Raw genomic sequence first — 56,901 nt, 5'->3', positions numbered from 1 at the left:
GCGCCCTCGGCCTGCAGGCCCTCACCGAACTGCGCGGCCTGCCCGCGCTGGTCGAGGAGTCCCGACAGGCCGGGCTCGCCGTCGGCCTCACCCTCACCGGCCCGGCCGACGGCGGACCCGCACCCGAGCCCGCCGTCCAGTACGCGACCTACCGGATCGTCCAGGAGGCACTGACCAACGCCCACAAACACGCCCCGGCCGCCGAGGTGGCCGTCACCGTCGAGGTCCAGCCGGACGGGCTGCGCGTCGCCGTCGTCAACTCCCCGGGCGACACCGGAGAGAACCCCCAGCTGCCCACCGATCCCGACGAACTGCGCTCCAACCCCGAACTGCCCTCCGGCGGCCACGGCCTGGACGGCATGCGCACCCGCGCCGACGACCTCGGCGGCACGCTGGACGCCGGCCCCACCCCCGACGGCGGCTTCGCCGTCCGGGCCCGCCTGCCGCTGACCACCGCCTGAACCACTCAGGACGCCGCACCACTCAGAACACTGAACCGCTCAAGACGCTGAACCACTCAGGACACCGCGCGCGCGGTCAGCTCCGCCCACACCTCGTCGATCCGGGTCGCCAACGCCTCCAACGGCCCGCCGTTGTCGATCACGAGGTCCGCGGCGGCCAGCCGGTCCGCGCGGCTCGCCTGTGCGGCCATCCGGGCCCGGGCCTCCTCCTCGGCCATCCCGCGCAGCCGCACCAGCCGGTCCACCCGCACCTCGTCCGCCGCGTCGACCACCACGACCAGGTCGAACAGCGGCGCGAGCCCGTTCTCCACGAGCAGCGGCACGTCGTGCACCACCACCGCGTCCGGCGCGGCCGCGGCCTCCAGTTCGGCGGAGCGGGCGCGCACCAGCGGATGGACGATCGCGTTCAGCGCCTGGAGCCGGGCCTGGTCGGCGAACACGATCGCGCCGAGAGCCGGGCGGTCCAGCGCGCCGTCCTCCCGCAGCACCTGCGCTCCGAACTCGGCGACCACGGCCGCCAGACCGTCCGTCCCGGGCGCGACCACCTCGCGGGCGATCACGTCGGAATCCACGATCACCGCGCCGTGGGCGGCGAAGAGCCGGGACACCTCGCTCTTGCCCGCGCCGATACCACCCGTCAGTCCGATCTTCAGCATGGCGTCAGGCTACCGGCGCCCGGACGGCCGGGACCAGCGGCCGGCTCCCCGGCGGCCGGCCGCCGGCCGCCCGGGCGGTGCCGTCAGCCCAGCTCCAGGCTCTCCCCCTCGCCCAGGACCCGCAGCTCCGCGCCCGTGCCCGGCCCGTCCGGGCCGACCAGCCGGGTGTGCACGGCGAACCCGGCCGGGCTGAGCACCGCGTCGTGCACCGGCACGGCCTGGCGCGGGCGTGCCTCCCGGACGTAGTCGATCACCTCGGACGCCTTGCTCCACGGCGCGGCGAGCGGCAGCAGCAGGGTGTCCACGGCGTGCGGCGGCACGGTGAACGCGTCGCCGGGGTGGAAGAGCCGGCCGTCGAAGAGGAAGCCGATGTTGTGCACCAGTGGAATGTCCGGGTGGATCACCGCGTGCCACTCGCCGTGCACCGAGACGCCGATCCCGCCGACCTCGAAGGCGTCGCCCTCGCCGACCACGCTGACGCGCCGCGCCACGCCGTCGAGTCGGGAGGCCACCACGCTGTTGGTCCACACCCGCAGCGCCGGGTCGGCCTCCAGGGCGGCGCGCAGCCGGGACTCCTCGAAGTGGTCCATGTGCTCGTGGGTGATGAGGACGGCGTCGGCCCCGGCCAGCGCGGCGGGGTCGGTGAACATCCCGGGGTCGACGACGACGGTCGTCCCGTCGTGCTCCAGGCGTACGCAGGCGTGTCCGAACTTGGTGATTCGCATGCCGCAAACCGTACAGCAAAACTGCACAGCAGAGCTGCACAGTTTCGCTGTACACATTCCGGTAGGCTTGTCCCATGAGCAGCCCCCACCCGGACACCCTGGAACTCGCCGCCGACCTGCGCGCCGCCGTCGGCGAACTGGTCCGCTCGCTGCGCCCGGACGACGCCCTGCCACAGAACCAGGCCGGGGTCCTCGGCCTGCTGGTCCGCGACGAGCACTCCTACACCGTCGCCGAACTGGCCACCCGGCAACGCGTCCGGCACCAGTCGATGGCCCGCACGGTCGCCCTGCTCACCGAGGCCGGCCTGGTCACGCAGCAGCCGCACCCCACCGACGGTCGAAAACTGCTGGTCACCGCCACCGGAGCCGGCCGCGCCGCCCTACTGGAACAGCGCGCCCGCCGCGAGGCCCGGATCGCCACCGCCATCGAGGCCCGCCTCACCCCCGAGGAGCAGGAGCGGCTGCGCGCCGCCGTCGAACTCCTGCACCGCCTGCACTGACCTGCGGCCCAAGCGGCCCGGACAACCCAGGCAACCCAGACGTCCCAAGCAACCCAGGCGGCACGACCGCCCCAAGGCCCACCCGCCCCAAGGCCCGCCCGCCCCTAGACCGCCGTCCCCACCAGATCCTTCGGCTCGCCCGCCCCCGGCCGCGTGGCCGGGATCTCCGTCGGCTCGATGGCCGGCAGTTCGACGTGCTCGCTCAGCCCGAAACGCCGGTGCAGGCGCCGCAGCGGGGCGGGCGCCCACCAGTTGAACTCGCCGAACAGGCTCATCGCGGCGGGCACCAGCAGGCAGCGCACCAGGGTCGCGTCCACCGCGACGGCGACGGCCAGCGCGATGCCCATCTGCTTGACCATGAGCATGTCCCCGAGGGCGAACCCGGCGAACACGATCACCATCAGCAGCGCCGCCGAGGTGATGATCCGGCCGCTGCGCTGGACGCCCAGCTCCACCGCCCGGGTGCAGCTGTGGCCCTTGTCCCGCAGTTCCTTGATCCGGGCGAGCAGGAACACCTCGTAGTCCATGGACAGCCCGAACGCGAACGCGAAGACCAGCACCGGGATGAAGGTCTCCAGCCCGCCGGTGGGGCTGAAGCCGAGCAGCCCGCTGAAGTACCCGTCCTGGAAGACCAGGGTGAGCGCGCCCAGCGAGGCGCCCAGCGACAGCAGGTTCATCAGCAGCGCCTTGACCGGCATGACCACCGAGCCGGTCATCAGGAACAGCAGCACCAGCGTCCCCACCGCGACCAGGCCGAGCGCCCAGGGGCCGCGCGACATCAGCTCGTCCTTGAAGTCGACCACCGAGGCCGCGCCGCCGGTGACGTAGGTCTTCAGCCCGCCGCGGTCGGCCCGCAGTTCCTGGACGACCTGCTTGGCCTGTCCGCCCTGCGGGTCGCCGTGCACGAGCACGTCGACGGTGGACAGCGAGTCGCCCACCGGGGTCACCGCCCGCACCCCGCTCACCCCGGGCAGCTTGGCGACGACGTCGTCCGCGTACGCCTGGGCGACCCGCGCGCCGCCCTCGACGACGACGGTGATCGGCGCGGCCGCGGCCTGCGGGAAGCGCTGGTCGATGGTGTCGGCGACCTGCCGCCCGGCCGAGGTGGTCGGCAGGACGGCGGCGCCGGAGTTGCGCATGTCGGCGTGCAGGAAGGGCGCGCCGGCGGCCATCAGCAGGGCGACGCAGGCGAGCGCGACCGGCACCGCCCGCTTGCGGACCCGGCGGACGGTCCGGCTGAAGAAGCCCTCGTCGGGGACGGGCGCGGCGGGCGCCTTGATCCGGGAGCCGGCGAAGCCGAGCAGCGCGGGGATCAGGGTCAGCGCGGCGGCGACCGCGATCACCACCACGCTCACCCCGGCGGCGGCGACCGCGCCGAGCACCGGGCTGGTGAAGACGAACAGGCCGGAGAGCGCGACGGCGACGGTGAGGCCGGAGAAGGCGACGGTGCGCCCGGCGGTCGCGGCGGTGCGTTCGACGGCGGCGGCGATGCCCGCGCCGTGCCCGCGTTCCTCGCGGAAACGATTCACCATGAGCAGCGCGTAGTCGATCGACAGCCCGAGCCCCAGCACGGTGGCGATCGGCAGCACGCTGGTGTCGATGTCCATGATGCGGCTGAAGCCGAACATCGCCAGCAGGGCGCCGCCCACCGAGGCGACCGCGCCGATCACCGGCAGGCTGGCCGCGGCGAGGCCGCCGAAGACCAGCACCATGACGACCAGGGTGAGCGGCAGGGTCACCATCTCGCCGAAGCGGGTGTCCTGTTCGGTCTGTTTCTTGACCTCCTGCTGGAGCACCAGGTCCCCGCCGACGGTGACGTGGGCACCGCCCTCGCCGTTCAGGGCCGTGAGCCGGTGGGTGACCGCGTCGGCCTGGACGGGGGTGCTGGTGTCGGCCATCCGTACGGTGACCAGGCTCGCGGTGCCGTCGGCGGAGCGCAGTGCGGCGGGCGCCGGGCCACTGCCGTACGCGTCGAGCGCGGAGGAGACGCCGGGGAGGGCGGCGATCTCGGCGGTGGCCTTGGTGACGGCGGCCCGCACGGCCGGGTCGTCGGCCGGTCTGCCGTCCACGACGGCGGTGACGGTGCCCCTGGCCGGGTCGGCCGCGGCGACCACCGCGCTGCCCCGGTCGGCCTCGGCGGTGGCGGAGGAGGCTCCGGCCACCGATCCCTCGAAGACCCGGCCGCCGATCAGCACGCCGACGACCAGGACGACGGCCCAGAAACCGAGCACCCAACGGCGGTGGCGGAAACAGAACCGGCCGAGGGCGGCGAGCCGCCCGCGGACCACGGGGTCGGCGGCAGCGGTGGAGGCATTGCGCATGAAGGAGGCCTTTCGGGCAGCTCCCCTCAATGTAGGTGGAACCAGGTCTTCGACCTATAGACGGGCAATGAGCCTCATCTCACAAATTTCCTTCACATAAACGACAAATAAGTGAAGGCGAAATACGAAATGGGCCCCACCCGGATTTCTCCGGATGGGGCCCACCGTTCAGCTATGCGCCAGGTACTGGCAGCGGGTCAGAGCCTCAGCTCTGGCCGCCGGCCAGCTTCTCGCGCAGGGCCGCCAGGGCCTCGTCCGAGGCGAGAGCGCCGGAGCCCTCGTCGCTGCTGGACGAGTAGGAGCCACCGGCAGCGGCGGCGACGGCGTCGCCACCCTCGGCAGCGGCCTCGGCGTCGGCCTCACGGCTCTTGATGACCTGGGCCTGGTGCTGCTCGAAGCGGGCCTGCGCCTCGGCGTACTGGCGCTCCCACTCCTCACGCTGCTTCTCGAAGCCGGGCAGCCAGTCGTTCGCCTCGGGGTCGAAGCCCTCCGGGTAGATGTAGTTGCCCTGGTCGTCGTAGGAGGCGGCCATGCCGTACAGGGTCGGGTCGAACTCGACCTCGGCCGGGTTGGCACCCAGGGCCTCGTTGGCCTGCTTCAGCGAGAGGCTGATGCGACGACGCTCGAGGTCGATGTCGATGACCTTGACGAAGATCTCGTCGCCGACCTGGACGACCTGCTCCGGGATCTCGACGTGGCGCTCGGCCAGCTCGGAGATGTGGACCAGACCCTCGATGCCCTCGTCCACGCGGACGAACGCACCGAACGGAACCAGCTTGGTGACCTTACCCGGAACGACCTGGCCGATCTGGTGGGTACGGGCGAACTGCTGCCACGGGTCCTCCTGGGTCGCCTTCAGCGACAGGGAGACGCGCTCGCGGTCCATGTCAACGTCGAGAACCTCGACGGTGACCTCCTGGCCGACCTCGACAACCTCGGACGGGTGGTCGATGTGCTTCCAGGACAGCTCGGAGACGTGCACCAGGCCGTCGACGCCACCCAGGTCCACGAAGGCACCGAAGTTGACGATCGAGGAGACGACGCCGGAGCGCACCTGGCCCTTCTGCAGGGTGGTGAGGAAGGTCTGGCGGACCTCGCTCTGGGTCTGCTCCAGCCAGGCACGGCGGGACAGGACCACGTTGTTGCGGTTCTTGTCCAGCTCGATGATCTTGGCCTCGAGCTCCTTGCCCACGTAGGGCTGGAGGTCGCGGACGCGGCGCATCTCGACCAGCGAGGCCGGCAGGAAGCCACGGAGGCCGATGTCGAGGATGAGACCACCCTTGACGACCTCGATGACGGTACCGGTGACGATGCCGTCCTCTTCCTTGATCTTCTCGATCGTGCCCCAGGCACGCTCGTACTGAGCGCGCTTCTTGGACAGGATGAGACGACCCTCCTTGTCCTCCTTCTGGAGAACCAGGGCCTCGATGTTGTCACCGACGGCGACGACCTCGTGCGGGTCAACGTCGTGCTTGATCGAGAGCTCGCGGGACGGGATGACGCCCTCGGTCTTGTAACCGATGTCGAGGAGGACCTCGTCACGGTCGACCTTCACGATGACGCCCTCGACGATGTCGCCATCGTTGAAGTACTTGATGGTCTCGTCGATGGCGGCGAGGAAGGCCTCCGCGTCGCCGATGTCGTTGACCGCGACCTGCGGGGTGGTGCTGAGGGAGGAGTCGGTGGGGCTCGTCATTAGGAAAAGGGCTCCGGTACGGACATGAAGTCGTAGGTAATGCCACGCGGAGGGCCCGTATCGCTCCCACCGAAAGCCGGACAGCCAAGAACACGGCGCACCGGGACTTCCCGCACAGCGAGAAATCCGGCGTCCGTCTTGCGACCGTGGGGTCTTCGACAGATGCGAGCGCGACCTGCTCCGTCCGAGGCGCGCAGGCCCGCAGCGCAACTTGTAGCATACGGGGACGGCCAGGCACGGTCAACGCCAAGAGCGGCAAGACGGTGGAGCCCGGTACGGATCAGGCCATATCCTCCGATTGCGCACCTCACGGTGGCGCCCGAAGGGACCCTTCCCCGGATGCCACCGCCAGGATCCGGATCCTTTCGGGCCCGGTCGCGGCAGCGGCGCTTCCGCAGTCCACACCCTACGCGATGGGCATTATCACCGTGGCCACCACCCCCCAGTCCGACCTGCATGATCTTGACGGCGACGGCGACGACGCGGTACGGCGCGAGGCCGGCACCGGGGAGAGCAGCCGGGCCAGCCGGCACTGGTGGGACCGCAACGCCGACGAGTACCAGGACGAGCACGGGGAGTTCCTCGGCGACGACCGCTTCACCTGGTGCCCCGAAGGCCTCGACGAGGCCGACGCCCACCTGCTCGGCGACGTGGCCGGCCGGGACGTGCTGGAGATCGGCGCCGGCGCCGCCCAGTGCTCGCGCTGGCTGGCCGCCCGCGGCGCCCGCCCGGTCGCCCTGGACATCTCCCACCGCCAGCTCCAGCACTCCCGTCGGATCGACCTCGGCCGCGGCACCACCCCCGTCGCCGTCGTCCAGGCCGACGCCGCCGTCCTGCCCTTCACCGACGCCTCCTTCGACCTCGCCTGCTCCGCCTACGGCGCCGTCCCGTTCAGCGCCGACACCGCCGCCCTGATGCGCGAGGTCCACCGCGTGCTGCGCCCCGGCGGCCGCTGGGTGTTCTCGGTGACCCACCCGATCCGCTGGGCCTTCCCCGACGAGCCGGGCGTCGAGGGCCTCACCGCCGCCTCCTCCTACTTCGACCGCACCCCCTACGTCGAACAGGACGAGCAGGGCCACGCCACCTACGTCGAACACCACCGCACCCTCGGCGACCGGGTCCGCGAACTCGTCGGCGCCGGCTTCCGGTTGATCGACCTGGTCGAACCCGAGTGGCCGGCCGGCCTGGAACAGGAATGGGGCGGCTGGTCCCCGCTGCGCGGGCGGCTGATCCCCGGCACCGCGATCTTCGTCGCCGAGCGGGGCTGAGCCGCTTGAACCCCGCGTGGCGCGAGCTGCCCGTCCGCACCGCCCTGCCCGCCCTGCACGACGCGCTGGACGGGCCCGGCACCGCCGTCCTCGCCGCCCCGCCCGGCACCGGCAAGACGACCCTGGTGCCGCTCGCCCTGGCCGGGCTGCTCTCCGACGGCCGACCCGTGCGGCGGGTGCTGGTCGCCGAACCCCGCCGGCTCGCCGTCCGGGCCGCTGCCCGGCGGATGGCCTGGCTGCTCGGCGAGGCCGTCGGCGGCCGGGTCGGCTACACCGTGCGCGGCGAGCGTCGTGTCGGGCCGGAGACGGTGGTCGAGGTGGTCACCACCGGGGTGGTGCTGCAACGGCTGCAGCGGGACCAGGAGCTGCCCGGCGTGGACGTCGTCGTCCTGGACGAGTGCCACGAACGGCACCTGGACGCCGACACCGCGCTCGCCTTCCTGCTCGACGTCCGCGCCGCCCTGCGGCCCGAACTGCGGCTGGTCTGCGCCTCCGCCACCTCCGACACCGAGGCCTGGGCCGAACTCCTCGGCGGCGCCCCGGTGGTGGAGGCGCACGGGGTGTCCCACCCGGTCGACGTGGTGTGGGCGCCGCCGCCGCGCGCCGTCCGGCCCGCGCACGGGACGCGGGTCGACCCGGCGCTGCTCGACCACGTCGCGGCGACCGTCCGGCGGGCGCTCGCCGAGCAGGCCGGGGACGTGCTCTGCTTCCTGCCCGGCGTCGGCGAGATCGCCCGGGTCGCAGGGCAGCTCCAGGGTGTGCCCGCCGACGTGCTGCAACTGCACGGCCGCGCCCCGCAGGCCGTCCAGGACGCCGCCCTCACTCCCTCCGCGCAGCGCCGGGTCGTCCTCGCCACCGCCGTCGCCGAGTCCTCGCTCACCGTGCCCGGCGTGCGGATCGTCGTCGACGCCGGGCTCGCCCGCGAACCGCGCACCGACCACGCCCGCGGCCTGGCCGGGCTGGTCACCGTCCGCGCCTCCCTCGCCGCCGCCCGCCAGCGCGCCGGACGGGCGGGGCGCGAAGCCCCCGGCACCGTCTACCGCTGCTGGCACGAGGCCGAGGACGCCCTCGCCGCCCGCTTCCCCACCCCCGAGATCGCCCTCGCCGACCTCACCACGTTTGCACTCCAGGCCGCCTGCTGGGGCGACCCGGACGCCACCGGCCTCGCCCTGCCCGACGCTCCGCCTTCGGGGGCGATGGCCGCCGCCCGGCAGACCCTCCAGGCCCTCGGCGCGGTGGACGCGGCCGGCCGGGCGACTCCGCGCGGCGTGCGCCTCGCCCGCACCGGGCTGCATCCCCGGCTGGGTCGCGCCCTCGTCGACGGCGCGGCGGCGGTTGGCGCGCGGCGGGCCGCCGAGGTGGTCGCGCTGCTCTCCGAGGAACCGCCGCGCGCCCTGGGCGACGACCTCGGCGCGGTCTGGCGCACGGTGAAGAACTCCCGGGACCCGTACGCCGGACGCTGGCGCGAAGAGGTCCGCCGCCTCCTACGCGCCACCTCCGACGAACCCGCCACCGCCCTGCCCGACGCCACCGCCGTCGGACTCGTCGTCGCCCTCGCGTTTCCCGAGCGGATCGCCCGCGCCCGGGTCGAGCGGCCCGCCCCCGGCGAGCGCAGCCCCTACCTGATGGCCTCCGGGACGGCCGCCGAACTCGCCCCCGGCACCGCGCTGGGCGCCCTGCCCTGGCTCGCCGTCGCGGTCGCCGACCGCCCGGCCGGCTCGCACTCCGCCCGCATCCTGCACGCCGCCGCGCTGGACGAGGACACCGCCCGGCTCGCCGGCTCGCCGCTGCTCACCAACCGCGCCGAAGTCCACTGGGACACCCGGCGAGGTGAAGTCGTCTCCCGCCGCGTCGAATCCCTGGGCGCAGTCGAACTCGCCGAGAAGCCACTCAGCCGCCCCGACCCGGCCCTCGTCCGCGCCGCCCTCCTCGAAGGCCTCGCCCGCGAAGGCGTGAGCACCCTGCTCACCTGGCCCGCCCCTGGCCTGCGCGAACGCCTCGCCTTCCTCCACACCGCCATCGGCGACCCGTGGCCGGACGTCTCCGACGCCGCCCTGCTGGACCGCGCCGACGAATGGCTGGAGCCCGAGCTCTCCCGCGCCCGCCGCCGCGCCGACCTCGCCCGGATCGACACCACCGCCGCCCTCCAACGCCTCCTCCCCTGGGCGAGCGGCGAGGCCGGGCGGCTGGACGAACTCGCCCCCGAGCGCATCACCGTCCCCAGCGGCTCGAAGATACGAGTCGACTACAGCACCGAACGCCCGTTCCTGGCCGTCAAGTTGCAAGAACTCTTCGGCTGGACGGCGGCCCCCACCCTGGCCGGCGGCCGCGTCCCGCTGACCGTCCACCTGCTCTCCCCCGCCGGCCGCCCCGCCGCCGTCACCGGCGACCTGGCGTCCTTCTGGCGCGACGGCTACCGCGCCGTCCGCGCCGATCTCAGGGGCCGCTACCCCCGCCACCCCTGGCCCGAGGACCCGACCACGGCAGAGCCCACCCGCCGCACCAACGCCAGGAAGTGAACCCGGGAGGAGGGCCGACTCACCCGGCCCTCCTCCCAGACCGCCACACGTGGCGCGGTCACCAACCGGTGACCTCCTGGCCGAGGAGCCGCTGGCAGACCTGCCGCAGCATGCTTGAGCGGCTCGCCTTCACCGGGCGATGAGTTCCCGCACCGCGTTGCTCACATCGGGCAGCGCACTGGGGAGGGCCCACTGGTGTGCGTCGTGCTCGGTCAGGACGACCGGCTCGGTCTTCTCCACCGTGACGGAGAAGTTGAACTGCCTGGTGGTGCCGCCGCGACTGTTCTGATAGTCGAAGTGCCCGACGAATCCGGTGACCTGGTCGATGATGAGGCCGGTCTCCTCGGTCGTCTCGCGGTACAGGGCGTCCAGGATGGTCTCGCCGTTCTCCACGGTGCCGGAGGGGATCTCCCACAGGCCGCCCATGTAGTCGTCGGGATTCCGCCGGACGAGCAGGACGCGGCCGTCGTGGTTGATCACGGCGGCGGCGACCAAGCCGGTGATGCCAGCGGCTTGGGCGTCGGCCGCCAGGCCGGCCACGAACTCGGGGGAAGTGACAGTCACTGCAGCTCCTTGTGGTGGTCGCTGATCTTGATGGCCGCGCGGACGTACTGCTCGGCCAGTTCGAGATCCTGCTCACGATGCCAGACCGAGAGCTTGGTCGTGTGGGCGTGGACGTGCTCGGCGACGGGGAAGTCCCCAGCCTGGTACCGGCGGTGGGAGTGCGGGTGGCCCGGGAAGAGCGAGGCTGGGTGCTGGTACAGCGGGAGCTGGTTCATGGGGCAGGTGGAGCCGGGCCGGTCGAACTCGGTGGCGCCCTCGGCGATCAGGGCCTGGTGGAACCGCTCGATCGGCAGTCCGCCCAGCTCGCCGGGCCTGTAGGTGGCCGTCAACCCGTACCAGGACGGGATCATCCCGTCGGGCATGGTGGTGACCTCCAGGCCGGGGACCTGAGCCAGCTGGCCGGTGAGGTAGCGGGCGATCTCCACCCACGGAAGTGACAGAGTCTCTGGCGCCGGTCTAACTGCTACCGCTCCGGGAAGTCACCAACCTGGATGCCGGAGAGGAAGGACACCCAGGCAGAGGCCGGGAAGACGAGCACCGGTCCGTGCGGGTCCTTGGAGTCACGCACGGGGACGAGGCCGGGGAATCCGGGGGCCACCTCGATGCAGTCGCCGCCGTTCGTGCCGCTGTAGCTGCTCTTGCGCCAGCTGGCCGCGTCGAGCTCGTTCCGCATCATCTTTGAACCCTTCCAGCGCCTCGGCGATCAGCGCGAGCGATTCGCCCGCTGTGAGCGCATCGCCACGCAGCCGATCATAGCGCCGCCGATGCCCGGTAACGATGGTCGGACCGTCGCTGGGACTACCTCTGTCAAGGCTCTCCGAGTACACCAAGTGCTGCCCATCCGGCATCTCCAGAAGGACCATTGAGGTGTTGATAATCGTCGCCCGAGCCGTGAACGGCACCACCTGAATGACGATGTTCCCGCGCTGAGCAACGCGCAGCAGGTGCTGCATCTGCCGCACCATCACTCTCGGCCCGCCAACCACCGATCGGATGGCGCTTTCATCCAGGAGAACAACCAACTGCGGCCCACCCTCAGCAAGGAACCGCCTCTGCCTCGCAAGCCTCGCCGCGACCCGCTCCTCGGTCACTTCAGGGCGTTCATCAGTCCCGCCCGCCTCGAACATCGCTCTTGCGTAGTCCCTGCATTGCAATAGCCCATGCATGTAGTTGGCCTGGAACACCTGAAGCCCAACTGCCTCGGCCTCCGTGTCCGCATGGGTCTGAAACCAGTCCGGGTGTTCAATCCCGGCGTTCCAGTCCACCCTCCCCCAGAGTCGCTTCAGCGCACCGCCCGTGTTGAGCAGTTCATCGGCTTTCTCCACCAGTTCCGGCGGCATGCGACGCTGACCGGTCTCGTACCGGGTGACGTTCGTCCGGCTGCAGTGCAGAAGCTTGCCCAGCTCCTCCTGGGTGTAGCTGGCCAGCTCACGGTAGAACCGCAGCTCCTCGCCGAACAGCTCCGCCGAACTGGCCGTCAACTCCCGCTTGAACCGCCGATGTGCCACAGCCGACCCCCTCACACACCACGTGCCCCCGGCACCTGATTTCGGCCATCACCGTACCTCTGGAGCCTCGATGATTGACACCAGAACGCAATCATTTGCATGCATAGCGTGATTGCGCACTACCCTCGTGCTCCCTCATCCGCCCCCTGAGGTACTCCGCCATGCTCACAACCCGCCGCCCCCGCACGTTCGCCGCGTGCCTCGACTCGCGGACCGAATCCACCCCCCTCGCGCGGCACTTGCTCCGCGCGTACCTCTCCGCCCTCCCCACCGGCGACCGCTACTCCGACATCGCCGAGCTCATCCTCGGCGAACTCTTCGCGAACGCCGTCCAGCACTCCGACGCCCCCGTCGACCGCCTCATCGAGATCCGCTTCGCGCTCGTCAACGACCGGCTGCGCCTCGAAGTCCACGACGCAGGGGGCGGGCGCCCGTCACTCCGCCGCACCTCCCCCACCGACGAACACGGCCGTGGCCTGTTCCTCGTCAACGAGCTGGCCGAGCGCTGGGGTTGCTGCCCGCGAGCCGGCGGCATCGGCAAGTTCGTCTGGGCCCTCATCGCCCCGTCCCCCGCCCTCCTCGCCGCCTGAAAGCGCACCCCGATGCTGCCTCCCCTCCCCACCCTCGCCCGCCACGCCCTCGACCGCGGCCACACCCCCGCCGAGGTCTACGCCTTCCTCGCCCGCCGCTCCCGCAAGCCCCTCCCCGCCGCCCGCGCCGTCTGCCTCGCGCTCGACATCCCCCTCACCGAGGCCACTCGCCGCCTCAACGACTGCTTCGACGCCCTGCTCGCCAACCCCCGCCCGGGCACCGAGCACGACACCGGCGAACTCCTCGAAGCCCTGGGCGTCTTCGACGTCCCCAAGGAGCTCGACCCCCGCGACCTCGCCATCGTCGACCTCTTCCTCGCCGCGATCGACGCCCTCGGCGGCATCCGCGCCGGCCACCAGCACGGCCTGGCCCGCTGGTTCACCACCGGCAACCTCACCGTCGCCTACCTCTCCCTCGCCGCCACCCAACCCCGCCCCACCACCGGCGACCCCACCCACTACTGGACCGCCCTCGTCACCGCCGGCGAACTCCTCGCCACCGCCCCCTCCCCCGACCCCCGCATCAAGTCCGCCCTCACCCACTGCCGCACCCAAGCAGCCACCCACTCACCCCACCCCTGAGTGGTCGGCTTCGGAAATCCTTCGAGGGTTGACATCGGGGCCCGATTCCACATCAGTCCGTTAGTGGTCTGGGGTGGCGAAGTGGGGCTGACAGGCACAGCCGAAGGAGTCCTCGGGGTGAGTAATTGTCAATACCTGTGGATCGACGTGTAGGCCAGGAGTGGTCGGCCAGGTCTCTGATGTGGTTCTGGATGCCGCCGGGAATGTCCCAGGCGTAGGGCAGACCGCGCCGATCTTTATGATCCGGCCTACTCGGCGAGGGTCGCCGGGGCCGACGGCGGCGTTTTGCCCGGATCCAGGTCGGCCAGGAAGTACTTCTGCAACATGTGCCAGTCCTCGGGATGGGCGGCGATCCCCTCCGCGTAGGCGTCTGCGAGCGCTTGAGTCATCCGGGCGATTTTCTCCTGCCGAGTGCCTTCGGGAGGCACCGGGATCTCCGGATGGACTCTGATACCCATCCGGCCCGGACCCGAGTACCAGAGGTTCACCGGATACAGCCCGCAGTTGGTCTGTACTGCGAGCGCCGCCGGTCCGGCGGCGATCCGTGTGGCTTCGCCGAAGAAGTCCACTGGGATCCCGGAGGCGCCGAGGTCGCGATCCGCGACGAGGCAGACGGTGCGGCCCTCCCGAAGGCGCCGCGCCAGGGTCCCGACGACCGATGGTCCGCCGTCGTGCGGCAGCACTTCCATCCCGAGCTTGCGGCGGTAGTCCCAGAATCGTTCAGCGACCGCCTCGGGCTTGAGGTTCTCGGCGACCGTGGTGAACTCGATCGAGTGCGTAGCGATGAGCCATGCTCCGGCATGGTCGTAGTTGCCGGTGTGGCCGAGCGCCAGCACGGCGCCGCGGTCTGAGTGGACCACCTCGGCGACGCGTGCACGATCTTCGTCCGCGATGTCGACACTGTCCAGGATGCGCTTCCGGTCCCACCCGTTCATCCGGAACGCCTCGCTGTAGTACCGCAGCGCCGATCGCACACCCTTGCGGGACGTCGCGGCGAGAAGCTCCGGCGTCGTGTCCTTGCCCAGGACCCTGAGGAGGTTCGCCTCCAACTGCAGGACCTGCGTGCCGCGCCGCTTCCAGAGACGGTCGGCGATGCGGTCGAACATGCGGGCAGCACTTCGGCGACCTTCGGGGACTTGCGGCACCACGGCGGCAGGATCGCCGAGGAGAACCGCCGCCGCTCGCCGGTCGTCTCGTCCACCCGCTTGTCGTTCACCCGCGGGGCCCGGACCTCGACGGATCCGGCCGAGGTGGTGACCTTCCGGGGCTGGTGGTGACCGTTGCGCACGACCAGGCGGCGGCCGCGAGCATCGCGTTCGTCGGCCAACTCGGCTATGTAGGTGTCGACTTCAGCCTCCAGGGCTGCGGCGAGCATGCGCCGGGCGCCCTCGCGGACAATGTCGTCGATCAGGGATCCGTCTCGCGTGGAGGCGTCGTCATTCACTACGGTGAGCACGGGGCGTGCCTTCCCAACCCGCGCTGCAACGCGGGCCTACTCGGTGACCTTCAAAGGATCAATCGGGAAGGTACGCCCTCCGCGTGCCCTCCGGGGCTGATCCACAGGTACTGAGGATTGCTCTCGGGGTGCCGACGAACCCGTCATCGGCACCCCGCCCTTCCTGGGTTGTCCGCGTGGAGGCGGTCGGTGGGCCCAGCCGGGGTTTCGGGGCTTGACTTGATCACGTCGGTGAGGCGGAATACCGGCGGCACGGGCCTTGTCGCTCGCCACTATTGATCAACAAGGAGGAGACCCCATGCCTGCGATCCTTCGGCCCCGCGCGCTACGTTCCGGCGACCTCGTCGTCGTTACCGCGCCCTCGGGCCAGCTTGAGCCGGGTGAGGAACCACTGCTCGCCCGTGGTGTGGCGATACTCGAGCGGATGGGTTTCCGCGTGCGGGTCAGCCCGATGGTCAACCCGGCGCAGAATCGCTGGTGGGCGTCGGGCACTCCGGCGGAGCAGGCCGACGAACTCAATGTTTTGCTCCGGGACCCGGAGGTGCGGGCCATCGTCGCGCATACCGGTGGACAGGCAACCATCGGTTATCTCGATTTGATCGATCTGGACGCGATCCGGGCCGACCCGAAACCGATCCTCGGTTACAGCGACATCTCGCTGCTGCACATGGCGTTGCACGCCAAGACCGGCCTCGTCGGCTTCCACGCCGACATCGCCACCCACGGTTTCGGCAGCGATTGGTACACGCTGGGCGACGAGGCCCGTCGCTCCGAGCTCGTCGACCTCTACACCCGTGTGCTCACCAAGGCCGAGGCGCCGGGCGTGCTGCCGGCGATGGGGGCTTGGGAAACCTGGCGGCCGGGCCGCACGCAGGGGCCACTGTTCGGCGGTTTGCTGAACCGCCTGGTCCTACTGCAGGCGACACCGTTCGCGCTGGCCGCCGAACGGTTCGAGGGCGCCGTGTTGTTCTGGGAGGAGGTGCAGCGGCCGGTCTCGCGGATCTGGAACGACCTGCACACCTTGCGGCTGTCCGGAGTGCTGGACCGGATCGCGGGCATGGTGGTCGGCATCCCGACCGAGGTCACGCCCCACGATGGCGGCGGAGAGCGCGCAGGTCTACGCGACGTGGTACTCGATGTCCTGGCGCAGCGTTACATCCCGGTCCTCGCACAGGTCGACTTCGGTCACACCTCGCCGAACCTGCCGCTGCCTATCGGCGTCCGCGCACACGTGGACGCGGACAACCAGACGCTGTCCCTGATCGAGTCGGCGGTCGCGGAAGACTGAGTTCTGTTGGAAATCGGCGCAGGCCCGGAGGTCTTCGGCCGCTGCGAGCCGAAGACCGGAGTCGTGCCCTTCATGGCCCTGGTCACGCAGCTCATGGCCCAGGAGCCTTACGCGAGCGCCAGACGTGTCTTCTGGATCGTCGACAACGGTTCCTCCCACCGAGGGATACCCCGCAGCCTGCCCCGCCCGTCACCGCCCCAGCCCCCGCAATGACCGGCACAAGAGGCCACGTGGACAGGGAAAACACAACTTCGACACGGGCCGCAGAGGCAGCTACCTTCGCCTGGTCTTCGGCGATCGCCCACGGTCGCACCGGAGTTCCTTCAGGCTGAGCCACCCGCGACGGGACGAGTCGGTCACGCCCCACGAATCCTCGCCCCCATGCGTAAGCCACCGAACCGGGTCCACACCAGGCACCCCCGACCAGGGAGAGACGCATGCCCCATCTTGCGCTGTACACGTTCGGCGTCCTGAAGTCACCTCTCGCCGATCCCGCACCTCTCACGCGCGAACTCCACGACAGCGGCGAGGCCATCTACCGGATGATCAGCCAGCACCCCGGATACCTCGCTCATGCTGAAGCGGCGGACGGCGACCGGGGCACACACTTCGACTTGGACTGGGGTGCATGGGGAGAGTTCGCCGTACCGACCTGGTACGGCAAGGGCCGTACGGTGGAAACCACCGCCCTGGCCGCGACCCTCTCACTCTGGACCGACCTGCGCCCCGCCTTCGACGCCATCTACACCGGTCTGCACCGTGAGGCGCTGAACAGGCGTTACGACTGGTTCGAGCGGACGGGACACCCGCTTTACGTCTTCTGGTGGGTCTCCGACGGCGTGATACCCACCTGGCAGGACGGGGTTTCCAGGCTGGAACACCTCCACGACCACGCCTCCGCGCCGCACGCCTTCACCTTCCACCACCCGTTCGCCCCGGACGGAACTACGACCAGGCTCAAAGGCGTCGGGCCGAAGAGCGACCAGGTTCACTGACAAGGAAGCCTGAACGACTGGGTTCGCTGTCAAACGCCTCGATCTTCCGGGCCGACTCGGACCCAGCGTGCCCGACGGGTCGGCACAGTCCCTGCGACCCTCCCGGCTCTGCTCGCGCGGGAGCGCCCCGCGGCGCGTGGCTGCGGAGCGCCTTGGGGGGAGGGTTAGTCGACCGGCTGCCCGTCGTACGTACCGCCCTTGCAGAGGTTGCCCGGCTCGTTGATCGCGGGCGTTCCGCCGCCCTGCCTGCACTGATTAGGGGTGACGTAGTGTGGGGCACCCTGTGCAGTGGCGGTGACGGTGGTGGCGGCGGTCGCGGCGGTGGCGACTCCTGTGAGGCCGAGTCCGGCGAAGGCTGCCGTGGCGGTGACGGCGGCGAGGATTCGTCGAATGCGCATTTAGTTCCCCTTTCACGGATTGCCTCGGTTGGGGCACTAATCAGCTTGATCTTCATCCATGTGGGTGGCACGTCACGTTACGCCATTCGGGTGACAGTGCTGTCCGGTGCGGGGCGGTGACGCGACCCGTCGGACAGGCGATATGCAGGGCGTTGGCAACGGGACCGAGCTGGAGTGCGGCCACCAGCGCCCTCTTCCCCAGCCTCCGGGCTGACATCCTCGGCCCGAGCGGCTCACTCGCGAGCGCAGGAGTCGACCCCGCCGACTTCCTGCGCTCGCCCCCGCTTCCCCTGCAGCAGGATCCAGCGCGTGCTCATCACGCACGTTGCCCACCGACCACTGCACCGCCCGCCGCGTCCGCCCGACCAACCCTGTGATCTGATCGCCCTGTTGACGTGCTACCAACAGGAGCTGACCATGTCCTCAACCCCGCCCACCACCGTCCGCCTGACCGTCGGCGGGCACACCTTCGACGGGCTGGCCGCCGGGCCCGCCGACGGGGAACTCGTCCTGCTGCTGCACGGGTTCCCCGAGTTCGCCGACTGCTGGAGCGCCGAGCTGACCGCGCTGGCCGCGGCCGGTTACCGCGCGGTGGCGGTGGACCAGCGCGGCTACTCCCCCGACGCCCGCCCCGCGGACATCGCGGACTACTCCGTCGAGCTGCTGGTCGCGGACGCCCTCGGTTTCGCCGACGCCCTGGACGCGCCGCGCTTCCACCTGGTCGCCCACGACTGGGGCGGCCTCGTCGCCTGGGCGCTGGCCTCCACCCACCCGGAGCGGCTGCGCAGCCTGACCGTGCTCTCCACCCCGCACCCCGAGGCGCTCTACGAGGCCCTGAACAACGACAGCGACCAGCGCGAACGCTCCCAGTACATCAGGGAGTTCCGCCTGCCGGAGCACGTGGCCGAGCAGGCCATGCTGGCCGACGACGCGGCCCGGCTGCGCGCGATCTACCGGGGCGCGCTGCCGACGGACCTGGCCGAGTCCAACGTCCGACGGCTGACCGAGCCGGGTGTGCTGACGGCCGGGCTCAACTGGTACCGGGCGATCAACGAGGAACTCCGGGTGCCGGCCGGCGAGATCACCGTCCGCACGCTCTTCGTCTGGGGCACCGAGGACCGCGCCCTGGGCCGCGACGCCGCCGACCTGACGGCCAAGCACGTCAGCGCCCCGTACCGGTTCGTTGCGCTGGAGGGCGCCACCCACTGGCTGCCGGAAGCCGACGCCGAGCGGATCGTGCCGCTGCTCCTGGAGCACCTCGCGGGCTGACCCGGAGCGGGGTTCCCGGCGCGCCGCCCCACCGGCGCGCCGATGCCCTCGGCAGCACCCACCGCCCGGGCCGGCCGCAAGCCTCGCGCGCCGCCGGGCCCTCGCGGACGCCGCCGCTGGATTCGCCGCCTTCCGGTCCTCGTTCGGCCGCAACCCCCGCAACGTTGACACCACGTGCCCGGTCGGCCGGGGCTCGCGGGCCCGTCGCCCGGCGGTACGGGACTTCCAGGGGCGTCTCCTGGTTGTCGCCGCCGGTCAGGAGTGTGGGTCAGTAACCAACGCGGTTCCTGATGGCAGGAGAGACCTTCCTATGACTCCAGCCATAGATTGCATTCTCATATGAGCCTAATCATGCAACTAATTTCCCACCTATTCTTACCCGAGGGAGTCCTCGGCAAATTCAGGGTCGACTGCCATATTCTTCAGCGGGCGAGGAATATTCCTGGCCTTACGTCGGCAGTTCCAACGAACAGAGGATGACGATGAGTAGCATGCGCAGCGCCCGCGAGCAGTTCGACGAGATCGACACCGACCACAACGGCTACATCAGCCCCGATGAGCTGAAGACGTACCTCATGCAGAACCCCAAGGTCAGCGAGGCCAACGCGAAGGCGACGATCCAGTACGCCGACGAGAACAGCGACGGTCGGATCAGCTTCGAGGAGTTCTCCGACCTCATTCGATAGGCGGGGAAGTCCCCAACTCGACCATTCCAAGGCACCTGCCGTGATCGCACGGCAGGTGCCTTGGCAGCTGGCTGCGAATCCGGCCTTGCGGCGTACTGAACTTCCATGCGCGATGCCGGGTTGGTTATCCGAATACCCGGCCCTTGAGCCCGATCGGCGCGTTGGGCCTGCAGCCGGGGAGATGCACGGCGCGGCTCGCACGCGTTGAAGGGGCCCGGACACTCTCGCGTCCGGGCCCGTTCGACGGCGATCCGTCAGTGTGCGGCGGCCTCCCAGTTGGCGCCGACGCCGACCGAGACGTCCAGCGGGGCGCGCAGCGGGTAGGCGCCGGCCATCTGCTCGCGGACGATCGCCTCGACCCGCTCGCGCTCGCCCGGGGCCAGCTCCAGCACGATTTCGTCGTGCACCTGGAGCAGCATCCGGGAGGTGAGGCCGGCGGCCCGCAGCGCCTCGTCCACCCGCAGCATGGCGATCTTGACGATGTCGGCGGCCGAGCCCTGGATGGGGGCGTTGAGGGCCATCCGCTCGGCCATCTCGCGGCGCTGGCGGTTGTCGCTGTTGAGGTCCGGCAGGTAGCGGCGACGGCCGAGCAGCGTCTCGGTGTAGCCGGTGGCGCGGGCCTCGTCGACGACCCTGCGCAGGTAGTCGCGGACGCCGCCGAAGCGCTCGAAGTAGGTGTCCATCAGACCCTGGGCCTCGGCGGGCTTGATGCCGAGCTGCTGCGAGAGCCCGTACGCGGACAGCCCGTAGGCGAGGCCGTAGGACATCGCCTTGATCTTGCGGCGCATCTCGGCGTCCACCGCGGCACCCGGGACCTCGAACACCTGGGAGGCGACGGTGGTGTGCAGGTCCTCGCCGGTGGCGAAGGCCTCGATCAGGGCCTCGTCCTCGGACAGGTGCGCCATGATGCGCAGTTCGATCTGCGAGTAGTCGGCGGTGAGCAGCGCCTCGTAACCCTCGCCGACCACGAAGGCGCGGCGGATGGCGCGGCCCTCCTCGGTGCGGACGGGGATGTTCTGCAGGTTCGGGTCCTGCGAGGAGAGCCGGCCGGTGGCGGCGACCATCTGGTTGAAGGTGGTGTGGATGCGGCCCTTGGGCGAGACGGTCTTGAGCAGGCCCTCGACCGTGGTGCGCAGCTTGGCCTGGTCGCGGTGGCGCAGCAGGATGACCGGCAGCTCGTTGTCGGTCTGGGTGGCGAGCCAGGTGAGCGCGTCGGCGTCGGTGGTGTAGCCGGTCTTGATCTTCTTGGTCTTGGGGAGGGCGAGCTCGCCGAAGAGGATCTCCTGCAGCTGCTTGGGCGAGCCGAGGTTGAACTCGCGCCCGGCGGCGGCGTGCGCCTCCTCGACCACGCGCTGGATCTCGGCCGCGAACTGCGCCTCCAGGCCGGTGAGCCAGGGGCCGTCGGCGGCGATGCCGTAGCGCTCCATCCGGGCGAGCAGGGCGGCGATGGGCAACTCCATGTCGCGCAGCAGCCCGGTGGCGCCGACCTCGGCCAGGCGGGTGTCGAAGAGCGCGGCGAGGTCGAGGACGGCGCGGGCCTGGAGCATGAGCGCCTGGGCGCGGGCCGCCTCCGCGTCGATGTCGCCGGCCTCCTCCGGCGCGTCGAAGGCGAGTTGGCCGTCCTCGGTGGCGGGGGCGGGGGTGAGCGAGCGGGCCAGGTACTCCTCGGCGAGCACCTCCAGGGTGAAGGTCCGGCGGCCGGGCTTCTCCAGGTAGGCGGCGAGGGCGGTGTCGGCGACGACGCCCTCGATGGTCCAGCCGCGCTCGGCGAAGGCCCGCATGACCTGCTTGGCGATGTGCAGGGCCTTGGGGGCGGCCGGGTCGGCGAGCCAGGCGGCGAAGGCCCGCTCGTCCTCCTCGGCGAGCTGCGCCGGGTCGAACCAGGCGGCGGACTCTCCGGCGGCGAGGGCGACTTCGGTGACCTCGCCGCTGCCGAGCGCCCACTGGTAGACGGCGGCCAGCGCGACCGGGGCCTTGGTGTCGGCGGCGTGCTCCCGGAGCCAGGCGACCAGCGTGCCCGGGTCGGTGAGCAGTTCGCCGTCGACCTCGACGCCGGGGGCGAGTTCGGCCGCGGCCTCCTCCCCGCCGGCGGCCGGGTCGATGCCGTAGACGCGGTCGCGGAAGTTGGCGTTGCGGAACTCCAGCGACTCCATGAGCGTGCCGACGGCGTCCCGGTCGAACGGTGCGCGGGCCAGGTCGCCGACGCCGAGCGGGAGTTCGACGTCCCGGACGAGCTCGGTGAGGACCCGGTTGCGCTTGACCGAGTCGAGGTGGTCGCGCAGCTTCTCGCCGATCTTGCCCTTCACCTCGTCGGCGCGGGAGACGAGTTCGTCGAAGGAGCCGAACTGGTTGACCCACTTGGCGGCGGTCTTCTCGCCGACGCCGGGGATGCCGGGCAGGTTGTCGGACGGGTCTCCGCGCAGGGCCGCGAGGTCCGGGTACTGGCGCGGGGTGACGCCGTACTTCTCGGCGACCTTCTCCGGGGTGTAGCGGGTGAGTTCGGAGACGCCCTTGGTCGGGTAGAGGACGGTGACGTGGTCGGTGACCAGCTGGAGGGAGTCGCGGTCGCCGGTGACGATGTCGACGTCGTAGCCGGCCGCCTCGGCGGCGGTGGCCAGGGTGGCGATGATGTCGTCGGCCTCGAAGCCCTCGGCGGTGATCCGGGGGATGCTCATGGCGTCGAGCAGTTCGCCGATCAGACCGACCTGGCTGCGGAACTCGTCCGGCGTCTTGGCCCGGTTGGCCTTGTAGTCGGGGAACTCGACGGAGCGGAAGGTCTGCCGGGAGAGGTCGAAGGCGACGGCGAGGTGGGTGGGCTGCTCGTCCCGGACGGTGTTGGCGAGCATCGAGGCGAAGCCGTAGACCGCGTTGGTGGGCTGGCCGGTGACCGTGTTGAAGTTCTCCACGGGCAGGGCGTAGAAGGCCCGGTAGGCCATCGAGTGCCCGTCGAGCAGCATCAGCCGGGGCCGCGGGCCGGCCCCGCCGCCACCCGTCGCGCCCTTGTCCGTACTCTGCGTAGCCACGTCAACGTCCGTTCCTGCCGATTCCACTACCGGCCACCGATCCTATGGCCCGGCACCGACAAAAGGGGCGCCATGCCGGTCGGGCGCGGAACGCGGGCGGCGGCACCGCGCCGGGGACCGCACCGGGGACCGCCACGCCAGCCCCCGGGCGCGGCCGCTACCGCCGAGTAGGACGGTCGTACCATCACAGGCAGCACGACACAGGCAGCACCACGACGTGACCCCCGAGCGGCAGGAGTTCCCCATGACCGACGCGGCCCCCGACGCGGCCCCCGTCCTGAACGTCCCGCAGGACGTGCTGGACCACTTCGCCAAGCTCGGCGTCAACCCGGAGACCTTCTCCGGCGGCCACCTCGGCGAGAAGCTCGGCATCCGGATCGTCGAGGCCTCCGGCGACCGGGTGGTCGGCACCATGCCGGTGGAGGGCAACCAGCAGCCGTACGGGCTGCTGCACGGCGGGGCGTCGGCGGCGCTGGCGGAGACGCTGGGCTCGATCGGCGCGATGCTGCACGCCGGTCCCGGCCGGTACGCGGTCGGGGTGGACCTCAACGCCACCCACCACCGCTCGGCCACCTCCGGGCTGGTCACCGGGGTGGCGACGGCCGTGTTCAAGGGCCGCACCGCCGCCACGTACGAGATCGCGATCACCGACGACACCGGCAGGCGGGTCACCAGCTGCCGGCTGACCTGCATGCTGCGCGACCTCTGATCCCGCGCCGGGGCCCTCCCCGACTTTCCGACGGATCATCACATCCCTTGGCCGCCCTCTTGTTTGACCTCCCTCTGCCCTGGGCAGGCGTCGGTCCAGACAAGGGGGCGGCGGCATGTCCGGGCGCGGTCGGCACGGTTCCACGCCGAAATTCCACGCTTGTAACGCTGTGTAACAGCCAGGAAATCCTAGTAACGGCCCGTTCCGAGGCCCAAGGGCACCCCGAAACCCCTTCACCGTTCCCCCAGTGTCCGAAATCCGGACGTGCACGGCCGGAGCGAGCACACCGGACGCGGGTGTCCGATTATCGGCGTGGACAGCAACATCCCCCACTACCGGCCCTTACATCTCCCCAACAGCCCGTACATGCCCGACATCGACGGATCGATCGGGCCGGAACGACCACATGCTGAGACAACTGCTCCGTGTGCTCATAACAAGAGAATCACAGCCTCGCCACACCACTGCCCGAGCCGCCCAGGGGCATCTAGAGTCACGGCCAGTCACCGCGCCACCGGATTGGGCCCGACCCTCCGCGCATCCCCGGCTCCCGCCACTCAGGCGCGGCGCCTCCCGACCCGAAGGGGACCCTCGTGCGTCACCGTTCAGCAGTTGTCGTGAGCATTGCCGTGATCGGCGCCCTCAGCCTCAGCGCGTGCGGCTCCCGCGGCGACAAGAAGTCCGCCGACGGGGGCGGCGGCAACAGCGGTTCCACCACCACCGTCACCATCGGCGTCGACGCCCCGCTCACCGGCGACCTCTCCGCCCTCGGTCTCGGCATCCGCAACTCCGTCGACCTCGCGATCAAGAAGGCCAACGAACAGAACGAGGTCCCCGGCGTCAAGTTCCAGATCAAGGCCCTCGACGACACCGGCAAGCCCGCCCCCGGCCAGCAGAACGCCACCCAGCTCGTCGCCGACAACGGCGTCCTCGGCGTCGTCGGGCCCCTCAACTCCAGTGTCGCGCAGTCGATGCAGCAGATCTTCAACGACGCCAACCTGGTCGAGATCTCCCCCGCCAACACCGGCGTCGCCCTCAGCCAGGGCGAGAAGTGGGCCAGCGGCGACAAGAAGCGCCCCTTCAAGTCCTACTTCCGCACCGCCACCACCGACGCCGTCCAGGGCCCCTTCGCCGCCCAGTACCTCAGCCAGGACGCCAAGAAGACCAAGGTCTTCCTGATCGACGACCAGAAGACCTACGGCGCCGGCCTCGCCGCCACCTTCAAGGGCGAGTTCACCAAGCTGGGCGGCGCCATCGTCGGCGAGGAACACGTCAACCCCGACGACCGCGACTTCTCCGCCATCGTCACCAAGGTCAAGAGCTCCAGCGCCGAAGCCGTCTACTTCGGCGGCGAGTACCCCGCCGCCGGCCCGCTCTCCCTCCAGCTCAAGGAGGCCGGCGTCAACATCCCGCTGATGGGCGGCGACGGCATCCAGAGCGGCGACTTCATCAAGCTCAACCCCAAGAGCCAGGGCGACTTCGCCACCGCCGTCGGCCTGCCCGTCGAACAGCTCCCCACCGCCGCCAAGTTCATCGCCGACTACAAGGCCGCCGGCTACAAGGACGCCTACGAGACCTACGGCGGCTACTCCTACGACAGCGCCTGGGCCATCGTCCAGGCCGTCAAGAACGTCGTGGCCGGCAACGGCGGCAAGCTGCCCGCCAACCCGCGCGCCGCCGTCGTCGACGCCGTCCAGAAGGTCTCCTTCGACGGCGTCACCGGCACGGTCTCCTTCGACGAGTTCGGCGACACCACCAACAAGCAGCTCACCGTCTACACCGTCAAGGACGGCAAGTGGGCCGTGGAGAAGTCCGGCACCTTCAAGGGCTGAGCCCCGCCGGCCACCGGCCCGGCCCCAGCGGTCACACCGCCCGAGGACCGGGCCACCCGGCCAACCGCCGGGCCACCCGACGGCCCGGCCACACCCGCACCACCCGAACACACCGGCACCACAGCGCGCGGGGACGCCACGAGTGCCCCCGCGCGCCCCCACATCCACCACCCACGCGGACACCCCGAACGCACTACGGAGGCCCAGCGGTGCACGACCTACCGCAGCAGCTGGCCAACGGCCTGATCCTCGGCGCCCTCTACGGGCTCGTCGCGATCGGCTACACGATGGTCTACGGCATCGTCCAGCTCATCAACTTCGCCCACGGCGAGATCGTCATGGTCGGCGGCTTCGGCGCCCTGACCGCCTACCTCGCCCTCCCCGGCGGCACCACCCTGTGGCTGGCCCTGCCGCTCATGCTGATCGCCGGAATCCTGGTCTCCACCCTCACCGCGGTCGCCGCCGAGCGCTTCGCCTACCGGCCCCTGCGCAACGCCCCCCGGCTCGCCCCCCTCATCACCGCGATCGGGCTGTCCATCTTCCTCCAGCAACTCGTCTTCTCCTTCTACCCCGACGCCAAGAAGGCCCGCGTCTTCCCCAAGCTCCCCGGCGACCCCTTCAGCCTCGGCTCCGTCACCATCCAGCGCAGCGACCTCTTCCTGATCATCGCCGCCCCGCTGTGCATGCTCGCCCTCGGCTGGTTCGTCACCCGCACCCGCTCCGGCCGCGCCATGCAGGCCACCAGCCAGGACCCCGACACCGCCAAGCTCATGGGCATCGACACCGACCGCATCATCGTCATGGCCTTCGCCATCGGCGCCGCGTTCGCCGCCGTCGCCGCCGTCGCCTACGGACTGCGCAGCGGCCAGGTCGACTTCCGGATGGGCTTCATCCTCGGCCTCAAGGCCTTCACCGCCGCCGTCCTGGGCGGCATCGGCAACATCTACGGCGCCATGCTCGGCGGCGTCGCCCTCGGCCTCGCCGAAGCCCTCGCCACCGGCTACATCCAGCACCTCCCCGGCATGCACCTCTTCGGTGGCGGCGCCTGGAAGGACGTCTGGGCCTTCGTACTCCTCATCCTCGTGCTCCTCGTCCGGCCCCAAGGCCTGCTCGGCGAGCGCGTCGCGGACAGGGCGTGACCACCATGACCACCACCACCGAAACCACCCCGGTCATCCCCCTGCCGGCCCGCGCCGCCACCGCCCTCACCGGCCTCGGCGCCCTCACCACCGCCGCCTCCGCCGCCCTCCCCTGGACCTGGACCTCCGACTTCCCCGGCGACCTCACCTACGCCGGCTCCCCCGCCGGCCTCCAATGGCTCGCCCTCACCGCCGGACTCCTCACCCTCGTCCTGCTCCTCGCCACCCACGGCACCCCCGGCCTGCGCTGGGCCACCCCCACCCGCAGCCACAACGCCGTCCTCTACGCCGCCACCGGCGCCCTCGCCGTCGGCGTCTTCTCCGTCACCGCCATCGCCGTCGAACTCGGCGGCCTCGCCAACCTCGAACCCGGCGGCTGGATCCTCGCCGCCGGCGGCCTCCTCACCGTCCTCGGCGCCCTCGGCCTCCCCCTCGACCGCCGCACCCGCGTGCCGCTGCGGACCCTCGACCGGCGCCTGTTCCTGCTCGTCCCCGCCGCCCCCCTCGGCTGGTTCGGCGCCCACGCCATCCCCGGCGACCAACCCGTCGCCCCCGTCATGACCGCCCTCGCCGGCGCCCTCGCCCTCGCCACCGGCGCCGTCCTGCTTCTCCAGCTCGGCCACCTCGCCAACACCTGGCTGCGCCTGGGCAGCATCGCCCGACCCCTGCCCGCGCCCCGCCAACTCCCGTCCTGGGCCGAGGTCCTGATCATCGTCCTGGCCTTCGGCCTCGGACTCTTCGCGATCACCTTCGGCATCGACACCGAGTACGGCGAACTCTTCACCGGCTACCTGCTGCTCGCCGCCTTCGTCGTCCCCGCCCTCACCAGGTCCGGCCTGCTCGCCCGGCTGCGCGCCCTCACCGTCAAGCACCGCCCGGTCACCACCGGCGCCGCCTTCGCCGCCGCCGCCAGCTTCCCGTTCACCCAGACCAGCGACCAGTACACCTCCGTCGCCACCAACATCCTGATCTTCGCCACCGTCGCCCTCGGCCTCAACATCGTCGTCGGCCTCGCCGGCCTGCTCGACCTCGGGTACGTCGCCTTCCTCGGCGTCGGCGCCTACGCAGCCGCCCTCGTCTCCGGCTCCCCCGCCTCCCCCATCCACGTCCAGTTCCCGTTCTGGGCCGCGATGCTCACCGGCGCCGCCGTCTCGATGGTCTTCGGCGTCCTCATCGGCGCCCCCACCCTGCGACTGCGCGGCGACTACCTCGCCATCGTCACCCTCGGCTTCGGCGAGATCTTCCGCATCACCATGCTCAACCTCAACGGCACCACCGGCCCCAAGGTCACCAACGGCTCCAACGGCATCCCGCGGATCCCCGACCTGGAGATCCTCGGCTTCGACCTCGGCAAGACGCACACCGTCGCCGGCATCGAACTCGGCCGCTTCTCCAACTACTACCTGCTGATGCTCCTCGTCACCGCCCTGGTCGTGCTCGTCTTCGCCCGGGTCGGCAACTCCCGCATCGGCCGCGCCTGGGTCGCCATCCGCGAGGACGAGACCGCCGCCGAGGCCATGGGCATCAACGGCTTCCGCCTCAAGCTCCTGGCCTTCGCCCTCGGTGCCTGCCTCGCCGGCCTCGCCGGCACCGTCCAGGCCCACGTCAGCTACACCGTCACCCCCGACCAGTACACGTTCGCCGAGGCACTCCCGCCGAACTCCGCCTTCCTGCTCGCCGCCGTCATCCTCGGCGGCATGGGCACCATCAGCGGCCCCCTCGCCGGCGCCACCCTCCTCTTCCTCATCCCCAAGAAGCTCGAATTCCTCTCCGACTACCAGCTGCTCGCGTTCGGCGCCGCCCTGATCATCCTCATGCGCGTGCGCCCCGAAGGCCTCATCCCCAACCGGCGCCGGCAACTGGAGTTCCACGAGGCCGCCATCCCGGCCCAGCCCACCGGAGACGACGCCGCACTCACCAAGGCAGGGGCGTGACCACCCAGATGACCACCACCGCCACACCCCTGCTCGAAGTCACCGGCGTCACCATGCGCTTCGGCGGCCTCACCGCCGTCAACGACGTCAGCCTCACCGTCGGCGAGGGCGAGATCATCGGCCTCATCGGACCCAACGGCGCCGGCAAGACCACCTTCTTCAACTGCCTCACCGGCCTCTACGTCCCCACCGAGGGTACCGTCCGCTACCGCGACACCCTCCTGCCCCCCAAACCCCACCTCGTCACCCAGGCCGGCATCGCCCGCACCTTCCAGAACATCCGGCTCTTCGCCAACATGACCGTCCTGGAGAACGTCCTCGTCGGCCGCCACTCCCGCACCAAGGAAGGCATCTTCTCCGCCATCCTCCGCGGCCCCGGCTACCACCGCGCCGAAGCCGAGAGCCGCGAGAAGGCCATGGAGCTCCTCGCCTTCACCGGCCTCGCCGACAAGGCCGACCACCTCGCCCGCAACCTCCCCTACGGCGAACAGCGCAAGCTGGAGATCGCCCGCGCCCTCGCCTCCGACCCCGGCCTCCTCCTGCTCGACGAACCCACCGCCGGTATGAACCCCCAGGAGACCCGCGCCGCCGAGGAACTCGTCTTCGCCATCCGCGACCGGGGCGTCTCCATCCTCGTCATCGAGCACGACATGCGCTTCATCTTCAACCTCTGTGACCGCACCGCCGTCCTCGTCCAGGGCCAGAAGATCGTCGAGGGCGACCGCGAAACCGTCCAGAACGACGAACGCGTCATCACCGCCTACCTCGGCGCCCCGCTCGAAGGCACCACCCCGGCCGTTACGGAGACCGACCAGTGACCGCACTCCTCGAGGTCGAGGACCTCCGCGTCGCCTACGGCAAGATCGAAGCCGTCAAGGGCATCAGCTTCACCGTCAACCAGGGCGAGGTCACCACCCTCATCGGCACCAACGGCGCCGGCAAGACCACCACCCTGCGCACCCTGTCCGGGCTCCTCAAGCCCACCGCGGGGCGCCTCACCTTCGACGGCCAGGACCTCGGCACGGTCCCCGCCCACAAGATCGTCGCCCTCGGCCTCGCCCACTCTCCCGAAGGCCGGCACATCTTCCCCCGCATGACCATCGAGGAGAACCTCCTCCTCGGCGCCTTCCTGCGCACCGACGCGGCGGGCATCCAGGCGGACGTGGAACGGGCCTACGGCCTCTTCCCCATCCTCGGCGAACGCCGCCGCCAGGCCGCCGGGACGCTCTCCGGCGGCGAGCAGCAGATGCTCGCCATGGGGCGGGCGCTGATGTCCCGGCCCAAACTGCTCATGCTCGACGAACCCTCCATGGGCCTGTCCCCGCTGATGATGCAGAAGATCATGGCGACCATCGTCGAGCTCAAGGCCGCCGGGACGACCATCCTGCTCGTCGAACAGAACGCCCAGGCGGCGCTCTCGCTGTCCGACCGCGGCTACGTCATGGAGACCGGCCGGATCGTCCTGTCCGGGACGGGCGCCGACCTCCTGCACGACGAGTCCGTACGGAAGGCCTACCTCGGCGAGGACTGAGCCTCCGAACACACGATGGGCCCGGCAGAAGCATCTGCCGGGCCCATCGTCTTCACCGCTACTCGGGCTTGCCCTCGTCCGCCTTCTTGCGGTCCTGGGCCTCGCCCTCCTCGATGACCGCCTCGGCCACCGCCGCCATCGTCATCCGGCGGTCCATCGACGTCTTCTGGATCCACCGGAACGCCGCCGGCTCGTTCAGCCCGAACTTGGTCTGCAGCACGCCCTTCGCCCGGTCCACCAGCTTCCGGGTCTCCAGCCGCTGCGTGAGATCCCCGATCTCCTTCTCCAGCGCCCGCATCTCGGTGTACCGCGACACCGCCATCTCGATCGCGGGCACCAGGTCGGACTTGCTGAACGGCTTCACGATGTACGCCATCGCCCCGGCGTCCCGCGCCCGGTCCACCAGCTCCCGCTGCGAGAACGCCGTCAGCATCAGAACCGGCGCCAGGTGCTTCTCGTGAATCTGCTCGGCGGCGGAGAGCCCGTCCAGCACCGGCATCTTCACGTCGAAGATCGCGAGGTCGGGTCGAAGCTCCTCCACGAGCTTCACCGCCGTGGCCCCGTCCCCGGCCTCACCGACGACGGTGTACCCCTCCTCTTCGAGCATCTCCTTGAGGTCGAGGCGGATCAGCGCCTCGTCCTCGGCGATCACAATCCGGGTGATCTGGGGTGAATCGGTCTCAAGCGGCTGTGCCTGCTCGTCGGCGGTGCTCACGGGGCTCCTAGTTCCGGCGGGGTACTGCATGCACGAGGGTACCTAGCTGCGCCCAACAGCGCTCACAGGGTATCCTTCACGGGCGCGAACTTGCCGGGTTGGTGGAAGGGCAGACACGATCGCCTCAAAAGCGATTGCTCGAAAGGGCGTGTGGGTTCGAATCCCACACTCGGCACCATATTTTTCCTCACATTCCCAGGCTGCGGGAAATTCACCTCATCTAGTGGATCACATCAAAAGGGTCCACCATTCAGCTTGGCGCGCCTCAATCTGACGCACATGACGTCTCTCTCCGTGCGCGAACAAGCCGTGCACCTCCTCCGTCGAGGTGTACCCAATGCCGATGTCGCCCGACGACTCCGGGTCTCTCCTGGCACGGTTTCCTGGTGGAAGCATCAAGACCTCGCCAAATGCCGTCAGCTCCCCGGCCGCAAGCGTTCCGCGTGCATGCACTGCTACGGCGACGACCTGGACCGCCGCGCCTACGCCTATCTGCTCGGCCTCTACCTCGGCGACGGCCACATCCTGCTCCCCAACGAGTACCGCAGGACGCAGAGCCTTCAGATCACCTGTGACGATCACTGGCCGGGAATCACCGACTCCGTCGAGAACGCCATGCTCCTGGTCTTTCCCAGGAACAAGCCCTGCAGAGTACGACGGACCGGCTGTCACGACGTCAAGCCCTACTCGAATCACCTGACCTGCCACTTCCCCCAGCACGGTCCCAGCAAGAAGCACGAACGCACCATAGCCCTGGAACCCTGGCAGCAGGAGATCGTCGACGCCCACCCCTGGGAGTTCCTGCGCGGCCTGATCCACTCCGACGGCTGCCGCATCACCAACTGGACCATCCGCACGGCCGGCGGCGTCAAGAAGCGCTACGAGTACCCGCGCTACTTCTTCACCAACACCTCGACCGACATCATCGGCCTCTTCACCGCCACCCTCGACGCCGTCGGAGTCGAGTGGAAGGCCTCGATCCCCCGCCCCACCGGCCAGGTGAACATCTCCATCGCCCGCAAGGACTCCGTCGCCCTCCTGGACGCCCACATCGGCCCCAAGCACTGACGGCGGCGGCGCGGCCCCTCCGGGAAGGGCCGCGCCGCTCCGGTCAGCTGTCCAGCGTCCCCACGTGGTGGACGCGGACGAGGTTGGTGGAGCCGGCGAGGCCGGGCGGGGAGCCGGCGGTGATGACGACGATGTCGCCCTTCTGGCAGCGGCCGAGCGACAGCAACGCCGCGTCCACCTGCTCGACCATCTCGTCCGTGGTCGGGGCGAAGGGGCCGAGGAAGGTCTCGACGCCCCAGGTGAGGGCGAGTTGGCTGCGGACGGCGGGTTCGTAGGTGAAGGCGAGGACGGGGATGGGTGAGCGGTAACGGGTGAGGCGGCGGGCGGTGTCGCCGGACTGGGTGAAGGCGACGAGGTACTTGGCGTGCAGGAAGTCGCCGATCTCGGCGGCCGCGCGGGCGACGGCGCCGCCCTGGGTCCGCGGCTTGCTGCCGGCGGTGAGGGGCGGGAGGCCGGCGGCGAGGATGTCGGTCTCGGCGGCCTCGATGACGCGGCCCATGGTCTTGACCGTCTCGACCGGGAACTTGCCGACGGAGGTCTCGCCGGAGAGCATCACCGCGTCGGTGCCGTCGAGGACGGCGTTGGCGACGTCGGAGGCCTCGGCCCGGGTGGGCCGGGAGGTGTTGATCATCGATTCGAGCATCTGGGTGGCGACGATGACCGGCTTGGCGTTGCGCCGGGCGAGCTTGACGGCGCGTTTCTGGACGAGCGGGACCTGTTCGAGGGGCATCTCCACGCCCAGGTCGCCGCGGGCCACCATGATGCCGTCGAAGGCGTCGACGATGGCTTCCAGGTTGTCGACCGCCTGCGGCTTCTCGATCTTCGCGATGACCGGGACGTGGCGGCCCTCCTCGTCCATGACCCGGTGGACGTCCTCGATGTCGCGGCCGCTTCGGACGAAGGAGAGGGCGACCAGGTCGGCGCCGGTGCGCAGCGCCCATCGCAGGTCGGCGACGTCCTTGTCGCTGAGTGCGGGGACGGAGACGGCGACACCGGGGAGGTTGAGGCCCTTGTGGTCGGAGACGAGGCCGCCTTCGATGACGAGGCAGCGGACCCGCGGTCCGTCGACCTCGACGACTTCGAGGGTGACCCGGCCGTCGTCGACGAGGATGCGTTCGCCGCGGGTCACGTCGGCGGCGAGGCCGGGGTAGGTGGTGCCGCAGATGTCCTTGTCTCCGACGACGCCGTTGTCGGTGGAGATGGTGAACTCGTCGCCGCGTTCGAGAAGTACGGGGCCGTGGGCGAAGGTGTCGAGCCGGATCTTCGGGCCTTGAAGGTCGACGAGGATGCCGACACTGCGGCCGGTCTCGTCGACGGCCTTGCGGACGCGGCGGTAGCGTTCCTCGTGTTCGGCGTGGGATCCGTGGCTGAGGTTGAAGCGGGCGATGTCCATTCCGGCGTCGACCAGGGATTTGATCTGGTCGTACGAGTCGGTGGCCGGCCCGAGAGTGCAGACGATTTTTGCTCGGCGCATACTGCTGAGGGTAGGCATTACCGGCGCGTAACCACGACGCGGGTCCGGACGGCGGGATGACCTTTGCCATAAGGCGAGTTGAACAATCTGACACATCCTCGGACCGGTGTGCGAGCGGCCGCCCGGGCGGCGGTGCCGATCGGCCCGCCGATGCGAACCCGTGAAGGGGTGTTCACCCCTGGTTCACCGTTGGTTCGGCCGCCGCTCCCCGCCCGGCGGGACGCTCGTCACCCCCGGGTGACCACCCGGACGACGTAGCGGACGAGGGGGAGGCGTTCGGTATGAGACGCGCTCTGGGGGTGTTGGCGGCGTTGGCCCTGCTGGGCGGGGTGACGTACGCACTGATCCCGGACGGGAAGCCGGGCGCCAAGCGGGCGACGGTCGTCGGACTGATCGGTTCGGAGAAGCGCGCCTTCTTCGAGAACCCGGACGTCAAGGCCGAGTTGGCGAAGCAGGGGCTTGAGGTGCGGGCCGACTCGGCCGGTTCGTGGACGATGAGCGAGCAGGCGAAGGACGGCAGCGGGCTGGACTTCGCCTTCCCGGCGAGCACGGCGCCGGCCAGGGCGATCCAGGCCAACTGGGGCCTGCAGGATTCGCCGCTGGTGCCGTTCTACTCGCCGCTGGTCGTGGTGGCGCACGAGCCGGTGGCGCAGGTGTTGCGGCAGAACAACCTGGCGACGGTGGACGATTCGAAGGTCTGGACGTTCCGGATGGACGACTACGTGGCCGCGTTGAAGGCGGGCCGCCAGTGGCAGGATCTCACGGGTGCGTCGGCCCATCCCGAGTTGGGCGGACCGATCTTCGTGACCACCACCGATCCGGAGAGTTCGTCCTCCGGGGCGATGTACGTCGCGCTGTTGTCGTACATCCTGAACAACCGCCAGGTGGTGTCGGACCAGGCCGGGATCGACGCCTCGAAGGACGTGCTGCGCTCGGCGACGGCGATGCAGGGCGGGCAGAAGAGCAGCAGCGACGAACCGTTCAAGGACTTCGGCGCGGGGGTCGGCAATCCGTTGGTCTTCGCCTACGAGTCGCAGGTCGCCGAGCTGGCGCTGCGGGGCCAGTCGACCGGGGACATGGTGGTGCTGTATCCGGACACCACGATCTACTCCGACCACACGGTGGTGGCGCGGACGGAGAACGGGCGCAAGCTCGCCGGTCTGCTCCAGGACGACGAGGTGCTCCGCCGGCTGGAGGCGAGGTTCGGCTTCCGCCCGCAGGCCAGTCCGGGGGCCTTCGCCGAGCTGGTGAAGGACAAGAAGCCGGTCTTCGCCCCTGATCTCACGGCGGCGAAGGTGAAGCAGCCGACGGTGCCGTCGCTGGACAACCTGACCAGGCTGATCGCGGCGGCCAAGGGGAGCAAGAAGTGAACATCCCGATGAAGCGCCGGAGTTGGTCGATCGCCGCGGTGGTCGCCCTGCTGGCGGTGAGCGCCTGCACCTCCTCCGGCGGGGGCACGTCGTCCGGCCCCAAGCCGTCCGACCCGCCGGCGGCGACGGCGCGGCCGGGGGTGCTGCGGGTGCTGGCCGGCAGCGAGCTGCAGGATCTGGCGCCGATCCTGGAGGAGGCCAGGAAGGCGACCGGGGTGACGGTGCAGTTCTCCTGGACGGGGTCGCTGGACGGCGCGGACGCGGTGTCCTCGGGGCGGGCGGACGGCAAGTACGACGCGGTGTGGTTCCCGTCCAACCAGTATCTGCGGCTGGACGACACGGGGAAGTCGAAGGTGCTGTCGGAGACGCCGGTGATGGTCTCGCCGGTGGCCGTGGGGGTGCGGTCGTCGGTCCTCAACGACCTTGGCTGGGGGGATGGTTCGAAGGTCTCCTGGGCGCAGATCGGGGACGCGGCGGCGGCCGGGAAGCTGTCGTACGGGATGGCCGATCCGTCCCGGTCGAACTCGGGTTTCTCGACCCTGGTGGCGGTGGCCTCGGCGTTCTCGGGTGCGGGTTCGGCGCTGTCGGAGGCGGACGTGCAGAAGGCGACGCCGTCGCTGAAGCGGTTCTTCACCGGCCAGAAGCTGACCTCGGGTTCCTCGGGCTGGTTGGCGCAGGCGTACACCCGGGCGGAGCCCGGCGTGGTCGGGGCGCTGGTGAACTACGAGTCGGTGCTGCTGTCGATGAACAAGTCGCTGCCGCCGGAGCAGCAGTTGACGGTGATCCGCCCGCTGGACGGGGTGGTGTCGGCGGACTATCCGCTGTCGCTGCTGTCCTCCTCGGCGCAGCGGGAGCGGGATTCGTTCCAGCGGCTGACGGCGTACCTGCTGAAGGAGGACGTGCAGAAGCGGATCTCCGAGGTCACGCTGCGCCGTCCGGTGGCGCCGGGGGTGCCACCGGCGGCGGGGTTGCCGTCGGACCGGCGGCGGGAGCTGCCGTTCCCGGGGAGCCGGGCGGTGGCGGACGGGCTGCTGGCCTCGTACCAGAACGACCTGCGGCGGCCGTCCCGGACGGTGTACGTGCTGGACACCTCGGGGTCGATGGAGGGTTCGCGGATCTCGGCGCTGAAGTCGGCGCTGGGCCGGTTGACCGGGACGGACGACACCCGGGGGGTGCGCCGGTTCCGCAACCGCGAGGAGGTGACGCTGATCTCCTTCGCGTCGAACGTGAAGTGGACGAAGACGCACGCGGTGCCGGCCTCGGGGAGCCAGCCGGGGCCGGAGGCGGAGCTGGCGTCGATCAACGCGGACGTGCAGTCGCTGTCGGCCTCGGGGGGCACGGCGGTGTACGACTCGCTGGAGGAGGCGTACCGGGTGATCGGCCGGCAGCAGTCGGCGGCGGGGGACGACCGGTTCACGTCGATCGTGCTGATGACCGACGGGGAGAGCAACGTCGGTGCCACGGACGGGGACTTCAAGCGGTTCCACGACGGGCTGGCGGCCTGGCAGAAGTCGATCCCGGTGTTCCCGATCAAGTTCGGGGAGGCGGCGGTGAGCCAGTTGCAGGGGATCGCGGACGTGAGCGGCGGCAAGCTGTTCGACGGGTCGGGGTCGCTGGACGGGGTGTTCGAGGAGATTCGTGGCTACCAGTGACGGGTTCGGCCGGCAGGTGCTGCGGTACCTGGAGTCGACCCGGAACCTGGTCGGCTGCGGGGGCGGCGCGGTGGGGCTGGGGCTGCACTTCGCCGGGCTGGGCGGGGCGTGGTGGCCGGCGGTGGTGGCGGGGCTGTACGGGGCGGGCGCGCTGCTGACGCCCGGACGCGATCCGAGGCCGGGGCCCGATCCCGAACTCACCGCGCTGGCCGAGTACCTGGCCACGGTGCCACTGCCCGCCTCGGCGGGGGTGGCGGGCCTGCTGGAGGCGCTGCGCGCGGTGGGGCCGGGCCCGGTGCCGCGGGAGATCGTGCGGCACCGGCTGCCGGTGGCGGTGGCCGGGTACCTGCGGGCGCTGACCTGGCGGCCGTGGGCGGGAGCGGACGCGCCGGATCCGGAGGCGGAGCTCGGCCGCGAGGTGCGGCGGCTGGTCGCGGAGCTGGACTGACGGGGGGCGGGCCGGGGGCGGGCCGGGGTGAACGGGCCTCGGGCCCGGCCCCGGGAGGGTCTCGCCGCCGCTCCCCCGCCGCTCTCTACCACCCCGTCCTCCGCACATCCGCGTCACGAACGAGTCGCCAAGATCTCACCTGTTGGAAACGTCGGAGGGCTACCCATCGGCCCGGCCGCACGGCACACTTCTACGCGCGTCCTTCTACGCGCGTCGACACGTCCACGCGCGCCACCGAACACCAGTTGACGGACCATCGGCCCGTCAGTCCCCATCCGGGAGAGTCGTCCATGCCCCTGAACCGCCGTGACTTCGTCACCCGGTCCGCCGCCACCGCCGCCGGCGCCGCCCTGACCGGCGGAGCAGTCGTCTCCACCGCCCCCGCCGCCGCGGCCGCCGAGCCGGACACCGCGGCCGCCAAGGGCAAGCGCAAGAGCCACAAGCAGGCCTTCACCGTCATGGGCACCACCGACCTGCACGGCCGGGTGCTCAACTGGGACTACTTCACCGACGCCGTCTACGCCGACAAGGCGCACAACGACGTCGGCCTCGCCAAGATCTCCACCCTGGCCAACCAGGTCCGCGAGGACAAGGGCTGGGACCGCTGCCTGCTGATCGATTCCGGCGACATCATCCAGGGCACCCAGCTGACCTACTACTACGCCCGGATCGAGCCGATCGCCACCGACGCCGACACCGTGCCCGACCACCCGATGGCCGTCGCCATGAACCTCATGGGCTACGACGCCGCCGCGCTCGGCAACCACGAGTTCAACTACGGCATCCCCACCGTGAAGGCCTTCGAGGACCAGCTGGAGTTCCCGCTGCTGGGCGCCAACGCGCTGCACGCGAAGAACGAGAAGCCCGCCTTCAAGCCGTACGTGATCAAGGAGCTGCGGCTGGGCGAGGGCCGGCCGCTGAAGGTCGGCATCCTCGGCCTCACCAACCCGGGCATCGCGATCTGGGACAAGGCCAACGTCTCCGGCCAGATGGTCTTCCCGGGCATCGTCGAGACGGCGGCGAAGTACGTGCCGCGGATGAAGGCGGCCGGCGCGGACGTCATCGTGGTGTCGGCGCACTCCGGCATCGACGAGCCGACCACCTACGGCGACCAGCTGCCCTGGCCCGAGGACGCCTCCGGCGAGATGGCGGAGAAGGTGCCGGGCATCGACGCGGTGCTGGTGGGCCACACCCACAAGGAGGTGCCGCAGCGGCTGATCGTCAACAAGCAGACCGGCAAGACCGTGGTGCTCTCCGAGCCGCTGTGCTGGGGCCAGCGCCTGAGCTGCTTCGACTTCGAGGTCGAGTTCGCCGACGGCGCCTGGAAGGTCCTCTCGGTCTCCTCGCGGGTGCTGAACTCCAACACGGTGCCGGAGAACCCGGAGATCGTGGACGCGCTCACCGAGCAGCACAAGAAGGTCGTGGCGTACGTCAACCAGCTGATCGGCACCTGCAAGACGGAGCTGTCGATCGCCGAGTCGCGCTTCAAGGCGACCCCGATCATCGACCTGATCGGCCGGGTGCAGGCGGACGCCGTGAAGACGGCGCTGGCGGGCGGGCAGTACGCCAACCTGCCGGTGCTGGCGCAGGCGGCGCCGTTCAACCGCACCGCGCTGATCCCGGCGGGCCAGGTGAAGCTGCGCGACGCGGCGGGCCTGTACATCTACGAGAACACCCTGGAGGCCCGGGTCCTGACGGGCGCGCAGCTGAAGGACTACCTGGAGTTCTCGGCCAAGTACTACAACCAGCTCGCCCCGGGCGCGCCGGTCGACAAGGACGCGCTGACCGGCGCGGAGACCACGCCGGACTACAACTACGACTCGGTGTACGGCCTGAGCTACGACATCGACATCGCGCAGCCGAAGGGCCAGCGGATCCTCAACCTGTCCTTCGCGGGCAAGCCGATCGACCCGGCCGCGCAGTTCGTCCTGGCGGTCAACAACTACCGTGCCAACGGCGGCGGCAACTTCCCGCACGTGGCGCAGGCCAAGCTGGTCTGGTCGAACTCCGACGAGATCCGCAACACGATGATCGCCTGGGTGAAGGCCAAGGGCGTCATCGACCCGGCCGACTTCTTCACCGACTCCTGGCGCCTGGTCCGCGCCGGCCAGCCGGTCTTCTAGCCCTGGCGGTCGCACTCGACTGAACCGCGTCAGCTGACGTCGCACTGCGAGTTCGGGCAGGCGCCCGGCGGTTACCGCCGGGCGCCTGCGCCGCCTGGGCGCAACGCCGGAACGTGCCGCCGCAGAACGTGCCGCCTCAGAACGGGAAGACCGTCCGCCCGTGCTGGACGGAGATCCACTTCACCGTGGTGAACGCGTCCACCGTGGACTCCCCGTTGAGCCGCCCGATCCCGGAGTTCTTCTCCCCGCCGAACGGCACCCCCGGCTCGTCGGCGATGGTCCCGCCGTTGACGTGGATCATGCCGGTCTCGATCCGGTGCGCGACCCGCACGCCGCGCTCCACGTCCGCGGTGTGCACCGCGCCGCTGAGCCCGAAGGGGCTGTCGTTGGCGATCCGGACGGCCTCGTCCTCGCCGTCGAAGGGCACCACGAGCACGACCGGCCCGAAGAGTTCGCGCTTGAGGATCGGCGCGTCCTCGGCCAGGCCGGTGAGGACGACCGGGTCCATCAGACTGCCGGTCGTGGACCCGCGCAGCAGCGCGGTGGCACCGGCCGCGACGGCCTGGTCGACCTGGGCGGTGATGGCGTCGGCCTGGACGGTGTTGATCAGCGGGCCGATCTGGGTGGCCGGGTCCTTGGGGTCGCCGACGGTGAGCGAGGCGATCTTCGCGACGAACTTCGCGGTGAACTCGGCCTCGACCGCGCGGTCGACCAGGACCCGGTTGGCGGCCATGCAGACCTGGCCCTGGTGGGCGAAGCGGCTGAACACGGCGGCGTCCACGGCGTAGTCGACGTCGGCGTCGTCCAGCACGATCAGCGCGCTGTTGCCGCCGAGTTCGAGCACGGTCCGCTTGAAGTTGGCGGCGGCGACGGTGGCGACGTGCCGGCCGATCTGGTCGGAGCCGGTGAAGGAGATCACCTTGGGCGCCGGGTGCTCGATGAACGCGTCGCCGATCTCCGCGATGTCGGTGACCACGACGTTGAACAGCCCGGCCGGCAGGCCGGCGTCCTCGAAGAGCTTGGCGATCAGGGTGCCGCCGACCACCGGGGTCTCCTGGTGCGGCTTGAGCACCACGCCGTTGCCGAGCGCCAGGGCGGGGGCGACGGCCTTGATCGAGAGGTACAGCGGGAAGTTGAACGGGCTGATCACGCCGACGACGCCGACCGGCAGCCGGTAGAGGCGGTTCTCCTTGCCGTCCGCGGTCGAGGGCAGCAGCCGGCCCTCCGGGCTGACCGACAGGTGCAGGCAGTCCCGCAGCATGTCCTTGACCAGGGAGAGTTCGAAGCCGGCCTTGAGCGCGGTGCCGCCGAGTTCGGCCATGATGGCGCGGGTGATCTCCGCCTCGCGCTCCTCGACCAGCCGCAGCGCGCGTTCGAAGACGAGCCGGCGGGTGTAGGGGTTGGTGGCGGCCCACTGCTTCTGCGTCCGTTCGGCGGCCCGGTAGGCCCGGTCGACCTCGGCGACGGTGGCCACGGTGATGGTGGCGAGCTTGTCGCCGGTGTACGGATCGACATCGACGATGTCCCAGGAGCCGCTGCCGCTGCACCATTCGCCGTCGATGTACTGCAGCGCCAACTCGGAGAAGTACGACATCTGAACCCTCTCGTGCCGGATCGGGGCGTCCCGACGGGCGAGCCGCCACGGCCCGACCTGATTGGGCATCATCGTACTGACGTATTACAGCTCTTGGCGTACGGAGTACAGGAGGCGGCGCGTCTGCTCCGGATCGAGGCTGTCGGCGAGCAGGCCCTCCATCGCCTGGCGGTACTCGGCGACCTCGACCGGCTTGTCCAGGTAGAGCGCGGTGGTGAACTGCTCCACGTAGACGACGTCGGCGAGCTCGGGTTCGGCGAAGCCGAGCACGGTGAAGGCGCCGCTCTCGGCGCTCAGCCCGGCGCAGCCCAGCGGCAGCACCTGGAGCCGGACGTTGGGCAGCTCGCCGAGCTCCAGCAGCCGGTCGATCTGGTTGCGCATGAGCTCGGGGCCGCCCCAGGGCCGGCGCAGCGCGGCCTCGTCGAGGACGGCGAGCAGGCGGGGGCCGTGCTCGGCGGTGAGTACGGCCTGACGTTTGAGCCGGACCTCGACCCGGCGCTCGATCTCGCGGGGGTCGGTGGCGTGGCCCCCGGCGGCGATGACGGCGCGGGCGTAGTCGGCGGTCTGGAGCAGCCCGTGGACGAACTGGACCTCGTAGCTGCGGATCTCGGCGACGGCCTCTTCCAGGCCGACGTAGTTCTGGAACCAGGCGGGCAGCACGTCGCCGTACTCGTGCCACCAGGAGGTGGCGTTGGCGTCCCGGACCAGCCCGAGGACGGTGGCGCGCTCCTGCTCGGCCTCCACGCCGTAGAGGGTGAGCAGGTCGGCGACGTCGCGCTCCTTGAAGCCGACCCGGCCGAGCTCCATCCGGCTGATCTTGGACTCGGAGGCGCGGATCGAGTAGCCGGCCTCCTCGCGACTGACGCCCCTGGCCTCGCGGAGCTTGCGCAGCTGGGTGCCGAGCAGCAGGCGCCGTACCGTGGCGCCTCCGCCTGCCTGAGTCGTGCTCATCGCGTCAACCTCCGCACTCGCGCAGCCCCCCGGCCGTCGGCGGCAGTCTGCCACCTGGCACCGACGAGCAACAGCCCGTCCGGAAGCGGCTTCCCGAACGACGCCCGGACCGCGTTTACGGTAGACCCAAGTCCTGGGAAATGTCTGAGAGTTGGGGCAACTCTTGACAAAAGGAACGCGACGGCGCCCGCCCTCCAACTGGTCGGGGAAGAGGGCAGGCGCCAGGAGACCGCGTTGGCCCGGCGACGCTGGCGGGGGCAGCGGGTTGAGCTCCCGGCTATGCGGTGCCGGGCGTTCGGGGGGCCGGTCGTTCCGTCAGACGACCAGCGGGCGGTCGGTGGGACGGATCGGGGCCGGCAGCGGGGTCTTGCCGCCGAGGTACGTGTCCACCGCGGCGGCGGCCGAGCGGCCTTCCGCGATGGCCCAGACGATCAGCGACTGGCCACGGCCTGCGTCACCGCAGACGTAGACGCCATCGACATTGGTGGCGAACCGGCCGTCGCGGCCAATGTTACCGCGCGCGTCCAGGTCGACGCCGAGCTGCTCGACGAGGCCGTTGCGGACGTCGGTGCCGGTGAAGCCCATGGCCAGGGTGACCAGCTGCGCCGGGATGGCCCGCTCGGTGCCGGGGACGGGCTCGAACCGGCCGTCCTTGAACTCGACCTCGACGAGGTGCAGCTCCTGGACGTTGCCCTCCTCGTCGCCGGCGAAGCGGGTGGTGTTGACGGAGTAGATCCGCTCGCCGCCCTCCTCGTGCGCGGAGGTGACCTTGTAGGTCATCGGCATGGTCGGCCAGGGCTGGTGGCCGGGGCGCTCCTCGGAGGGCCGCGGCATGATCTCCAGCTGGGTGACCGAGGCCGCGCCCTGGCGGTGGGCGGTGCCGACGCAGTCGGCGCCGGTGTCGCCGCCGCCGATGACGACGACGTGCTTGCCCTTGGCGCTGATCGGCGACTCGACGAAGTCGCCCTCCTGCACCTTGTTGGCCAGCGGCAGGTACTCCATGGCCTGGTGGACGCCCTTGAGCTCGCGGCCGGGCACCGGCAGGTCGCGGGCGGTGGTGGCGCCGGCGGCGACCACGACGGCGTCGAAGCGCTCGCGCAGCTGCTGGCCGGTGATGTCCTCGCCGACGTGGACGCCGGTGCGGAACCGGGTGCCCTCCGCGCGCATCTGCTCGATGCGGCGGTTGATGTGGCGCTTCTCCATCTTGAACTCGGGGATGCCGTAGCGCAGCAGGCCGCCGATGCGGTCGGCGCGCTCGTACACGACCACGGTGTGGCCGGCCCGGGTGAGCTGCTGGGCGACGGCCAGGCCGGCCGGGCCGGAGCCGACGACGGCGACGGTCTTGCCGGACAGCCGCTCCGGGACCTGCGGCGTGACGCCGCCGCGGTCCCAGGCCTTGTCGATGATGGTGACCTCGACGTTCTTGATGGTCACCGCGTCCTGGTTGATGCCGAGCACGCAGGCGGACTCGCAGGGCGCCGGGCAGAGGCGGCCGGTGAACTCCGGGAAGTTGTTGGTCGCGTGCAGCCGCTCGATCGCGCCGGTCCAGTCGTCCCGGTAGGCGAGGTCGTTCCACTCCGGGATGAGGTTCCCGAGCGGGCAGCCGTTGTGGCAGAACGGGATGCCGCAGTCCATGCAGCGGCCGGCCTGCTTGGTGATGATCGGCAGGAGGCTGCGCTCGACGTAGACCTCGTTCCAGTCCCGCAGACGCACGTCCACGGGCCGGCGCTCGGCCAGCTGCTTGCCGGTGGTCAGGAAGCCCTTGGGGTCAGCCACGTGCCGCCTCCATCATCTTGCGAGTGGTCTCGGCCTCGGAGAGGCCATCGCGCTCAGCGGCGTCCTTGGCGGCGAGCACAGCCTTGTAGTCGGTCGGCATGATCTTGGAGAAGCGGGAGACCCCGCCGCCCCAGTCGGCCAGGAGTTCGGCGGCGACGGTGGAGCCGGTCTCCTCGTAGTGCTGCTGCACGGTCTCGCGCAGCCAGTCGCGGTCGGCGGCGGTCGGGGCCTCGATGCCCACCATGCCGTCGTTGACGTTCGCGGGGCGCAGGTCCAGGACGTAGGCGATGCCGCCGGACATGCCGGCCGCCAGGTTGCGCCCGGTCTCGCCGAGGACGACGACCCGGCCGCCGGTCATGTACTCCAGGCCGTGGTCGCCCACGCCCTCGACGACCAGGGTGGCGCCGGAGTTGCGGACGGCGAAGCGCTCGCCGGCCTTGCCGCGCAGGTGGATCCGGCCGGAGGTGGCGCCGTAGCCGATGGTGTTGCCGGCGATGACGTGGTTCTGCGCGTCGTTGCCGATGGCCGCGGCCTCGCGGGCCGGGCGGACGATGACGACGCCGCCGGAGAGCCCCTTGCCGACGTAGTCGTTGGCGTCGCCCTCCAGCCGCAGGGTCACGCCGCGCGGCACGAAGGCGCCGAAGGACTGCCCGGCGGAGCCGGTGAAGGTGACGTCGATGGTGCCCTCGGGCAGGCCCTCGCCGCGGTAGCGCCTGGTCACCTCGTGGCCGAGCATGGTGCCGACCGTGCGGTTGACGTTGCGGATCGGCAGCTGGATGCGGACGGTCTCGCCGCGCTCCAGGGCGTCCTCGGCGAGCGCGATCAGCTGGTTATCCAGGGCCTTGTCGAGCGCGTGGTCCTGGGCGGTGGTGCGGTGGCGGGCCGCGCCCTCGGGCAGCGACGGCACGTGGAAGAGCGGGGCCAGGTCGAGCCCGGCGGCCTTCCAGTGGTCGATGGCGGCCTGGGCGTCGATGTGCTCGGCGTGGCCGACGGCCTCCTCGATCGAGCGGAAGCCGAGCTCGGCCAGGAGCTCGCGAACCTCCTCGGCGATGAACTCGAAGAAGTTGACCACGAACTCGGGCTTGCCGGAGAAGCGCTCGCGCAGCACCGGGTTCTGGGTGGCGACGCCAACCGGGCAGGTGTCCAGGTGGCAGACGCGCATCATGATGCAGCCGGAGACGACCAGCGGCGCGGTGGCGAAGCCGAACTCCTCGGCGCCGAGCAGTGCGGCGATGACGACGTCGCGGCCGGTCTTGAGCTGGCCGTCGGTCTGCACCACGATGCGGTCGCGCAGGCCGTTGAGCAGCAGGGTCTGCTGGGTCTCGGCGAGGCCGAGCTCCCAGGGGCCGCCCGCGTGCTTGAGCGAGGTCAGCGGGGAGGCGCCGGTGCCGCCGTCGTGCCCGGAGACCAGCACCACGTCCGCGTGCGCCTTGGAGACGCCCGCGGCGACCGTACCGACGCCGACCTCGGACACCAGCTTCACGTGGATACGGGCGGCCGGGTTGGCGTTCTTGAGGTCGTGGATGAGCTGCGCCAGGTCCTCGATCGAGTAGATGTCGTGGTGCGGCGGCGGCGAGATCAGGCCGACACCCGGGGTGGAGTGCCGGGTCTTGGCGACCCACGGGTACACCTTGTGGCCGGGCAGCTGGCCGCCCTCGCCGGGCTTGGCGCCCTGGGCCATCTTGATCTGGATGTCGTCGGCGTTGACCAGGTACTCGGAGGTGACGCCGAACCGGCCGGAGGCGACCTGCTTGATCGCCGAGCGGCGCTCCGGGTCGTACAGGCGCTCCGGGTCCTCGCCGCCCTCGCCGGTGTTGGACTTCCCGCCGAGGCGGTTCATGGCGATGGCGAGGGTCTCGTGCGCCTCCATCGAGATGGAGCCGTACGACATGGCGCCGGTGGAGAAGCGCTTGACGATCTCGGAGACCGGCTCGACCTCCTCGACCGGGATCGGGGTCCGGCCGAGGGCGTCCAGCTGGAACAGGCCGCGCAGCGTCATCAGGCGGGTGGACTGCTCGTTCACCCGGTCCGTGTACTGCTTGAAGACGTCGTACCGGCGGTTGCGGGTGGAGTGCTGGAGCCGGAAGACGGTGTCCGGGTCGAACAGGTGCGGCTCGCCCTCGCGGCGCCACTGGTACTCGCCGCCGATCTCCAGGGCGCGGTGCGCGGCCGGGATGCCGGAGGCCGGGTAGGCCTTGGCGTGGCGGGCGGCGGTCTCCTTGGCGATCTCCTCCAGGCCGATGCCGCCGAGCTTGGTGGTGGTGCCGGCGAAGTAGCCGTCGACCAGGTCCTGGGAGAGGCCGATGGCCTCGAAGACCTGGGCGCCGCGGTAGGAGGCGACGGTGGAGATGCCCATCTTGGACATGACCTTGAGCACGCCCTTGCCGAGCGCCTTGATCAGGTTCTTGATGGCCTTCTCGGGCTCGACGCCCTGGATGAACACGTTCTGGGCGACTAGGTCCTCGACGGACTCCATGGCCAGGTACGGGTTGACCGCGCCGGCGCCGTAGCCGACCAGCAGCGCGACGTGGTGCACCTCGCGGACGTCACCGGCCTCGACCAGCAGCGACACCTGGGTGCGCTGCTTGGTGCGGATGAGGTGGTGGTGGATCGCGGAGGTGAGCAGCAGCGAGGGGATCGGGGCGTGCTCGGCGTCGGAGTGCCGGTCGGAGAGCACGATGATCCGGGCGCCGTCGGCGATCGCGGCGTCGGCCTCGGCGGCGATCTCGGCCAGGCGGGCGGCCAGGCCCTCGCCGCCGGCGGCGACCCGGTAGAGGCCGGAGAGCGTGACGGCCTTGAGGCCGGGCTGGTCGCCGTCGGCGTTGATGTGGACGAGCTTGGCCAGCTCGTCGTTGTCGATCACCGGGAAGGTGATGCCGACCGTGCGGCAGGAGGCGGCCTCGGCGGCCAACAGGTTGCCCTCGGGGCCGAGGTTGCTGAGCAGCGAGGTGACGAGCTCCTCGCGGATGGCGTCCAGCGGCGGGTTGGTGACCTGCGCGAAGAGCTGGACGAAGTAGTCGAACAGCAGGCGCGGCTTCTCGCTGAGCGCGGCGATCGGCGAGTCGGTGCCCATCGAGCCGAGCGCCTCGCCGCCGGTCCTGGCCATCGGCGCCAGGATGACCCGCAGCTCCTCCTCGGTGTAGCCGAAGGTCTGCTGTCGGCGGGTGACGGAGGCGTGGGTGTGGGCGATGTGCTCGCGCTCGGGGAGCTTGGCGAGCTGGATCTGCCCGGCGGCGACCCACTCCGCGTAGGGGTGCTCGGCGGCGAGGGCGGACTTGATCTCCTCGTCCTCGACGATGCGGCCCTCGGCGGTGTCGACGAGGAACATCCGGCCGGGCTGCAGGCGGCCCTTCCTGGCGACCTTCTCCTGCTCGATGTCGAGCACGCCGACCTCGGAGGAGAGGACGACCAGGCCGTCCTCGGTGATCCAGTAGCGGGCGGGGCGCAGGCCGTTGCGGTCGAGCACGGCGCCGATCTGGGTGCCGTCGGTGAAGGTGACGCAGGCCGGGCCGTCCCAGGGCTCCATCAGGTTGGAGTGGTACTGGTAGAAGGCGCGGCGGGCCGGGTCCATGGTGGCGTGGTTCTCCCACGCCTCCGGGATCATCATCAGCACCGAGTGCGGCAGCGAGCGGCCGCCGAGGTGGAGCAGCTCCAGGACCTCGTCGAAGGAGGCGGAGTCGGAGTGGTCCGGGGTGCAGACCGGGAAGATCCGGCTCAGGCCCTGCCCGTTCCGGTTGGCCGGGATCAGGTCGGTGGCGAGCTGGGACTCGCGGGCGCTCATCCAGTTGCGGTTGCCCTTGACCGTGTTGATCTCGCCGTTGTGGGCGACGAAGCGGTACGGGTGGGCGAGCGGCCAGCTCGGGAAGGTGTTGGTGGAGAAGCGCGAGTGCACCAGGCCGACGGCGGAGGTGTAGGAGCGGTCCGACAGGTCGGGGAAGAAGGGCTCCAGCTGGCCGGTGGTCAGCATGCCCTTGTAGACGATGGTGCGCGCGGACAGCGACGGGAAGTAGACCCCGACCTCGCGCTCGGAGCGCTTGCGGACGACGAAGGCGATCCGGTCGAGCCCGATGCCGGCCACGCCCTCCTTGGCCAGGAAGAGCTGGCGGAAGCGGGGCATCACGCTGCGGGCGGTGGCGCCGAGCAGGTCCGGGGTGACCGGGACGTCGCGCCAGCCGAGGACGGTCAGGTCCTCCTCGGCCGCGATGGCCTCGATCCGGGCGACGGCGGCGGCGTCCGCGGCGTCCTCGTCGGGGAGGAAGGCGATGCCGACCGCGTACGAGCCGGCGGCGGGGAGCTCGAAGTCGACCTTGCCGCGCAGGAAGGCGTCCGGGACCTGGGTGAGGATGCCGGCGCCGTCGCCGGAGTCGGGCTCGGCGCCGGTGGCGCCGCGGTGCTCCAGGTTGCGCAGGACGGTGAGCGCCTGCTCGACGATGGTGTGGTCGGCGATGCCGGTCAGCGTGGCGACGAAACCGACGCCGCAGGCGTCGTGCTCGTTTCGCGGGTCGTACAGGCCCTGAGCGGTAGGTCGCGCATCCGGAACGAGCGCGTACGGCTGGCGGGCGGCGCCGGCCTGGGGCTCGTTGGCGGAGTGCATGGATGCAGACAGCATCGGCTCTCCCGTCGTCGTCATTCGGCGGTGTGGTGCAAGGAGGGACGACGTTGGCCCTGATGCGATTTCGTGCAAGTTACATGATGCCCAAGATCCCGGGAAGTGGAATATCTCGTCCACATGGCGGACGGATCCGCAGGTCAGGGGGCTGGTGAGGGGGGCGTGCCACAGTGCACGTCCTACGATTGTGCCCGGCGGTCGACCGCCCGAAACAGGGGCGAAACCCGGCCGCCACACGGGACGATCAAGGGCGCCTGCGAATCGATCCCGGGGGCCCGCCCGCAGATGCGAATCGTCGGCTCCGAGGCTCGAATGCTGAGACTAGGCCAGGCGGTACGCGACACCCGTGTGTGGAACGTCACCCACTGCCCGGCATAGTCATGCAGCCCCCCGGGTCGTCACGCACGCCCGGCCGAAGGCCCGCCTGCGCCGGTCGGTCTTAGCCGACGTGCCCGCCGATCAGCCACCCCAGCAGGTAGGTCACCCCGGCCGCCGCCCCGCCCAGCACCAGCTGCCGCAGCCCGCTGAACCACCAGCTGCGCGCCGTCACCCGGGCCACCACCGCGCCGCACAGGAACAGCCCCGCCATCGACAGCAGCAGCGCCGGCAGCAGCGAGGTCGCCCCCAGCAGGTACGGCAGCAGCGGCAGCAGCGCGCCCACCGCGAAGCAGACGAAGGAGGACCCGGCGGCCACCCACGGCGACGGCAGGTCGTTGGGGTCGATGCCCAGCTCCTCCCGGGCGTGGATCTCCAGGGCCTGGTCCGGGTTGGCCGACAGCTGCCGGGCCACCTCGTGGGCGAGCCCCGGCTCCACCCCGCGGGAGATGTACAGCTGCGCCAGTTCGGCCAGCTCGCCGTGCGGGTTGCGGCTCAGTTCCAGCCGCTCGGCCTCGATCTCGGCCTGCACCAGTTCGGCCTGCGAGGCCACCGAGGTGTACTCCCCCGCCGCCATCGAGCAGGCCCCGGCCACCAGCCCGGCGAGCCCGGTCAGCACCACCGTGGCGCTGGACGCCGAGCCGCCGACCACGCCGGTCATCAGCGCGAAGTTGGAGACCAGGCCGTCCATCGCCCCGAACACGGCGGGCCGCAGCCAGCCGCCGTTCACGTCCCGGTGGTGCCCCGCGGCGGGTATGCGGGGGTGGTGTCCGGCCTCGGGCTCCAAGGTGATCGCGCTCACGGCAGTTCCGCTCCGTTCGATTCGTCTTTCCTCGAACGTAGACCGTCTGACCTGGGCATTTCCAGCAAAGTAAGGCTGTCCGAACAGCGCGGCGGCCGCCCTCCGCGAGCATCGCGGGGGCGGCCGGAACGGAGGGAACTCCCAGGTCAGGTCAGGTTCTTGGTGTCCTCGCCGGTCGTCTTGGCGGCTCCGGCGGCGGCCGGGGCGTCCACCTTTTCGTCCGCGGGCTGAGACGACTTCCCGCTCTTCGAGTCCTTCTCGTCCACCCGGACCTTCTCGTCCGCCGTGGCCTTGCCGTCCACCGGAGCTTTCCCGTCCGCCGGAGCCTCCGCGGACCCGTCGCCGGACGCCTGCTCGACGTGCGCGGCCGGGTCGATGCTCGCCGGGTCCTCCCGGCCGGGCCGCCTCCGACCGACGATCACCAGGTAGGCCACGGCGGCCAGGAACACCACCCCGGCCGTCCAGTCGTTCAGCCGGACGCCCAGGAAGTGGTGCGCCTCGTCGATCCGCAGCCACTCGGTCCAGGCCCGGCCCACCGTGTACGCGGCCACGTACAGCGCGAAGGCCCGGCCGTGCCCCAGCTTGAAGCGGCGGTCCGCCCAGATCACCAGCAGCGCGACCCCGACGCACCACAGCGACTCGTACAGGAAGGTCGGGTGGTACACGCCCGTGACGACCTCGCCGCTCGGCAGCGTCTTGTCGATCTCCAGGCCCCACGGCAGCGTCGTCGGCCGGCCGTACAGCTCCTGGTTGAAGTAGTTGCCCCAACGGCCCATCGCCTGCGCGAGCGCGATGCCCGGCGCGATGGCGTCGGCGTAGGCGGGCAGCGGCACGCCCCGGCGGCGGGCGCCGATCCAGGCACCGACCGCGCCGAGCGCGATCGCGCCCCAGATGCCGAGGCCGCCCTCCCAGATCTTGAGGGCGTTCCAGGGGTTCTTGCCGTCCCCGAAGTACAGCTGATGGTCGGTGATCACGTGGTACAGCCGACCGCCGACCAGGCCGAAGGGCACGGCCCAGACGGCGATGTCGCCGACCGTGTGCTTGGCACCACCCCGGGCGACCCAGCGCTTGCTGCCGAGCCAGACGGCCACGACGACACCGAGGATGATGCAGAAGGCGTAGGCGCGCAGCGGGATCGGTCCGAGGTACAGGACGCCCCGCGACGGGCTGGGAATGTAGGCGATATCCATGGCGGTTCCGACGCTACAGGGTCGGCGGGCCCTGTCGGGCACGCCTGGGGTCACAGAAACCGAACAGCGGGTCCCGGATAGCGCCGCCACCCCCTCCGGACGGGGAGGGGGCGGCGGCGGTCACCCGGCAGCGTACGCGGCTCAGCCGGCCGTCGGCGACGGGTTGTTGGCCTCCGAGGCGGTGCTGGTGGGCGCCGGGGTCTGCCCGTTGGAGCCCGTGGTGCCCAGCTGCTTGCCCTGGTTGGCGGCGTCGACCCACTTCACCAGGTTGGCCGGGGTGATCTCCTCGCTGCCGTTCTTGGGGTAGATCGGCTGGCCGTTGAGCAGCACCGTCGGGGTGGACTTGTAGCTGGACTTGTCGAAGTCCTGCTGCACCGAAGACACCCATCCGCCGTACTTGTTGTCGTTGACGCAGGACGCGAAGGCGGGCGTGTCGAGGCCGTTGACCTGCTTGGCGAGGTTGAGCAGGACGGCCTTGTTGCCGAAGGCGTCGTTGGTCTCCTCCGGCTGGTTGCGGTACAGCACGTCGTGGAAGTCCCGGAAGTGCCCGGCGTCCTGGGCGCAGGCCAGCGCGTTGGCACCGATCTTGGAGCCCTTGCCCGGGACGGCCCGGTCGATGAACGACACGATGTGGTAGTTGGTGTAGATCTTGCCGGCGTCCTCGAGCTGGTCGATGGTCGAGGAGAACTCCCGCTCGAAGATGCCGCAGGCCGGGCAGCGCGGGTCCTCGTAGACGGTGAGGACGGCCGGGGAGTTGGCCGAGCCGGTCGGGATGACCAGGTTCTTGTCGCCGATCGTCCCGGCCGGGGCGGCGACCGGCGTCTCCGGCTTGGAGCGCTCGTTCTGCACCACGACACCGGTGACCACGGCGGCGGCGATCACCACGAGCACCGCGCCGCCCACGAGCAGCTTCTTCCTGCGCCGGGACGAGGCCTCGTCGGCCGCCCGCTGCTCCAGCATCCGCTCGCGGGCGGTGCGCTTGCCTTCTCGGTTCTTCTCGCTCATTGCCTTGACATCCACAATCGGGGAGGGCCTTCGTGGGGTGGGGTGGGGGTACGACGGGGCCGGCCGGTCAGCTCGCCAGCCAGCCGTCCACCGAGAACCTGGTGCGGGGCCGCCACAGCAGCCACCCGGCCAGCAGCAGGAACCCGGTGTCGCGCAGGATCTCCTGCAGGTACTCGGTCTGCGAGGCGTCGACGTGCCCGCCGCCGCCGAAGCAGCCGCAGTCGATCGTGATGCCGCGCGCCCAGGCGGAGGCGATCCCGGCGATGAAGGTGAGCAGCAGCAGCGCGGAGACCCCGGCGACGAGCCGGACCCCGAGGCCGATCACCAGCAGCAGGGCGAGCGCCAGCTCCAGGAAGGGCAGGGCGTAGCCGATCGGCTTGACCAGGCCCTCGGGCAGGATCTCGTAGGCGCGGACGGCCTGGGCGGCCTCCGCCGGGTCGGCGATCTTCGCCAGGCCGGCCCAGCCCCAGACCACCGCGAGGCCGAGCCGGACGGCGGTGCCCAGCCACTGGCTCCAGGCCGGCACCGGCCGCCGAGCCGACGGCGTGGGCACCGGGTCACCGGGCTGCACTGCCGGGCCGGCCATCAGGGAACCCCCCTCGGGAAACTCGTTCACTTCCTGATGAACCGTAAGGGATGAAGGACGGTTCCTCCATATTCAGGAATTACGCCGGATGGGTGACGCCTGATGAGGATGTGTCCCCATTCGGCGAACGCCCGTTCGTCAGCGGCAGCCGGGCGGGCGCCCCGGTTCGAACAGGTCGGCCCGCCCTTCGCGGTGCGAGCGGGCGGCCCGCACGACGGCGTCCCAGCGGGCCGCCTCGGCGCAGGCGTACGCGTCCCGCTCGGCCCGCTCGGCGCCGCGCTTGGCCAGCGCCTGCCCCACCTCGGTGTGTGCCCCGACGGAGGCGCCGAGCGCCAGTGCGGCGGCGGCCGCCCGCAGCAGAACGGCCCGATGGAGACCCGGCACCGGCTCACCCCTTCGCTCGCTCGGCAACCCCCGTACACGTCGTTCGTGCACTCGTCCCTCCACTCAACGCCCGTCAACCCCGCCTGATGCGTGTCCCCGCTGCTGTTCACCCGTTCGGGGCCGCGACACACCCGCGCCCGGCGTCGTCGGGCGCGGACAAGGCGAACGGCCCGCCACCCCCAGGGGGCGACGGGCCGTCAGGTGGTACGGGTCGTCAGCGCCGGCGGACGCCCGCCGCCAGGTCACCGGCGAGGGCGCGCACCGCGTCCAGCGCGGCCGCCTCGTCGTCGCCGGCCTCCAGGATCCGCTTCACGAACGCGGAGCCCACGATCACGCCGTCCGCGAAGCCCGCCACCTCGGCGGCCTGCTCGGCGGTGGAGACCCCGAGGCCGACGCAGACCGGCAGGTCGGTGGTGGCCCGGGTACGGGCGACCAGGTCCTCGGCGAGCGAGCCGACCTGGTTGCGGGTGCCGGTCACACCCATCACGGCGGCCGCGTAGACGAAGCCGCTGCCGGCGGCGGTGACCTCGGCCAGCCGCGGGTCCTTGCTGCTGGGGGCGACCACGAACACGGTGTCCAGCCCGTGCTCGTCCGCCGCCTTGCGCCACTCCTCGGACTCCTCCACCGGCAGGTCCGGCAGGATGCAGCCGGCGCCGCCCGCGGCGGCGAGGTCGGCGGCGAAGCGCGCGGTGCCGTAGCGGTCGACCGGGTTCCAGTACGTCATCACCAGCACCGCCGCCTCGGGGTGCGCGGTGGCGACCTCCTGGACGGTGCGCAGCACGTCCTTGATCCGCACGCCGCCGCGCAGCGCGATGTCGTCGGCGGTCTGGATGACGGCGCCGTCCAGCACCGGGTCGGAGTGCGGCAGGCCGACCTCGACGACGTCGCAGCCGCCCTCGATCAGCGCGTTGATCGCGCGGATGCCGCCGTCGACGGTCGGGAAGCCGCCCGGCAGGTAGCCGATCAGCGCGGCGCGGTTCTCGGCCTTGGCGGCCGCCAGGATGCCGCTGAGCTTGCTGGCCTCATCGGGCTTGTTCGCCATGGTCACTTACCCCCGTGGGCCGCGTCGTGGGCCGAACCGCCGGCCGGCTCGTCGTACAGGCCGAAGTACTCGGCCGCGGTGTGCATGTCCTTGTCGCCGCGCCCGGAGAGCGAGACCAGGATGGTGGCCTCGGGCCCGAGTTCGCGGCCCAGCTCCAGGGCGCCGGCCAGCGCGTGGGCGCTCTCGATGGCCGGGATGATGCCCTCGGTGCGGGACAGCAGCCGCAGCGCCTGCATGGCGGCGTCGTCGGTGACGGGGCGGTACTCGGCCCGGCCGGTGTCCTTCAGCCAGGCGTGCTCCGGGCCGACGCCCGGGTAGTCGAGGCCGGCCGAGATGGAGTGCGACTCGATGGTCTGGCCGTCCTCGTCCTGCAGGACGTAGGTGCGCGAGCCGTGCAGCACGCCGGGGTCGCCCTTGGTGAGGGTGGCGGCGTGCTTGGGGGTGTCGGCGCCCTCGCCGGCGGCCTCGCAGCCGATCAGGCGCACGCCGGCGTCCGGGATGAACTCGTGGAAGATGCCCATCGCGTTGGAGCCGCCGCCGACGCAGGCGACGACGGCGTCGGGCAGCCGCCCGGTGCGGTCGAGCACCTGCTGGCGGGCCTCGACGCCGATCACCCGGTGGAAGTCGCGGACCATCATCGGGAAGGGGTGCGGGCCGGCCACGGTGCCGAACAGGTAGTGGGTGGAGTCCACGTTGGCGACCCAGTCGCGGAACGCCTCGTTGATGGCGTCCTTGAGGGTGCGGCTGCCGGACTTCACGGACACCACCTCGGCGCCGAGCATCCGCATCCGGGCGACGTTCAGCGCCTGGCGCTGGGTGTCGACCTCGCCCATGTAGATGGTGCAGTCGAAGCCGAACAGGGCACAGGCGGTGGCGGTGGCCACGCCGTGCTGACCGGCGCCGGTCTCGGCGATGATCCGGGTCTTGCCCATCCGCCGGGTGAGCAGGGCCTGGCCCAGCACGTTGTTGATCTTGTGCGAGCCGGTGTGGTTGAGGTCCTCGCGCTTGAGCAGGACGCGCGCGCCGCCCGCCTCGGCGGAGAAGCGGTGCACGTCGGTCAGCGGGCTCGGGCGGCCGGTGTAGTCCTTGAGCAGCGCGTCGAGCTCGGCGGTGAAGGCCGGGTCGGCCTTGGCCTTCTCGTACTCCTCGGCGACCTGCTCGACGGCGGCGACCAGTGCCTCGGGGATGAAGCGGCCGCCGTACGCGCCGAAGTAGCCGCGGGCGTCCGGCACCTGGGCACCGGGGAGATAGTCCTTCGCGGACTTGTCGGACATGGTGGAGTCCTTAGGGGAGATGACGACAGTGACGTCTCGTGGCCGGGATCAGCCGGACGTGCGCCGCCATCGGCGGCCCGGTACCTGCCCGGGCTCGCAGCCGATCACGTACCGCACCCGCCGCCCCAGCACCCGGCGGGCGGGCGCGCGGCAGCCGCGCGGGCGGCAACCGGGGGCGAGGCGGGTGGCGATCTTCATGTCGGCGGGTCAGTCCTTGTGCCGGACGGCGGGGTGGGCCCCGGCCGCGACCAGGTCGGCGACCGCGGCGCGCGGGTCCTTGCCGGTCACCAGGGACTCGCCGACCAGGACGGCGTCGGCACCGAGGTTGGCGTAGGAGATCACGTCCAGCGGGCCGCGCACGCCGGACTCGGCGACCTTGACGATGCCGTCCGGGATGGCGTGGACGACGTTGCCGAAGGTGTTGCGGTCCACCTCAAGGGTCTTGAGGTTGCGGGCGTTGACGCCGATGATCCGCGCCCCGGCGTCCACCGCGCGCTTGATCTCCTCCTCGTCGTGCACCTCGACCAGCGGGGTGAGGCCGATCGACTCGGCGCGCTCGATCAGCGACACCAGGGCCGACTGGTCGAGGGCGGCGACGATCAGCAGCGCGAGGTCGGCGCCGTGCGCGCGGGCCTCCCACAGCTGGTAGGCGGTGACGATGAAGTCCTTGCGCAGCAGCGGGGTGTCCACCGCCGCGCGGACGGCGTCCAGGTCGGCGAGCGATCCGCCGAAGCGGCGCTGCTCGGTCAGCACGCTGATCGCGGCGGCACCGCCGGCCGCGTAGTCGCTCGCCAGGGCGGCCGGATCGGCGATCGAGGCCAGCGCGCCCTTGGACGGGCTGGAGCGCTTCACCTCGCAGATCACCCGGACCCCGTCGCCCTTGAGGGCGGCGACACCGTCCTTGGCCTCGCGGGCCTTGGCGGCGCGCTCCTTGAGCTCGTCCAGGGTGACCCGGGCCTGCCGTTCGGCGAGGTCCTCCCGGACCCCGTCGATGATCGTGTCGAGCACACTCATGCGCACACCTCGCTTCGCTCAGCAGGCGCTGCGCGCAACACGCACCTGTCAATGGTTCGCTCGCTCACGCGAAGTGCCCCCAACATCTCTGCTCGTTCGCCGGCGACGAGCCGTCCGGGCAGTGGCCCGGCGGCTCTTCGATGGTATCGGCACCCGGGGGCGCGGGGCGCATCCGCCCGGTGGGCGTCTCGCGTGCCGGACGCCCCCCGAGGCGGCTCCCAGCTGCGGTTTCACCGGTTCTCCGGCGGACGCCGAGCCCGTGTGCGGGGCAAGTGGACCGATGTACGGACTGCGGTGTGGACCGGTGCGCGGGCCGCTACCCGCAAGGGCTCGGGATCAAACCAGCAGGGGCGCCAGTCCCGCCCCGACCGGCAGGTTGCGCACCACCGTGAACACCAGGACCAGCAGGGCGATCAGCACCCAGCGCCGGGCCCCGAGCGCAGGCCTGGGCCGCGGCCCGCCGCCGAGCAGCGCGGCCCAGCCCCAGCGCAGCCAGAACAGCGCCAGCACGGCGAACAGCAGGACGGCCGCGGCGTTGTCGTGCAGCGCGCCGGTCAGGTCCCCGTGGGTCAGCGCGTGGACGCAGCGCAGCCCCCCGCAGCCGGGGCACCACCAGCCGGTGGCGGCCAGGAAGGGGCAGTCGGGGTAGTGCCCGGGGACGTTCGGGTCCACCACGGCGAGGTAGGCGGTGGGGACGGCCGCCGCTGCCAGTGCGGCCAGCGGCGGGCCCAGCCGGCGCAGTACGGGCGGCAGGGCGGGGGCGGTGGGGGCGGCGTTCACGCCCCGATTCTGCCCGCGCGGAGCCCCGGACAGACCGAAACGGCGGGCGCGGCGCGCCCGCCGTTTCGCGGTCCGGAGGAGTCCGTCGTCAGGCGGTGACGGCGACGCGGGCCTCGGCCTGCTCCTCGACCGAGGTGTACACGTTGGTGCTCGGCTGCTTGCCCATGCCCGCCATCGACATGGCCTTGCCGATCACACCGCCGGCCAGGACGACCGCCAGGCCTGCCCAGACCAGCAGCACCGACGGAAGGATCATCGCGACCCCCGCGATCCCGAAACCGATGAAGGTGATGGTCACACCGGTCCAGGCGGCGGGGTTGTGACCGTGTGCTGCTGCTGACATCTGCTGATGCTCCTAGCCTCTCGGGGCCCGGCCGGGCCTGCGGGGCCGCCGGCGGGTTGACGGGTTCCATTGTGCCGGGCCACACACCCGCCTCCCAAAGCGGGTGCCCCGTCTATCGCGTCACACGTGGCGGGTCCGTCGCGTCGCACGCGGCCGGTCGCCACGACCCGCCCGGCCCCCGTCCCCGGAGCCGGCTCAGAGCGCGGTCGGGTCCTCGCCCCGGTCCAGCGCCTTCCACAGGTCGGCCGGGGTCCCGGTCGTCGCGGGGGCCTTGCGGGTGGGCGCCTCGTAGCGGCTGCCCATGGCCGGCCAGCCCCGGCCGTAGCGGAGGGTGAGCAGCCCGGCGACGGCCAGCAGCAGCCCGCCGGCCAGCGCCACCCAGGGCCAGCCGGTGTGGCCGACCTCGGTGGCCGCCGACCCGGACAGCGCCAGCTTGCGGGCCGCCTCGTCGTCCAGCGCGGCGGTGTCCCCGGCGCCCGCGGCCGAGGCGACGGCCGCGCCGAGGCCCGCCAGCAGGGTCAGCGCGCCGACCGCGAGCCGGCCGGCGCCGCGCACCGCGAACACCGCGACGGCCGCCGCGAGCCCCACCAGGGCCAGCCCGCCCGGCACTTCGGAGATCTTGCCGCCGGTGACGGACACCGCCAGGGTGCCGGCCCGGCCCTCGGCCCAGACCCGG

Annotated in this window: 50 protein-coding genes, 1 tRNA gene and 1 pseudogene (2 of these 52 running past the window's edge); 22 read left to right on the top strand and 30 right to left on the bottom strand. The window is 71.1% G+C overall.

What is annotated here, in order from left to right:
- Positions 1-461 carry the 3' end of a sensor histidine kinase gene (locus tag ACIO5E_RS02845; RefSeq protein ID WP_400662818.1) on the top strand. It extends 826 nt beyond the left edge of the window, so only the last 461 of its 1,287 coding nucleotides appear in the window; its start codon lies off the left edge, out of view; the stop codon is at positions 459-461.
- 56 nt (positions 462-517) lie between these two features.
- Here the strand turns inward: ACIO5E_RS02845 and coaE are convergent, their stop codons facing one another.
- Together coaE and ACIO5E_RS02835 are read right to left on the bottom strand one after the other, a co-directional pair.
- Positions 518-1,117, bottom strand: a complete 600-nt coding sequence (gene coaE, locus ACIO5E_RS02840) for a dephospho-CoA kinase (protein ID WP_400662815.1) — start codon at positions 1,115-1,117, stop codon at positions 518-520.
- Between the two features lie 83 nt (positions 1,118-1,200).
- Positions 1,201-1,842 (bottom strand): MBL fold metallo-hydrolase, encoded by a 642-nt coding sequence (locus ACIO5E_RS02835; RefSeq protein WP_400662812.1) that lies wholly within the window; start codon positions 1,840-1,842, stop codon positions 1,201-1,203.
- 74 nt (positions 1,843-1,916) lie between these two features.
- Here ACIO5E_RS02835 and ACIO5E_RS02830 point away from each other — a divergent pair, with 74 nt between their 5' ends.
- On the top strand, positions 1,917-2,342 hold the full coding sequence (locus ACIO5E_RS02830; protein ID WP_400662809.1) for a MarR family winged helix-turn-helix transcriptional regulator: 426 nt from the start codon (positions 1,917-1,919) through the stop codon (positions 2,340-2,342).
- A gap of 104 nt (positions 2,343-2,446) precedes the next feature.
- Here the strand turns inward: ACIO5E_RS02830 and ACIO5E_RS02825 are convergent, their stop codons facing one another.
- Complete coding sequence (locus ACIO5E_RS02825; RefSeq protein ID WP_400662806.1) at positions 2,447-4,663, bottom strand: MMPL family transporter; 2,217 nt, start codon at positions 4,661-4,663, stop codon at positions 2,447-2,449.
- Positions 4,664-4,868: 205 nt separating this feature from the next.
- Positions 4,869-6,359 carry a 30S ribosomal protein S1 gene (rpsA, locus tag ACIO5E_RS02820; protein ID WP_218202410.1) on the bottom strand — a complete coding sequence of 497 codons (1,491 nt, stop codon included), beginning with the start codon at positions 6,357-6,359 and terminating at the stop codon, positions 4,869-4,871.
- A 413-nt stretch (positions 6,360-6,772) separates the two neighbouring features.
- Between rpsA and ACIO5E_RS02815 the strand changes: the two genes are divergently transcribed.
- Both ACIO5E_RS02815 and hrpB read left to right on the top strand, forming a co-directional pair.
- Entirely contained in the window at positions 6,773-7,627 is an 855-nt protein-coding gene (locus ACIO5E_RS02815; RefSeq protein WP_400662803.1) for a class I SAM-dependent methyltransferase, read from the top strand.
- A complete protein-coding gene (gene hrpB / locus ACIO5E_RS02810; RefSeq protein WP_400662800.1) occupies positions 7,555-10,146 on the top strand; it encodes an ATP-dependent helicase HrpB in 2,592 nt (863 codons plus the stop codon). Before ACIO5E_RS02815 ends, hrpB begins: the two co-directional genes overlap by 73 nt.
- 129 nt (positions 10,147-10,275) lie before the next feature.
- On the opposite strand, the gene ACIO5E_RS02805 is transcribed toward hrpB, so the two are convergent.
- Genes ACIO5E_RS02805 through ACIO5E_RS02790 form a run of 4 tightly spaced genes read right to left on the bottom strand, consistent with a single transcriptional unit; the run spans position 10,276 to position 12,218 of the window.
- Complete coding sequence (locus ACIO5E_RS02805; RefSeq protein ID WP_400662797.1) at positions 10,276-10,710, bottom strand: NUDIX hydrolase; 435 nt, start codon at positions 10,708-10,710, stop codon at positions 10,276-10,278.
- Positions 10,707-11,135: a hypothetical protein gene (locus ACIO5E_RS02800; protein WP_400662794.1), complete on the bottom strand. Its 429-nt coding sequence runs from the start codon at positions 11,133-11,135 to the stop codon at positions 10,707-10,709. The genes ACIO5E_RS02805 and ACIO5E_RS02800 overlap by 4 nt, the downstream gene beginning before the upstream one ends.
- A gap of 38 nt (positions 11,136-11,173) precedes the next feature.
- Complete coding sequence (locus ACIO5E_RS02795; protein ID WP_348534052.1) at positions 11,174-11,308, bottom strand: DUF397 domain-containing protein; 135 nt, start codon at positions 11,306-11,308, stop codon at positions 11,174-11,176.
- The gene (locus ACIO5E_RS02790) at positions 11,271-12,218 is read right to left on the bottom strand and encodes a helix-turn-helix domain-containing protein (RefSeq protein ID WP_400662790.1); all 948 of its coding nucleotides are present in this window, start codon (positions 12,216-12,218) and stop codon (positions 11,271-11,273) included. Before ACIO5E_RS02790 ends, ACIO5E_RS02795 begins: the two co-directional genes overlap by 38 nt.
- 161 nt (positions 12,219-12,379) lie before the next feature.
- On the opposite strand from ACIO5E_RS02790, the gene ACIO5E_RS02785 reads away from it, so the two are divergent.
- Together ACIO5E_RS02785 and ACIO5E_RS02780 are read left to right on the top strand one after the other, a co-directional pair.
- The gene (locus tag ACIO5E_RS02785; RefSeq protein ID WP_400662787.1) at positions 12,380-12,808 is read left to right on the top strand and encodes an ATP-binding protein; all 429 of its coding nucleotides are present in this window, start codon (positions 12,380-12,382) and stop codon (positions 12,806-12,808) included.
- Positions 12,809-12,820: 12 nt separating this feature from the next.
- On the top strand, positions 12,821-13,390 hold the full coding sequence (locus tag ACIO5E_RS02780) for a hypothetical protein (protein ID WP_400662784.1): 570 nt from the start codon (positions 12,821-12,823) through the stop codon (positions 13,388-13,390).
- Between the two features lie 248 nt (positions 13,391-13,638).
- Here the strand turns inward: ACIO5E_RS02780 and ACIO5E_RS02775 are convergent, their stop codons facing one another.
- Complete coding sequence (locus tag ACIO5E_RS02775) at positions 13,639-14,496, bottom strand: phosphatidylinositol mannoside acyltransferase (protein WP_400662781.1); 858 nt, start codon at positions 14,494-14,496, stop codon at positions 13,639-13,641.
- 2 nt (positions 14,497-14,498) lie between these two features.
- Positions 14,499-14,846, bottom strand: a pseudogene (locus ACIO5E_RS02770) (transposase); the annotation flags it as partial.
- 298 nt (positions 14,847-15,144) lie between these two features.
- On the opposite strand from ACIO5E_RS02770, the gene ACIO5E_RS02765 reads away from it, so the two are divergent.
- Complete coding sequence (locus ACIO5E_RS02765) at positions 15,145-16,134, top strand: LD-carboxypeptidase (RefSeq protein ID WP_400662778.1); 990 nt, start codon at positions 15,145-15,147, stop codon at positions 16,132-16,134.
- A gap of 437 nt (positions 16,135-16,571) precedes the next feature.
- Positions 16,572-17,129, top strand: a complete 558-nt coding sequence (locus ACIO5E_RS02760; RefSeq protein WP_400662775.1) for a DUF3291 domain-containing protein — start codon at positions 16,572-16,574, stop codon at positions 17,127-17,129.
- Between the two features lie 164 nt (positions 17,130-17,293).
- On the opposite strand, the gene ACIO5E_RS02755 is transcribed toward ACIO5E_RS02760, so the two are convergent.
- Complete coding sequence (locus tag ACIO5E_RS02755; RefSeq protein ID WP_400662772.1) at positions 17,294-17,527, bottom strand: hypothetical protein; 234 nt, start codon at positions 17,525-17,527, stop codon at positions 17,294-17,296.
- A 417-nt stretch (positions 17,528-17,944) separates the two neighbouring features.
- On the opposite strand from ACIO5E_RS02755, the gene ACIO5E_RS02750 reads away from it, so the two are divergent.
- Positions 17,945-18,796, top strand: coding sequence for an alpha/beta fold hydrolase (locus ACIO5E_RS02750; protein ID WP_400662769.1), 852 nt, complete (start codon positions 17,945-17,947; stop codon positions 18,794-18,796).
- A 482-nt stretch (positions 18,797-19,278) separates the two neighbouring features.
- Positions 19,279-19,482 carry an EF-hand domain-containing protein gene (locus ACIO5E_RS02745; RefSeq protein ID WP_348534055.1) on the top strand — a complete coding sequence of 68 codons (204 nt, stop codon included), beginning with the start codon at positions 19,279-19,281 and terminating at the stop codon, positions 19,480-19,482.
- 254 nt (positions 19,483-19,736) lie between these two features.
- On the opposite strand, the gene polA is transcribed toward ACIO5E_RS02745, so the two are convergent.
- Positions 19,737-22,439, bottom strand: coding sequence for a DNA polymerase I (gene polA, locus ACIO5E_RS02740; RefSeq protein WP_400663437.1), 2,703 nt, complete (start codon positions 22,437-22,439; stop codon positions 19,737-19,739).
- Positions 22,440-22,749: 310 nt separating this feature from the next.
- Between polA and ACIO5E_RS02735 the strand changes: the two genes are divergently transcribed.
- The 6 genes from ACIO5E_RS02735 to ACIO5E_RS02710 all read left to right on the top strand — a co-directional run bounded on the left by ACIO5E_RS02735 (position 22,750) and on the right by ACIO5E_RS02710 (position 29,650).
- Positions 22,750-23,214, top strand: coding sequence for a PaaI family thioesterase (locus ACIO5E_RS02735; RefSeq protein ID WP_400662765.1), 465 nt, complete (start codon positions 22,750-22,752; stop codon positions 23,212-23,214).
- A gap of 593 nt (positions 23,215-23,807) precedes the next feature.
- Complete coding sequence (locus ACIO5E_RS02730; protein WP_400662763.1) at positions 23,808-25,046, top strand: branched-chain amino acid ABC transporter substrate-binding protein; 1,239 nt, start codon at positions 23,808-23,810, stop codon at positions 25,044-25,046.
- Between the two features lie 209 nt (positions 25,047-25,255).
- On the top strand, positions 25,256-26,185 hold the full coding sequence (locus ACIO5E_RS02725; protein ID WP_400662760.1) for a branched-chain amino acid ABC transporter permease: 930 nt from the start codon (positions 25,256-25,258) through the stop codon (positions 26,183-26,185).
- Positions 26,186-26,190: 5 nt separating this feature from the next.
- Positions 26,191-28,119, top strand: a complete 1,929-nt coding sequence (locus tag ACIO5E_RS02720; protein WP_400662757.1) for a branched-chain amino acid ABC transporter permease — start codon at positions 26,191-26,193, stop codon at positions 28,117-28,119.
- 8 nt (positions 28,120-28,127) lie between these two features.
- On the top strand, positions 28,128-28,937 hold the full coding sequence (locus ACIO5E_RS02715; protein WP_400663434.1) for an ABC transporter ATP-binding protein: 810 nt from the start codon (positions 28,128-28,130) through the stop codon (positions 28,935-28,937).
- On the top strand, positions 28,934-29,650 hold the full coding sequence (locus ACIO5E_RS02710) for an ABC transporter ATP-binding protein (RefSeq protein WP_400662754.1): 717 nt from the start codon (positions 28,934-28,936) through the stop codon (positions 29,648-29,650). The genes ACIO5E_RS02715 and ACIO5E_RS02710 overlap by 4 nt, the downstream gene beginning before the upstream one ends.
- A 58-nt stretch (positions 29,651-29,708) precedes the next feature.
- Here the strand turns inward: ACIO5E_RS02710 and ACIO5E_RS02705 are convergent, their stop codons facing one another.
- The gene (locus ACIO5E_RS02705) at positions 29,709-30,365 is read right to left on the bottom strand and encodes an ANTAR domain-containing response regulator (RefSeq protein WP_400662751.1); all 657 of its coding nucleotides are present in this window, start codon (positions 30,363-30,365) and stop codon (positions 29,709-29,711) included.
- Positions 30,366-30,457: 92 nt separating this feature from the next.
- Between ACIO5E_RS02705 and ACIO5E_RS02700 the strand changes: the two genes are divergently transcribed.
- Together ACIO5E_RS02700 and ACIO5E_RS02695 are read left to right on the top strand one after the other, a co-directional pair.
- Positions 30,458-30,543, top strand: a tRNA-Leu gene (locus ACIO5E_RS02700).
- A gap of 101 nt (positions 30,544-30,644) precedes the next feature.
- Positions 30,645-31,433: a helix-turn-helix domain-containing protein gene (locus tag ACIO5E_RS02695; protein WP_400662748.1), complete on the top strand. Its 789-nt coding sequence runs from the start codon at positions 30,645-30,647 to the stop codon at positions 31,431-31,433.
- Between the two features lie 43 nt (positions 31,434-31,476).
- On the opposite strand, the gene pyk is transcribed toward ACIO5E_RS02695, so the two are convergent.
- Complete coding sequence (pyk, locus tag ACIO5E_RS02690; protein WP_400662745.1) at positions 31,477-32,907, bottom strand: pyruvate kinase; 1,431 nt, start codon at positions 32,905-32,907, stop codon at positions 31,477-31,479.
- Between the two features lie 281 nt (positions 32,908-33,188).
- On the opposite strand from pyk, the gene ACIO5E_RS02685 reads away from it, so the two are divergent.
- The 4 genes from ACIO5E_RS02685 (at position 33,189) to ACIO5E_RS02670 (ending at position 38,500) form a co-directional block, all read left to right on the top strand.
- Positions 33,189-34,277 carry a substrate-binding domain-containing protein gene (locus tag ACIO5E_RS02685; RefSeq protein WP_400662742.1) on the top strand — a complete coding sequence of 363 codons (1,089 nt, stop codon included), beginning with the start codon at positions 33,189-33,191 and terminating at the stop codon, positions 34,275-34,277.
- 8 nt (positions 34,278-34,285) lie between these two features.
- Positions 34,286-35,929: a substrate-binding domain-containing protein gene (locus ACIO5E_RS02680; RefSeq protein WP_400663431.1), complete on the top strand. Its 1,644-nt coding sequence runs from the start codon at positions 34,286-34,288 to the stop codon at positions 35,927-35,929.
- Positions 35,916-36,377 (top strand): hypothetical protein, encoded by a 462-nt coding sequence (locus ACIO5E_RS02675; RefSeq protein ID WP_400662739.1) that lies wholly within the window; start codon positions 35,916-35,918, stop codon positions 36,375-36,377. Before ACIO5E_RS02680 ends, ACIO5E_RS02675 begins: the two co-directional genes overlap by 14 nt.
- A 290-nt stretch (positions 36,378-36,667) precedes the next feature.
- Positions 36,668-38,500, top strand: a complete 1,833-nt coding sequence (locus tag ACIO5E_RS02670; RefSeq protein WP_400662736.1) for a bifunctional metallophosphatase/5'-nucleotidase — start codon at positions 36,668-36,670, stop codon at positions 38,498-38,500.
- Between the two features lie 136 nt (positions 38,501-38,636).
- Here the strand turns inward: ACIO5E_RS02670 and ACIO5E_RS02665 are convergent, their stop codons facing one another.
- The 16 genes from ACIO5E_RS02665 to ACIO5E_RS02590 all read right to left on the bottom strand — a co-directional run.
- Positions 38,637-40,094, bottom strand: coding sequence for an aldehyde dehydrogenase family protein (locus ACIO5E_RS02665; RefSeq protein ID WP_400662733.1), 1,458 nt, complete (start codon positions 40,092-40,094; stop codon positions 38,637-38,639).
- Between the two features lie 84 nt (positions 40,095-40,178).
- Positions 40,179-41,045 (bottom strand): helix-turn-helix domain-containing protein, encoded by an 867-nt coding sequence (locus ACIO5E_RS02660; RefSeq protein ID WP_400662730.1) that lies wholly within the window; start codon positions 41,043-41,045, stop codon positions 40,179-40,181.
- A 315-nt stretch (positions 41,046-41,360) separates the two neighbouring features.
- Entirely contained in the window at positions 41,361-42,821 is a 1,461-nt protein-coding gene (locus ACIO5E_RS02655) for a glutamate synthase subunit beta (protein WP_400662727.1), read from the bottom strand.
- On the bottom strand, positions 42,814-47,415 hold the full coding sequence (gene gltB, locus ACIO5E_RS02650) for a glutamate synthase large subunit (RefSeq protein WP_400663428.1): 4,602 nt from the start codon (positions 47,413-47,415) through the stop codon (positions 42,814-42,816). Before gltB ends, ACIO5E_RS02655 begins: the two co-directional genes overlap by 8 nt.
- 454 nt (positions 47,416-47,869) lie before the next feature.
- Positions 47,870-48,598 carry a VIT1/CCC1 transporter family protein gene (locus tag ACIO5E_RS02645; protein ID WP_400663425.1) on the bottom strand — a complete coding sequence of 243 codons (729 nt, stop codon included), beginning with the start codon at positions 48,596-48,598 and terminating at the stop codon, positions 47,870-47,872.
- Between the two features lie 155 nt (positions 48,599-48,753).
- Positions 48,754-49,797, bottom strand: a complete 1,044-nt coding sequence (gene lgt / locus ACIO5E_RS02640) for a prolipoprotein diacylglyceryl transferase (protein WP_400662724.1) — start codon at positions 49,795-49,797, stop codon at positions 48,754-48,756.
- 141 nt (positions 49,798-49,938) lie between these two features.
- Positions 49,939-50,802 (bottom strand): DsbA family protein, encoded by an 864-nt coding sequence (locus tag ACIO5E_RS02635; protein ID WP_400662721.1) that lies wholly within the window; start codon positions 50,800-50,802, stop codon positions 49,939-49,941.
- Between the two features lie 67 nt (positions 50,803-50,869).
- Positions 50,870-51,388, bottom strand: a complete 519-nt coding sequence (locus tag ACIO5E_RS02630; protein ID WP_400662718.1) for a MauE/DoxX family redox-associated membrane protein — start codon at positions 51,386-51,388, stop codon at positions 50,870-50,872.
- 138 nt (positions 51,389-51,526) lie between these two features.
- On the bottom strand, positions 51,527-51,772 hold the full coding sequence (locus tag ACIO5E_RS02625) for a hypothetical protein (RefSeq protein ID WP_400662715.1): 246 nt from the start codon (positions 51,770-51,772) through the stop codon (positions 51,527-51,529).
- A gap of 214 nt (positions 51,773-51,986) precedes the next feature.
- Positions 51,987-52,814, bottom strand: a complete 828-nt coding sequence (trpA, locus tag ACIO5E_RS02620; protein ID WP_400662712.1) for a tryptophan synthase subunit alpha — start codon at positions 52,812-52,814, stop codon at positions 51,987-51,989.
- Positions 52,815-52,816: 2 nt separating this feature from the next.
- Positions 52,817-54,088, bottom strand: coding sequence for a tryptophan synthase subunit beta (gene trpB, locus ACIO5E_RS02615; RefSeq protein ID WP_400662709.1), 1,272 nt, complete (start codon positions 54,086-54,088; stop codon positions 52,817-52,819).
- A gap of 48 nt (positions 54,089-54,136) precedes the next feature.
- Positions 54,137-54,286, bottom strand: a complete 150-nt coding sequence (trpM, locus tag ACIO5E_RS02610) for a tryptophan biosynthesis modulator TrpM (RefSeq protein WP_167745855.1) — start codon at positions 54,284-54,286, stop codon at positions 54,137-54,139.
- 9 nt (positions 54,287-54,295) lie between these two features.
- Positions 54,296-55,102: an indole-3-glycerol phosphate synthase TrpC gene (trpC, locus tag ACIO5E_RS02605; protein WP_400662705.1), complete on the bottom strand. Its 807-nt coding sequence runs from the start codon at positions 55,100-55,102 to the stop codon at positions 54,296-54,298.
- Positions 55,103-55,438: 336 nt separating this feature from the next.
- Positions 55,439-55,882, bottom strand: a complete 444-nt coding sequence (locus ACIO5E_RS02600; protein ID WP_400662702.1) for a DUF2752 domain-containing protein — start codon at positions 55,880-55,882, stop codon at positions 55,439-55,441.
- A gap of 88 nt (positions 55,883-55,970) precedes the next feature.
- Positions 55,971-56,225 carry an HGxxPAAW family protein gene (locus tag ACIO5E_RS02595; protein WP_400662699.1) on the bottom strand — a complete coding sequence of 85 codons (255 nt, stop codon included), beginning with the start codon at positions 56,223-56,225 and terminating at the stop codon, positions 55,971-55,973.
- A gap of 195 nt (positions 56,226-56,420) precedes the next feature.
- On the bottom strand, positions 56,421-56,901 hold the 3' portion of the coding sequence (locus tag ACIO5E_RS02590) for a TIGR02234 family membrane protein (protein ID WP_400662696.1). Its footprint extends 122 nt past the window's final position; 481 of the gene's 603 nt are visible here — the last part of the coding sequence; its start codon lies off the right edge, out of view; the stop codon is at positions 56,421-56,423.

The organism is Kitasatospora sp. NPDC087314, from assembly GCF_044744365.1.
Taxonomy (GTDB): Bacteria; Actinomycetota; Actinomycetes; order Streptomycetales; family Streptomycetaceae; genus Kitasatospora.
The sequence above is the reverse complement of the archived record's forward strand: the minus strand, read 5'-3'. Positions and strand labels throughout refer to the sequence as shown.

Excerpts from the sequence above, each read along its gene's own strand:
- coaE (WP_400662815.1), bottom strand. The coding sequence starts at position 1,117 with ATGCTGAAGATCGGACTGACGGGTGGTATCGGCGCGGGCAAGAGCGAG.
- ACIO5E_RS02835 (WP_400662812.1), bottom strand. The coding sequence starts at position 1,842 with ATGCGAATCACCAAGTTCGGACACGCCTGCGTACGCCTGGAGCACGAC.
- ACIO5E_RS02830 (WP_400662809.1), top strand. The coding sequence starts at position 1,917 with ATGAGCAGCCCCCACCCGGACACCCTGGAACTCGCCGCCGACCTGCGC.
- ACIO5E_RS02825 (WP_400662806.1), bottom strand. The coding sequence starts at position 4,663 with ATGCGCAATGCCTCCACCGCTGCCGCCGACCCCGTGGTCCGCGGGCGG.
- rpsA (WP_218202410.1), bottom strand. The coding sequence starts at position 6,359 with ATGACGAGCCCCACCGACTCCTCCCTCAGCACCACCCCGCAGGTCGCG.
- ACIO5E_RS02815 (WP_400662803.1), top strand. The coding sequence starts at position 6,773 with ATGGGCATTATCACCGTGGCCACCACCCCCCAGTCCGACCTGCATGAT.
- hrpB (WP_400662800.1), top strand. The coding sequence starts at position 7,555 with ATGGGGCGGCTGGTCCCCGCTGCGCGGGCGGCTGATCCCCGGCACCGC.
- ACIO5E_RS02785 (WP_400662787.1), top strand. The coding sequence starts at position 12,380 with ATGCTCACAACCCGCCGCCCCCGCACGTTCGCCGCGTGCCTCGACTCG.
- ACIO5E_RS02780 (WP_400662784.1), top strand. The coding sequence starts at position 12,821 with ATGCTGCCTCCCCTCCCCACCCTCGCCCGCCACGCCCTCGACCGCGGC.
- ACIO5E_RS02775 (WP_400662781.1), bottom strand. The coding sequence starts at position 14,496 with ATGTTCGACCGCATCGCCGACCGTCTCTGGAAGCGGCGCGGCACGCAG.
- ACIO5E_RS02765 (WP_400662778.1), top strand. The coding sequence starts at position 15,145 with ATGCCTGCGATCCTTCGGCCCCGCGCGCTACGTTCCGGCGACCTCGTC.
- ACIO5E_RS02760 (WP_400662775.1), top strand. The coding sequence starts at position 16,572 with ATGCCCCATCTTGCGCTGTACACGTTCGGCGTCCTGAAGTCACCTCTC.
- ACIO5E_RS02755 (WP_400662772.1), bottom strand. The coding sequence starts at position 17,527 with ATGCGCATTCGACGAATCCTCGCCGCCGTCACCGCCACGGCAGCCTTC.
- ACIO5E_RS02750 (WP_400662769.1), top strand. The coding sequence starts at position 17,945 with ATGTCCTCAACCCCGCCCACCACCGTCCGCCTGACCGTCGGCGGGCAC.
- ACIO5E_RS02745 (WP_348534055.1), top strand. The coding sequence starts at position 19,279 with ATGAGTAGCATGCGCAGCGCCCGCGAGCAGTTCGACGAGATCGACACC.
- polA (WP_400663437.1), bottom strand. The coding sequence starts at position 22,439 with ATGCTGCTCGACGGGCACTCGATGGCCTACCGGGCCTTCTACGCCCTG.
- ACIO5E_RS02735 (WP_400662765.1), top strand. The coding sequence starts at position 22,750 with ATGACCGACGCGGCCCCCGACGCGGCCCCCGTCCTGAACGTCCCGCAG.
- ACIO5E_RS02720 (WP_400662757.1), top strand. The coding sequence starts at position 26,191 with ATGACCACCACCACCGAAACCACCCCGGTCATCCCCCTGCCGGCCCGC.
- ACIO5E_RS02715 (WP_400663434.1), top strand. The coding sequence starts at position 28,128 with ATGACCACCACCGCCACACCCCTGCTCGAAGTCACCGGCGTCACCATG.
- ACIO5E_RS02695 (WP_400662748.1), top strand. The coding sequence starts at position 30,645 with ATGACGTCTCTCTCCGTGCGCGAACAAGCCGTGCACCTCCTCCGTCGA.
- pyk (WP_400662745.1), bottom strand. The coding sequence starts at position 32,907 with ATGCGCCGAGCAAAAATCGTCTGCACTCTCGGGCCGGCCACCGACTCG.
- ACIO5E_RS02685 (WP_400662742.1), top strand. The coding sequence starts at position 33,189 with ATGAGACGCGCTCTGGGGGTGTTGGCGGCGTTGGCCCTGCTGGGCGGG.
- ACIO5E_RS02680 (WP_400663431.1), top strand. The coding sequence starts at position 34,286 with ATGAAGCGCCGGAGTTGGTCGATCGCCGCGGTGGTCGCCCTGCTGGCG.
- ACIO5E_RS02670 (WP_400662736.1), top strand. The coding sequence starts at position 36,668 with ATGCCCCTGAACCGCCGTGACTTCGTCACCCGGTCCGCCGCCACCGCC.
- ACIO5E_RS02665 (WP_400662733.1), bottom strand. The coding sequence starts at position 40,094 with ATGTCGTACTTCTCCGAGTTGGCGCTGCAGTACATCGACGGCGAATGG.
- ACIO5E_RS02660 (WP_400662730.1), bottom strand. The coding sequence starts at position 41,045 with ATGAGCACGACTCAGGCAGGCGGAGGCGCCACGGTACGGCGCCTGCTG.
- gltB (WP_400663428.1), bottom strand. The coding sequence starts at position 47,415 with ATGCACTCCGCCAACGAGCCCCAGGCCGGCGCCGCCCGCCAGCCGTAC.
- lgt (WP_400662724.1), bottom strand. The coding sequence starts at position 49,797 with ATGGATATCGCCTACATTCCCAGCCCGTCGCGGGGCGTCCTGTACCTC.
- ACIO5E_RS02635 (WP_400662721.1), bottom strand. The coding sequence starts at position 50,802 with ATGAGCGAGAAGAACCGAGAAGGCAAGCGCACCGCCCGCGAGCGGATG.
- ACIO5E_RS02630 (WP_400662718.1), bottom strand. The coding sequence starts at position 51,388 with ATGGCCGGCCCGGCAGTGCAGCCCGGTGACCCGGTGCCCACGCCGTCG.
- trpA (WP_400662712.1), bottom strand. The coding sequence starts at position 52,814 with ATGGCGAACAAGCCCGATGAGGCCAGCAAGCTCAGCGGCATCCTGGCG.
- trpB (WP_400662709.1), bottom strand. The coding sequence starts at position 54,088 with ATGTCCGACAAGTCCGCGAAGGACTATCTCCCCGGTGCCCAGGTGCCG.
- trpM (WP_167745855.1), bottom strand. The coding sequence starts at position 54,286 with ATGAAGATCGCCACCCGCCTCGCCCCCGGTTGCCGCCCGCGCGGCTGC.
- trpC (WP_400662705.1), bottom strand. The coding sequence starts at position 55,102 with ATGAGTGTGCTCGACACGATCATCGACGGGGTCCGGGAGGACCTCGCC.
- ACIO5E_RS02595 (WP_400662699.1), bottom strand. The coding sequence starts at position 56,225 with ATGTCAGCAGCAGCACACGGTCACAACCCCGCCGCCTGGACCGGTGTG.